The following is a 57,671-nucleotide window of genomic DNA, read 5'->3' on the forward strand; positions in this document are numbered from 1 at the left end:
CCCTCGTTGTGTGAGCGGTTTATAGGCGGCACCCACCAAAAGAGTCAACTGCATTTTTTCGTAAATCTGTCATTTTTTTTGACCGGGCGGAAAAAACTTGGCCGGGCATCGCCGGAAAGCCCGGAAAACATGGGATTGGGACGTATTTTCAATAGGATATCAACAGATGATCGGACCCTGCCAGTTCGAAGACCTGCTTCATGGCGGGTTTTCAGGGTGTCCCCAAGGCTGAGAAACCGACCAAACGACGAGGAACTGCCTAGATCCGTCCGGGGGATCGACGCGGAGCGTCTCGGTTCTGAGCGCAAGGCGCTCGCCGCGTCCAGCCAGATGGTTCGGCAATCCTGAACTGTTTGCAACTTCGGCTCAGCCAACCTATCCATTGGCCGAGCCGGCACCGCGCCGGACCATACCGGTCGCCGACCGGATGCGTCCCTTGAACGACATCGCGCCATTCGGGCGCAGCGGCAACCTGACTGGACCGCCTCAACGGGTCTCGGCGGTCGCGGCCATTTCGCGGACCAGCCACCATATGGCCGCCTCATCAAGTCGATACCGATATATAAATACATCTTTTATAAATGAATGCATGATTGTAGACTCTCGCCGGCATTCTGGAGGAACTCATGACAGCCTTGATCAAATTGAAGGGCATGACCTGGTCGGATCCGCGCGGATACGATCCGGTCGTCGCCGCGGCCACAGCTTTTGCCAAATCACGTCCCAGCGTCTGCATCTCCTGGGACAAGCGCTCGTTGCAGGGATTCGAGACGACGCCGGTGGAGGAACTCGCGGCCAGGTACGATCTGATGGTGATTGATCATCCGCATGTCGGCTCCGTCGCCGAGCAGGGCTGTCTTCTGCCATTCGAGACCCATGCCAGTGAGGATGCGCTGGCCGAACTCGCCAACCACTCCGTCGGCCGCAGCTTCCAGAGCTATTTCCTTCATGGCAAGCAATGGGCGCTGCCGATCGATGCCGCAACCCAGGTCCAGGCTCACCGCGCCGATCTCTCGCCCCGCGTCAAGCGCTGGAGCGATGTCATCCGCAAGGCGGAAGACGGGCTGGTCATCTGGCCGCTGCGATCGCCGCACGTGCTGATGAGTTTCTTCACCCTTGCCGCCAATCTCGGCCGTCCTTGCGCCACGAGCTTCGGCGATCTCATCGACATCGAGACGGGGCTGCAGGTCCTGGCCGCACTCCGCGCAGTCTCCCGCCACATGGATGAAGCCTTCTATGCAATGGACCCGATTGCGGTGCTGGATGAACTCGCCACGTCCGGCCGACATCACCTCGCGCCACTGGTCTACCTCTACAAGGGTTACGCCAATGAAGGCTATCGGGCCAATCGCATCAGCTTCACCGACATGCCGGTGCTGGGCCGCGCCGGCCCTTTGGGCTCGGCCCTGGGAGGCACCGGCATCGCAATCTCGTCGAAGACCGCCTATCCGGAGCTCTGCACCGAGTTTGCCGTCTGGCTTGCCGGCGCCGAATGCCAGTCCGGTCTCTATGCCGAAGCCAATGGCCAGCCGGGCAACGCGCTGGCCTGGAGCGACCCCGCGGTCAACGCCCCCGTGCTCGACACCTACTTCAACACACGCCTGACCCACGAGACCGCCTGGCTCCGGCCACGCCACGATGGCTACATGCAATTCCAGGAAGAAGGATCGGACATCGTCGCCGATGTGCTGCGCGGACGACTTGCACCCGAAACGGGTGTTGCGCGGCTCAACGAGCGGTTTCGCAAGAGCTTCAGGAGCCCTTAGCAGACGTGAGTTTTCCCGCAGACGCGCCGGCGACAAAGCCGAAGGCGATGGCCGTCAAGAGACCGTTGCCGGAAAGATAACCCGCCACATCCGGGCCGGAGACCCCGCAAGCCGCTCCGCCCCCGGCAAACAGGTTGGCGAACGGCGTGCCATCCTCGCGCACCACCCGTGCCTGGTCATCGATCATCAGGCCACCCTGGGTGTGAAACAGCGCCCCCGTCACCTTGACCGCATGGAACGGCGCCGCCAGCACCGGCTTGCCGGTGAAATCGCGGCCGAGCGGATCGGGTGTCTCGCCGGATTGATAAGTCGCCACTTCGGAAAGCGTCCTCGCCAGCGCCGCTTCCGGCAAGCCGGTCGCGCGGGCAAGCGCTGTCACGTCTGCTGCCTCGCGGATGGCGCCCGCCGCCATTGCCTCCCGATAATCGGGAAAGCCCTGGGCGAATGCGTGCAGCCGGGCATCGTAGATGTTCCAGGCGATGCCGCCCGGCTGCGCCAGCACATTGACCGCCTGTTCGGAATAGCCGCCATGTTCGTTGGAAAAGCGCAAGCCCTCGCTGTTGACCTGGATGCCCCCCTCCATCATCAGTGCCCAGGAAATCAGGATGCCGTGCGGATGCGCCAGCGAGCCGTGGCCTTGATAGCCGGACAGATGCTCGATGCGCGCGCCCAGCGCCTTGCCCCAGATCAGCGCATCGCCGGTGTTGCCCCGGTGTCCGTAGTAGAGACCGTCGGCGATCTCGGGAATGTGCCGCCGCACCAGCGCGGAGTTGCCGCCAAAACCGTTGCAGGCGAGCACCAGCGCTTGGCAAGCCAGCACTTCCTTGGCGCCATCAGGCCGGGTGATCCCGACCGCAGCGATCCGGTCCTTTCCCTCCGTGTAAAGAGTGGTGACATGCGCTCCGGTCACAATTGGTATTCCCGCTGCCTCGGCCGCAGCCAACAGCCGCGCTTCCAGTGCTGCACCGGTCTTCTCGGGCACCGCATGCATCCGGTGCCGCGAATGGCCGGGATAGAGAAAATCATCCAGCACGATCCACTCGAGGCCGTGCGCATCGCTCAGCCATTCGAGCGCCGGGCCGATGGTCTCAGTGGCAAGGCGCGCAAGAGAGGCAATCGATTTGCCCTTGGACTTGGACAGGATGTCGGTCTCGAAACGACCTGGCGTGTCATCCTCGACGCCGATGGCGCGCTGAAAACGTGTGGCCGGAGCTGGCACGAACCCGGACGACATCGAGGTGGAGCCGGTGGGAGAGGCATCGCGTTCAAGCATGACAACGTCGGCGCCGGCAGCCCTGGCCCGCAACGCCGCAACCAGACCGCAAGCCCCTGCGCCGATGACAACGACTTCGGCCTCGGCATCGATGCGCACGGGCGGTTCACGCGATATCCGCTGGCTGTTCATCTCAGGCTCCGGCAATCAGGTCTGCCGCCTCGCTGCAGGTCATGGTCTTCGCCACCGTCGACAGATCACCGATCGCGCGCTCATGCGTCTCGCGTGAGAACGCGGCACACCCGTCGCTCAGCACGAAAGTCGAGAAATCACGCACATGCGCGTCGCGCACGGTGGACGCGACGCCGCCATTGGTGACGATGCCACAAACCATCAAAGTGTCGATCCCGGCCTTGCGCAGCACCCATTCGAGCCGCGTCATGTAGAACGCCGAGTAGGCCACTTTCTCGACGGAGAGATCGGCCGGCTGCAACTCGTCCACCAACGCATGCCCCCAGCTGCCGGGCGCAAAGTCGCCTTTGGCCAAGAATGGCCTGATCTGCTTCAGATGCGGCGAGATGAACGGCTCCCCGCCCTTTCCCGGTACCAGCGTGAATTGGGTCGAGACGATCCAGCCACCTTTTTGCCTCAGCGCCTCGGCCACGGGCAGCACTCGCGCCGGCAGCGCGGCGATATCCGCGCTTTTCTGTCCGCCACGTGCATAGGCGCCGTCGGGGTGCAGAAAATCATTCTGCAAATCGACAATCAGCAGGCCTGTGCGGCTCGGATCGAAGGGTTGGTTTGCCATGATCTAGACTCCCGGGGTGATGACAAGATTGCCGAAGGCATCAACAACGGCAACAAGACCCGGATCGACGAAGATCGTCGTGTCGGCCTGCTCCAGCAATGCCGGCCCGGCAATTGTGGCGCCGACAGCCAGTTGCAGCCGCTCGTAGACTCCGGCCTCATGCCATGCCCCCTCGGCGAACACATTACGTGTTCCGATCCGGCAGGCATCCGCCGGTTTGCCGACAACCGGGGCGAAGACCGCCATATCCAGCTTCGGCCGGCGGCCAATCACGGCGATGCGGTAATTCATCACCCGCATCGGAATGCCGTCGAGAAGCCGTCCGTATGCCTCCCGGTAGGCGGTTTCGAAGGCGCCTCGAATACCTTGCATGGTCAGCCCGGTATCCGGGATGGCGATAGCGACATTCACCGTGTGGGTCTGGCCGAGATAGAGCATGTCGAGCTCGACCACCCGGTCGATCCGGGCGAAGGCCACGCCCGCGCTTTCGAGCAGCGATTCGGTTTCATCGCCGACGCGCATCATCTCGGCGCCCAGTTCCGTGGCATCAATCTGGTCGAGCAGGCGGTTGACCGTCTGAACCCGGTCGTGGCGCATGTCGGCCACGACACAGCCGAGCGCCGATGTCACGCCCGGGAAGCGCGGCACCAATGCCGAGGCGAGTCCCACTTCCTTGATCAGCGCGCCCGTGTGCAGCGCGCCGCCGCCACCGAATGGCATGGCGGAGAATTTCGCCGGATCATGTCCCTTCTCGATAGAGACCAGTCGGATCGCTCCGGCCATTTTGGCATTGGCAAGCTGCAGAATCGCTTCCGCCGCCTGTTCGATCGACAGACCGAGCGGCGTGGCCAGATGCGTATCGATGGCCAGCCTTGCAGCCTCGACGTCGAGCCGCGCGAGCTTGCCGCCGATCGGGCGGTCCGGATTGATCCGGCCGAGCACCACATTGGCGTCGGTCACCGTCGGCCGGTCATTGCCGAGCCCGTAGCAGACGGGGCCGGGGTCGGAGCCCGCCGATTCCGGGCCGACCTGCAACAATCCACCCTTGTCAAGCGAGGCAATCGAGCCGCCGCCGGCGCCGATGGTGGTGATCTCGATCATCGGCGTGCGCACCACCATGCCGAAATCGATGGCTGTCTGCGCCGCCAGCGCGGCTTCATTGTTGGCGACCAGCGACACATCGAACGAGGTGCCACCCATGTCGCAGGTGATGATGTTGTCGAAACCCGCCGCCTTGGCGATCGCTGTGGCTGCGATGACCCCTGCCGCCGGCCCCGAGAGCGCGGTCTTGACGGGATAGCGCTTGGCCATGTCGATCGACATCACGCCGCCATTCGACTGCACGATCAGGATGTCGCCGTCAAAGCCCTTGCCGGCCAGCCCCTTTTCCAGCTTGTCCAGATAGGACGAGACGACTGGTTGCAGATAGGCGTTCAGCGTCGCAGTCGACAGCCGTTCGAATTCGCGGATCTCCGGCAGGATTTCGGTGGCCGCCGTAACATAGGCATTGGGCCAGACCGAGCGCACGGCCTCGACGGCGCGGAGTTCGTTGTCGTTGTTGGCGTAGCCATTGATGAAGAAGACGCAGACCGCCTCGCAGCCGGCGTCGGCGAGCTCGGCGGCTCGCGCCTTGACCTCGGCCACATCGACGGCTTCAAGCACGGAACCGTCGGCGAGCACACGCTCGCGCACTTCCACCCGGTCGGGCCGTTCCACCACCGGAGTGAAGGAGCCCTTCAGGCCCCAGGTCGTCGGCCGGTCGCGGCGGCGCATTTCCAGCACGTCGCGAAAGCCTTCGGTGGTGATGATGCCGGTGCGCGCGCCCTTGCGTTCGAGCAACGCGTTCGTTCCGACGGTCGTGCCGTGGACGACGGTGCGGATGTCGGAGAAATCATCCACCTTGCTGGCGATACCTTCGACAAAACCTTTCGACTGGTCGCCACGGGTAGACGGCACCTTGGCGGTAAAGACCTGACCGCTGGTTTCGTCGAGAATGAAGACATCGGTGAACGTTCCGCCGACGTCGACGCCGATCACATAGGCTGGTCGTGTCATTGGGCAGTCTCCCGGGCGCGCAGGTCTCGTGTGGCCGTTTCATCGACGCAGCCATCAGGTCCGATAACGACGCCATAATCGGCTTCGGCGTGCTCGGCCGAGATGTAGCCCAAGCGCAAGTCGCGAGCGACGCTTTCGGGGTTCCGGTCAAGGGCGCGGCCGTAACCGCCGCCGCCTGGCGTCTCCAGCCGCAATTTCTGGCCGCGGTCGATATGGACCCCGACAATCTTTGACGCCATCGGCGGAACGTGGTCGCCATCCGCCTGCTGGTAGTGGAACGTGTTGAGAGCCCCGGCGCCGCCGCCGACCACGCCAGGCGGTGCAAACCGCCCGCGCTCGCCGAACAGGAAGACATCGGCCTGCTTTTCCAGCAGCTCGATTTCATAGATCGCGCCAAGTCCGCCGCGGAACTCTCCGGCCCCACCGGAATCCGGTCTCAGCGCCCATTGCGTGAACCGAACCGGATAGGCGGCTTCGAGAATTTCGAGCGGCGGAATCGTGGCCGTAGAGATTGGCGCGTTGCCGTGGTTGAGCCCGTCGCCTGCCCCATGCGCGCCATGGCCGCCGCCGAAGAACGAGAACATCACCCAGCGCTGGCCATTGGCACGGTGGCCGGCCAGCGACAGCGCGTTGATGGTGCCGTAGGCGCAGGCCATCGCCGGTTCGGGCGCAATCTGCGCCACCGCCTGGAACACCACGTCGATCAAGCGAAGGATGGTCTCGGTGTAGCCGCCGACAGGCTTTGGCGCCTTCACCGAAAGCAGCGAATCCTCGTCAATGCGGAATTCGACCGGCTCCAGCACCCCGGCATTGGCGGGCACATCGCCGAAGATGTGCTTGAGCGCCACGTAACAGGCAGCAATCGTCGTTGCCCGCGAGATATTGACCGGCCCGGCGCAGGCCGGCGAGGATCGGGAAAAATCCATCACCATCCGGTCGCCGTCGATGACCAGGTCGAGCGCGATCTTCAGCGGCTCGTCATTGATGCCGTCATTGTCGAGAAAATCCTCAGCCGAGACGGTGCCCGAAGGCAGGTTGGAAATCTGCGCCCGCATCATCTGCGCCGCACGCGCCGTCAGCTCGCCCATGCAGGCGGCCACCCTGGCGTCGCCGTACTCGTCAAGCAGAGCGTTCATACGCTTCTCACCGAGCTGAAGCGCGTTGATCTGGCCGTTCAAGTCACCATAGAGCGACAAGGGAAGTCTCGAATTGGAAGACAGGATATCGACAATGTCCTGCCTGAATTCACCGCGGTCATAGAGCTTGACCGGCGGGATCAGCATGCCTTCCTGGAAACATTCGGTCGCCGCCGGATTGTAATTGCCGGGCACATTGCCGCCGACATCGTGCCAATGGCCGACAGACGCCAAATAGCAGAACACCTTGCCATCTCGGAACACCGGCTTGACCAGCCGGAAGTCCGACAGATGCGTGCCGCCGTCATAGGGATCGTTGAAGATCCAGACGTCGCCCTCGTGCACGCCCCCCTGTTTCGCCGCCTTGTCGATCACCGCCTTGACCGCAAACGCCATCACACCGACGAAGATCGGCAGGCCAGACTTGCCCTGCACCAGCGTGTCGCCGGTCTTCGCGTCGTAGATTCCGTGCGAGGCATCATGCGCTTCGGCAATGATCGGATTGAACGCAGAGCGGAACAGTGTCGCGTCCATCTCGTCGGCGATCTGTTCCAGCCGGCCTTTCAGAATGGCCAGCGTAACCGGATCAATCGTCATTCCTGGGTGTCTCCATCGTAGCGCTTGCCGCTGGCAAGCAGGTCGGCGGTGCCGATGACGCCGTTGAGCCCGGCAAAATCGAACATGCGGTTGCGGAAAGCCTCATTTGATCCGGATTCCAGAAGGTTGGCGTAGTAATCCCGCGCCGTGGCGGCGATGGCGCGCACGATCCCGCCCGGAAAAATGACAAAGCTGAAGCCGAGCTCCTGCAAGCCGCTGGCATTGATGATCGGCGTCTTGCCGCCTTCCACCATGTTGGCCATCAGCGGCACGCGGCCGCCAAAACGTTTGACGATGAGGTTGATCTCTTCCATCGATTGCGGCGCCTCGATGAAAAGCATGTCGGCGCCGGCCTCGACATAGGCCTCGGCCCGGTCCATCGCGGCGTCAAACCCTTCGACCGCGATTGCATCGGTGCGGCCGATGACCAGGGTTTCCTCCGACAGCCGCGCATCGCAGGCCGCGCGGATCTTGCCGGCCATCTCGCCCTTCGAGATCAGCGACTTCCCGTCAAGATGGCCGCAACGTTTGGGCATGGTCTGGTCTTCAAGCTGCAGCGCATTGGCGCCCATGCGCTCGAACACCCGCACCGTGCGCTGGACATTGAGCGCATTGCCAAATCCATTGTCGGCATCGACCACGATCGGCAGCGCAATCCGGTCACGCAGTGCTGCAACTGTGTCCGCCACCTCGCTCATCGAAACGAGCCCGATGTCGGGCCGGCCGAAACGCGTATAGGCGATCGACGCCCCCGACAGATAGACCGCCTCGGCACCCGACTGCTCTGCGATCAGGCCGGTCAAGGCATCATAGACACCGGGAGCGAGCAGGATTTCCGCCCGGCCCAGCCGTTGTTTCAGGCTCATTCGCCCGCCTCCTTTGCGCGTTCCGCAGCGAAACGCTTTTTCAAGTGCGGCACCAGCCCGCCATCGGCGAGCATCGGCTTGAGATTGTCCGGCAACGGCTCGAGCCGGACTGTACGGTTCCTGGCTTCAAGCACCAGCTCGCCCGCGGCCGGATCGAGACTTGCGGCATCTCCATCTTCCACCGCGCTGATATCGTCCGCGACCAGCACCGGGAGGCCAAGATTGAGCGCGTTGCGGTAGAAGATCCCAGCGAAGGATTTTGCCACGACACCTGCAAGGCCGAGGTGCTTCAGCGCCTCCGCCGCCTGCTCGCGCGACGAGCCCATGCCGAAATTCTTGCCCGCCACGATGACATCGCCCGGCTTCACCGATCCGGCGAAATCCGGCCGCGCCGCTTCGAGACAATGGGCGGCAAGCATGTCGAGACCGCCCTTCATGTACTGGCCCGGCGCCAGCTGGTCGGTGTCGATGTCATCGCCAAGCAGAAAGATACGGCCGCTCATGCCACGCCCTCGCCGTCATTCAGAAATTCACGCGGGTCGGCGATCTGTCCGGTAATGGCGGATGCCGCCACCGTCAGCGGCGACGCGAGCCAGATCTTCGACGATGACGCACCCATGCGGCCCTGGAAATTGCGCGCTGTCGAGGAAATGCAGGTCACGTCCTCGCCCAGCCGGTCCGCGCCGTATCCGGCACAGATGCCGCAGGCATTGGGCAGGACCTGCGCACCTGCTTCCTCGAAGACGGCCATGATTCCCTCGTCCGCGGCGCGTTGCTGGTCACGCATCGAAGCCGGCGCGACCTTGAGTGCAAGACCCGGCGCCAGCTTGCGGCCCCGGAGAATGGAGGCCGCCCCCTTCAGATCTTCGTACTTCGCACCGGTACAGGCACCGATATAGGCCACCTCGAAGCGGGTCTCGGGCGCCTGCGTCACCGGCATTGCGTTGGCCGGCGAATGTGGCGCTGCCACTTGCGGTTCCAGAGTGGACGCATCGAACACGTGGTGCGCGGCGAGCTCCGCACCCGGATCGGTCACCAGCCCGAGCCAGTCGCCGGCCGAACCGCCGACGCTTTCCAGATAGGCCTCGGTGGTGGCATCGGGCGCGATCAACCCGGCCTGCCCGCCGAGTTCCGCCGCCATGTTCGACAGCGTCATCCGCTCCTGCATCGAAAGCGCCGCGATCGCCTCTCCTGTGTATTCCACCGCCTGGTACTGGCCGCCATCCATGCCGAGCCGGCCGCAAAGGGCCAGCATGATGTCCTTTGCGAGAACGCCCGGCGACAGCCGGCCCTGCCATTCGATCAGGATGGTGCCGGGAACCTTGAGCCAGATCTCACCGGTTGCGAGCACACCTGCCATTTCTGTGGCCCCGATACCGAACATGTAGGCGCCGAATGCCCCGCCTGTCGGAGAGTGGCTGTCACCGCCGACGACCAGCATGCCGGGCTTCAGGTGCCCGCGCTCCGGCAAGACCACATGGCAGATGCCTTCGCCGTCATGGAAGGCGACTTTCCGCTCCCTGGCCCATTGCCGGGTCAGCTCGAGAATGCGCGCGCCTTCATCGGTATCTCCGGGAACGAAGTGGTCCGATATCAGCACGACCTTGGAGGCATCGAACAGCCCGACGCCGAGTTCCTTGAGAATCGGCTCGACCCGTCGCGGGCCGCCCGAATCGTGGATCATGGCGAGATCGACCTGAGCCGTCACCACTTCGCCGGGGCGGACGCTATCGCGTCCCGCCGCGCGGGCGATGATTTTCTGTGCAAGCGTCGACGCCATCACGCCAGCCCTAGGTAGGAACGCTGCAGTTCCGGGTCATCCATCAGGTCGGCGGGGATGCCCGACAGCCGGATCTCGCCGTTCTCCATCACGAAGGCCCGGTCGGCAATCTCCATCGACTGCAGCACGTTCTGCTCGACAAGCAGGATTGTCAGGCCGTCGGTGTTGAGCTGCTTGATCAGGCTGAACATCTCCTCGACCAGCAACGGCGAAAGACCGATCGACGGCTCGTCGAGGATGAGCAGTTTCGGCTCGGCCATCATGCCCCGACCGATGGCAAGCATCTGTTGCTCACCGCCCGAAAGCGTGCCGGCATTCTGCGCAAACCGTTCCTTCAGCCGCGGAAAGATGTGAGCCACATGCTCGATGTTTTTCGACCTGTTGGCCCGGCCGCGCCGGTAGCTCCCGAGTTCGAGATTCTCCCGCACCGTCATGTTGGGAAACACGTGCCGGCCTTCCGGCACCTGGATCAGCCCCTCGTCGACGATCGCCTGTGGCGTTAATCCGGCAATCGGCTTGCCCTCGAATGTGATCGATCCGCTCCAGGGCTGAAGCAGCCCCGAGACAACCGCCGAGAACGTTGTCTTGCCAACCCCGTTCGAGCCCAGCAGCGTGACGATTTCGCCCTTGCTGATCGAAAGGTCGATGCCGCGCAACACCTCGACCGCACCATAGCCGGCGCGCAGATTGCTGACTTCAAGCACTGGCGGCCTCCCGCTTGGCGATCCGTTCCGCCATGCCCTTGCCGAGATAGGCTTCGATGACGTGGGGATCGGAGACCACGTCCTTCGGCGGCCCCTCCGCGATGATCGCGCCTTGGTTCAGAACCCAAGTGTAATCCGACAGGCTCATCACCGCCTGCATCACGTGCTCGATCAGCAGGATGGTCACCCCCGCATCACGGATCGCATTGATGACCGGAATGACATCGCGGATTTCCGAAGGATTGAGCCCGGCCAGCACCTCGTCGAACAGGATCAGTTTCGGATCCGTCGCCAGCGCCCGCGCCACTTCAAGCCGCTTGCGTCCGGCAACCGTCAGCGAACCGGCATCCATGTCGAGCCTGTCACCGAGACCCACCTGCCGCGCCACGGCCTCTGCCTTCGCCAATGCTTGTGCGCGATCGCGGATCTTCAGATGCGCACCGACCGCAATGTTTTCCCGCACCGTCTGCCCGGCAAACGGCTGCACGGTCTGGAACGTCCGGATCATGCCGCGTTTCGCAATCGCTTCCGGCGGCAGTCCGGTGATGTCCTCGCCGAGAAACCGGACAGAGCCGGAATCGGGCCGGTGGAAGCCGGTGATCAGGGCAAACAATGTGGTCTTGCCGGCGCCGTTGGGCCCGATCAGCGAAGTGATGCCGCCTTGCGGCACCGTCAGCGTCACCGATTGGGAGGCCTGCAGGCCGCCGAAACTCTTGCAAAGGCTGGAGATCTCAAGCATGGCCTTTGCCTCCCCCTGCACGGGAAACCGGGGGCTTTCCGCCCCTGAGATGCGACATCAGCCCAGCAAGTCCGCGCGGGACAAACAGCACCATGATCACCAGCAACACGCCGTAGAGCACGAGACTGACCCCCGGCGCGTCACCGATCACTGCACGCGAAAGCTCGGACAGGCCGTGCAGGAAGGCAGCCCCCAGCAGCGGGCCGAACAGCGTTCCCATGCCGCCGATGATCGGAACCAGCAGGCTTTCCACCGAGATCGCCGCGCCATAGGCAATATGCGGATCGAGGTAGAGAAAGTACTGGGCGTAGAACACCCCGGCGAGACCGGCAAAGAACCCTGAGAGCATGATTGCCCCCATCTTCACCCGAAAGGCATCGACGCCGAGCGCCCGTGCCGCATCCTCGTTGTCACGTACCGCGGTCAACTGCGCGCCGAAGCGGGAATTTCCGATCTTCCAGACGGTGAGGAAGGCGGCGAACGTCATCACCCAGATCACCCAGAAGAACTCGGCTTTGGAAGCGAACTGGAAGTTCGCGGCACTGCGCTCGAGCGGGATCAGCAGGCCGACGCCGGCGCCGGTGAAATCGACCGAATTCGACAGGATCCGCAGAACTTCCGCGAAAGCCAGCGTCACCAGCGCGAAATAGGAGCCGCGCAGGCCGTAGCGGAACGTGCAGAACCCGATGAATGCGCCGACTGCGGCCGCGGCAAGTCCACCGACCGCAAGGCCGATCCACGGATTGATGCCGAACTGCACCTGCAGCACCGCCACCGTGTAGGCCCCCGTGCCGAAATAGGCCGCGTGACCGAACGAGACCTGGCCGCCATAGCCGCCGAGGATGTTCCATGCCTGCCCCAGGAGCGCGGCGTAAAGCGTCATGATCACGATGTTGAGCAGCGAGTCCTGCGTGATCAGCACGGGCGCGAGCCCGATCAGACCGAAGACAACGATAAGCATCAGCAATTTGGTGTCGGTCTTCATGCCTTGGCTCCAAAAAGACCGGTCGGCCGGAAAATCAGCACCAGGATGAAGATCAGGAAGATCCCGATCTGCCCGAGGCTTTCGCCGAGGAACAGCCCGCCAAGTGCCTCGACCACGCCGATAATCAGCCCGCCGATCAGTGCGCCGACGAACGAGCCCATGCCGCCGAGCACGACAATGGTGAAGGCGATCAGCACGAAACCGCCGCCCACCTGTGGATTGACATAATAGCTCGGCAGCAGAAGGCAGGCCGCAACGCCGAGACATGCAACGCCGAGCCCGAAGCTCATCGCGAACACATGATCGGCGTTGATGCCGACCAGTTGCGCGCCCTTCCGCTCCTTGGCGAGCGCCCGGATGGCGCGGCCGAGATCGGTCCGGCTCATCAGCAGCCAGAGCAATGCGGACGTCACCAGCGCGCCGATAAAGGCCACCACCTTTGGATAAGGTAGAAAGGCGCCGAAAATCTCGACGACGTCGAATGAATAGGGTGTGTCGACGGTCCGCGTGTCGGACCGGAAGAAGAAGAGCGACAGGTTCTCGATGATGATCGAAAGCCCAAGCGTCACCAGCAGGATGTTTTCATCACGACCGTGGCTCGCCCGGCCGATGATCCCGCGCTGCAACCCGTAGCCAAGCGCGAACATCGCCGGCGGCACGATCAGCAATGACACATAGGGATCGATCCCGAACTGGGCATTGAGGAAATAGACCGCGTATAACCCGAGCATCAAAAGCGCGCCGTGGGCAAAGTTGATGATGTGCAGGACGCCATAGATCAGGGTCAGCCCGAGCGCAACGAGAGCATAGAGCCCGCCGGTGGTCAGCCCGTTGAGAACCGATGGAATGATGATTGCGCTGTCTGGCATGCTGGCCCGCGATCCGGATGGGAGAATCCGGGCCGGGCGCTATCCGCCCGGCCCGTCGGTGTCGGTCGAACGACCTACATCTTCATCGGGAAGACAGTTTCAGCCGAGGCGAATTCTGCGGGATAGATCACCTCGATGGCGCCCTTCTGGACCTGCGTGTTGACCGGCTGCGCACCTTCGTTCTGGCCGTTGACCATCTTGGTCGCACCGTAGGGCATGCCGTGCTGGTCCCAGGTCGAGGCCGCCATCGCCGCATTGACGGCGTCCGGATCGGTTGAACCGGCGCGATCGATCGCATCAGCGAGGAAGGCGACGGCGTTGTAGGCCAGGAACACTTCGTAGGTGTAGACCAGACCCTTTGCTTCCGCGGCCTTGCGGCGAGCGAGCGCAACTTCCGACTTCGGGTCGTACCAGTGATTGCAGTCCATGATCAGCTCGGCTGCTTCCGGGAACTCGTTGACGAACTGCAGGTTGGACGCAGCCCCGCCGAGCACCGAATAGATGCCCATGGCCTCGATCTTCTGCTGGCGCAGGGTGCGGGCCAGAAGCACGTACTCATTATAGTAGTTGGCCGGAATGATCAGGTCAGGCTTCTTCGACTTGATCTGCAGCGCGATGTTGGTGAAGTCGCGTGTCGGATTGGCATGCTTGATGACATCGATCACTTCGATGCCGATGCCCGGCAGCTGCTTTGACAGAAGTTCGGCGGTGCCGGTTCCAAACAGCGATTCCTCGTGCACGATCATCGCGGTCTTGGCCGGAGAACCGGCAGCCTTGTTGATGGTGTCGAGATTGGCGACCGCCATCTGCGCGACCTTGCCGTAGCCGGGGCTGAAGCGGAAGGTGTTGGCGAGACCGCGGGTAACGATGGAATCGGAAACGCCGACATCGACCACGTGCGGCGTGTTGGTCTTGGCAGCTTCTTGCGAGGTGGCGAGCGAAATCGCCGAGGAGTAGCCGGCAACGATGCCGTGCACGCCGGCCTCGGTCATCTTGGTCACTTCCGCCGCACCGATATCGGGCTTGCCCTGGCTGTCGGCCAGCATCGCCTCGATCATGGCGCCGCCCATCGACTTGATGCCGCCGGCTGCGTTGATGTCAGCGATTGCCATTTCGGCACCGGCCCGGCACTGCGAGCCCGAGAATGCGATGAACCCGGAAACCGGATGGATCAGGCCGATCTTCACCGGCGCGGCCTGCGCCCTGAGAACTGCCGGGAACCCTGTGACACCAACGGCGAGAGCCGCAGCACCGGTTGCAAGGAAGTCGCGGCGGCGAACCCCTGCGGAATTGGTTTTCGTTGTCTTCGTATCAGCCATCATTCACCTCCTGTTTGGTCGACCGGCGGTCGATTCAATGTTCCCCGGTTATGTTGCTTGCAGCGCCGCCGGCCGGGACCGGTGACGAGGTCTGCGTCGCCCATCGCATGCCTTCTCTTTCGCGAACGCGATTCATGGACATTTCGAAGCGATAGATGTCGGGCCGGTACAAAACCCGGATGTACTCGACCGGGCGTCCGGAACTGTCACGCACGACACGGCGGACCTCGATCAGCGGCGAACCGGCATGAACCGAAAGCGCGCCGGCGACCTCGGAATCGGCCAGCGTCGCGGAAATGGTCTGTCGCGCCGAGGCCACCTTGACCCCGGCAAGCTCCAGCAAGAGCAACAGCGGTTTGGTATCGAGATCCTCGCGGTCGTATTGCCGGCCGATATCGGCAGGCACGTAGGTCACCAGGTAGGACATCGGCTCTCCGTCGAGCCGGCGTACGCGCACCGCGTGCTGAACTTCAGTACCGGGATCGAGTTCAAGCGCCTGGGCGATGTCCTCGCTGGCCGCGAGATAACCGAAATCCAGCACCCGGGCTTCCGTCGCGATGCCCATCAGCGAGATGTTTTCGAGCCAGCCATCAATCGAGGAGGTCACCGCCGGCGCTTTCGGCCGGTGCGTCACGCGGGTGCCCCGGCCACGTTCGCGCACGACCAGTCCGGCTCCCGCGAGTTCGTTCAGCGCACGCTTGGCGGTAATGCGGGAGACGTTGAATTCCGCAGCCAGTTCCTGCTCGCCCGGAACCAGTTCGCCGGGTCGGACCTCGCCGCCGAAGATACGGTTGCGCAGGATCAGGAAAATCTGGTGGTAGAGCGGTACCCGGGCATTGGGATCGAGCCGAACGGACGAGCGTTCCTGCCCAGCATCAACCACACCTGATTGTTCCAAGTCTTTCGTTTTCATACCGGCTCCAGATCTCGTTGAAGCTAATGGTATGTCAATATGCCATTATGTCAATCAGTATCATCCGGAGCTTGATCCGGAATCCAGAAAACGCGATCTGGAGGCGATCGGCGGCCGTCCGCGACGGCATCGCGATGCATGTGGCTCAGGGCTGGTTCCGGGAAGACGGCTGGTTCATTTCGATGACTGCCGCCAGGGCGCGGGGCTTCCCGACTCAGGCGACGACCGGTTCGGCGGCGTCTTTAAAAGAACAGGAAGCTGGCCTCTCCGGCACCAGCTTGAGAATGGTCTCCAGGCCGCAATTGCCGGCGACGAGATCATATAGGGTGACCATGTCGAGCTCGTGATAGAACGCCTCGACAGCCCGTAAGATGAATCCGCGCAGCCTGCACTCCGCCGTCAGCGGGCAGGTATTCTGCTCACCCGCAAAGCACTCGGCAAACGGAACGCTCGATTCGAAAATGCGGAAGACCTTGCCGATACTGATATCGCGCGGCCTGAGGCCGAGCTGAAGCCCGCCTGCCCGCCCACGTATGGTCTCGACAAAACCGTGCTGCTGGAGCTGATGAATGACATGACCCAGATGATTGCCCGAAGCATTGCAGGCCTTGGCGATGTCGGACGAACGGACGACCTGGCCATCATTGACCGCGCAAAACATCAGCACACGGGTGGCAAGGTTTGTTCTGGTTGTCAGGCGCATGGTGCGGTTCCGGTGGCATCGACAGACCTCCACAATATGCTGCATTGATCCCGCCCGGATTGATTCAGATCACTTTCCTGTCAGTCCGGAACAGATATTACGCATTTTGAAAGCAACTTTGCAGGCGCGCATGTCCCCACGGCCAGACACGAACCCCAAGACCGACGAGCACGCGCTGGACCAGTTGACGCGCGCTGTCGGTAGACAGATGCGCCTGGCTTCGATCCTCGCGGTTGCCTCGTCGCTGATCTGGCCGGTGCAGGCGGCGATCGTGGCGATGGCAATTTCGGGATTGCTTGGTCCGGCCCCCGGCCCAGGTCCGGTCATGACTGCGGCCGCCTTCGTCGGCTTCGGTGTCGCGCGCGCCTTGATGGCCTACCACGCCGAAGCCTTGCTTTTTGCAGCGGCCACCAAGGCCGTGACAGCTGCAAGGGAAGAGATCGTCCGGCGCGAGATGCGGGCAACCGACAGCGGCGGGGCCGGATCCATCGCAGCGCTCGCCACCGAGAAACTCGACGCCATCATACCCTACATCACCCGCTATGCGCCGGCGCGCGCACGTGTGATGACCGTTCCGCTGGTCATCCTTGCCCTCAGCTTCTGGTTTTCATGGGCCGTCGGCTTGGTGCTCCTTGTCTCCGGCCCGCTGATCCCGGTCTTCATGGCGTTGGTCGGGATGGCCGCGAAGGACGCAAGCCAGCGGCAAATGGCCGATATCGGTTCACTCAACGATCTGCTGATCGAGCGCCTGTCCGCCCTTGTCGACATCAGGTTGCTTGACGCCGGACCGGCAGTTGTTTCGGATTTCGCCCGGGGCGCGGACCAGCTCAGGGCCAAGACCATGAACGTGCTCAGCATCGCGTTCCTGTCCTCGACGGTGCTTGAGCTCTTTGCGGCGATCGGCGTGGCCATGGTTGCGGTCTATGTCGGATTTGCCCTGCTCGGCGCCATCGAGTTCGGCGGATATGCGGCCGCGCTCACTCCAGCCGCCGGGATCTTCCTCCTGTTGCTGGCGCCCGATTTCTATCAACCGATGCGCGACCTGTCCGCCGCCTGGCATGACAAGGCGGCCGCACTGGCCGTCGCTGGAGAACTTGCCGAATGGCGGAAGCAGTCGCCGGCGGCATTGCTCGGTCAGGGCGGCAAAACCGGAAAACTCCCCGGATCTCCCGAGATCGGCTTGCGGAATGTAGCCGTGCAGATGGGAGACAGGCTGATCCGCTATCCCGACATTTCGATCCGTCCAGGCGAGAGCGTTGCCCTGATGGGGCCATCGGGTGCAGGCAAGACAACGCTTCTGCGGCTGCTTGCCGGACTGGTTGCGCCGGATGAGGGGCGCATCACCGTCGCCGGAGATGCTCTCACCGCCGACACCGCCGATGCCTGGCGCGCCCGGCTGGGCTGGATGCCGCAAGCCCCGCATTTCATCAACGCCAGCCTGGCCGACAACATCAGCTTCGGACAGCCCGGCGACCTCGACGAATCCTTGCGCGCCGCAGCGGTCGGCTCCGTCATCGAGGCGCTGCCGGGTGGAACAGAGGCGCTGCTTGGCGAGACCGGCGGCGGGCTCTCGGGCGGCGAAGCCCGCCGGATCACACTGGCGCGGGCGGTCTTCGCCCAGCCCGACATCCTGCTGGCCGACGAGCCGACGGCTGATCTCGATGCCGAAACCGCCGGCCTGGTGATGGCGGGTCTGCAAGCGCTCGCAGCGCGGGGCTGCAGCCTCATCATCGCCACCCACGATCCCGCGCTTGCCGCGCGGATGGACCGGACGATCCAGATCGGGTCCTGCGCATGACCCCGGATGGCAACAACAGCGGAGGCCGAGCCCTGTGGCGCATCTTCCGCATGATCCTTGGGGATCAGAAAACCGCACTGATGCGAGGTGCGGCGCTGAGCCTCGCCGTGCTCGTCGCCGGCATCACCCTTCTGGGATTGTCCGGCTGGTTCATCACCGCCGCAGCCGCCGCGGGACTTGCCGGCATGGGCGCGGTCTTTGACGTTTTCAGGCCCTCGGCCATGGTGCGCTTCCTCGCGCTCGGACGAACCGCCGCCCGCTACGGCGAGAGACTTCTGACCCACGACGCGACGCTCAGGGCCCTGACATCGATAAGGGTACGTCTGCTGGCCGCCACCATCTCAGCCCCGCATGATGTGCTGGTGCGGTTGCGCGGGCCCCAGGCGTTGAACCGGCTGATGGCGGATGTCGATGCGCTTGACGGTGTGCCGTTGCGGCTGATCCTGCCGATCGCGGCCGGCCTTGCTGCCCAACTGCTGACATTCGCAATACTGTGGTGGCTGGTCGAACTCGGTGTCGCCCTCTGGATCGCCTCCGGTTTCCTTGTCGCTTCCGCGGCGACGCTCTATCTCGCGGCCCGTACCGCAGCCAACGCGTCCCGCAACGAAGAAGCCGGTTCCCAGGCCTTTCGATCAGGTTTCATCGATCTGATCCGGGCACGAAGCGATCTCGCGGTCTATGGGCAACTGGTGCGGCATGGAGAAACAGTGCTGGCGACGGACGCCCGAAGACAGGCCGACAGGGGCAGGCTCGACCGCATTGAGCGGCGCGCCGGTTTCGCCCTCTCGCTCACCGGAACGGTCGTCGCCGCTGGCGCGCTGGCGCTGGGCATGACACTGGCTCAGGCGGGCACCATCACCCCGGCATTGGCGGCCATCGGCTTCTTCGCTTCGCTGGCGTTGACAGAAACCATTGGTCCATTGCGCAGGGCGATGGCCGATCTTGGCCGCATGGCGGTTGCCGCGCAGAGGGTCGATTCGACGCTGGCATCGGATCGTATCGAACACGGCGGGAACCTTTTCGGCGAAACCGCGGACTTGCTGATTGAAGAGTTGTCATTCCGGCGAGCCAATGCGGCAAGGCCGGTTCTCGACCGGGTCTCTTTTGGTCTGACGGCTGGAGAAAGCCTTGCCATCACCGGCGCCAGCGGATCCGGAAAAAGCACATTGCTGCTGCTCGCCGCCGGCCTTCTGCGCCCCGATAGCGGGCGCATTGTCCTGGGCTCCGTGCCGCTTGACCGATGGGACGAGACCAAGTTGCGGTCCACGCTCACTCTGGTCCCGCAGCGCAGCACTCTGATGGCCGGCACAATCAGGGAGGCGCTGCAACTCGCCGCGCCCGAAGCGGTTGATGCCGATTTGTGGCGGGCACTGGACGCCGTGGCCTTGGCTGGCGTAGTCCGCGCAAAGGGGGGGCTTGAGTTCCGGCTGGGACCGATGGGGTCGGGACTCTCGGGCGGCGAGGCACGCCGGCTGGTATTGGCGCGTAGCATCTTGCGCGGACCGCGACTGCTCCTGCTCGACGAACCGACCGAAGGGCTGGATGAGGCTACGGCACTGGCCGTTCTAAAGGGAATCCGGAAATATCTGCCGGAAGCGTCGATCCTGACCGCATCACATCGCCCGGTCGAAACCACCTGGGCGGACCGGGTCGTGAATTTGAACCAGCCCTTCAGCGCGACACCGGAACTCCTCTGATACAGCGTGGATCCAGATCTAAAGATGCATCCCGCATGCAGCTTTATTGATTCAAATCAATGTCACCCCGTCCAGTCGGACATATTCAAGAGTTCATAGATATGTTTTCGGGACGTCTGTCACGTCCCCCGTTCCAAGGAGCAAAGCAAATGGAGTTCGGGATCGTCGAGCTGTCACGGCTGCAGTTCGCCATGACGGCGATGTACCACTTCCTCTTCGTGCCGTTGACGCTTGGGCTTTCCATCGTCGTCGCCATCATGGAGACGGTGTATGTGATGACCAACCGTCCGATCTGGCGGCAGATGACGAAGTTCTGGGGCACGCTGTTCGGCATCAACTTCGTTCTTGGCGTCGCCACCGGCATCACCATGGAATTCCAGTTCGGGATGAACTGGAGCTATTACAGCCATTATGTCGGCGACATCTTCGGCGCGCCGCTGGCGATCGAGGGCCTGATGGCGTTCTTCCTCGAAGCAACCTTCGTCGGGCTGTTCTTCTTCGGCTGGGACAAGCTGAGCAAGGTGGCGCACCTCACCGTCGCCTGGCTGGTGGCCATCGGCTCCAACTTCTCGGCCCTGTGGATCCTGATTGCCAACGGCTGGATGCAGAACCCGGTCGGCGCTCAGTTCAACCCGATGACCATGCGCATGGAAATGACCGATTTCTACGAGGTGCTTTTCAACGAGGTGGCCCAGGCCAAGTTCGTCCATACGGTTTCGGCCGGCTATGTCACCGCCTCGGTCTTCGTGCTCGGCGTCTCGGCCTGGTATCTGCTGCGCGGGCGTCACATCGAGCTGGCCCGGCGTTCGATCACCGTGGCAGCCGCGTTCGGCCTCGCATCGGCGTTCTCCGTGGTGTTGCTGGGCGATGAATCCGGCTACAGCGCCACGCACAGCCAGAAGATGAAGCTCGCTGCCATCGAGGGCATGTGGGAAACGGAGCCGGCGCCGGCCTCCTTCACTGCGTTCGGTTTTCCGGATCAGGAGGCGCGGACCACCCACTACGCCATCCACATTCCCTATGTGATGGGACTGATCGGCACCCGCTCGCTGACCACCTCGATCCCCGGTATCGAGGAGCTCGAAAACCAGGCTGAAACCCGCATCAAATCCGGTCTGATCGCCTATGACGCGCTGATGCATATCCGCGAGGCGCGCGACAATGCCGATCCGTCCGAGACAGCCAGGTTCGAGGCGCACTCTGCGGATCTCGGCTTTGCGTTTCTTCTGCGGAAATATGTCGATGATCCGCGGCAGGCGACACCCGAGCAGATCGTCCAGGCCGCGAACGACACCATCCCGACCGTCTGGCCGCTGTTCTGGGCCTTCCGGATCATGGTGGCGCTCGGCTTCGGCTTCATCGCGACGATGCTCTACTTCTTCTATAGGGCCTCGTTCAAGGGCATGAACTTCCCCCGCCCGGCCCTGCATCTGGCGGTGTGGATGATCCCTGCGCCGTGGATTGCCGCGGAACTGGGCTGGTTCGTCGCCGAGTTCGGCCGCCAGCCCTGGACCGTGGACGGCGTGCTGCCGACGGCCATGTCGGTCTCGGCGTTGTCGATGACCGAGGTGGCGCTGACGCTTGCCGGATTTGTCATCTTCTACACCGTCCTGTTCATCATCGAGATGGGGCTGATGCTCAAATACATCCGCAAGGGACCCTTCCAGGACGTCGAGGAAACCGACGCCTGGGTTATCAGACACACAGAACGGCTGGCCGGCCGGCGCAATGCCGACGCCATCGCCATGCCGGCGGAGTAAGAACCATGATCCTGCACACTCTTATCGACTATGACATCTTGCGCGTGATCTGGTGGGGGCTGCTCGGCGTCCTGCTGATCGGCTTCGCCCTCACCGACGGGTTCGACATGGGTGTCGGCGCCCTGTTGCCCTTCGTTGCGAAGACCGATGTCGAGCGTCGCGTGGCGATCAACACGGTTGGGCCCGTCTGGGAAGGCAACCAGGTCTGGTTCATCCTCGGCGGCGGTGCAATCTTCGCCGCCTGGCCGCCGCTCTACGCGGTCTCGTTCTCCGGCTTCTATCTGGCGATGTTCGTGATCCTTGCGGCATTCATTGTCCGGCCGGTGGCCTTCAAGTACCGCTCAAAGCGTGACGACACGCGCTGGCGGACGTCCTGGGACTGGGCATTGTTTGCCAGTGGCGCGATCCCCGCCCTTCTGTTCGGCGTCGCCGTCGGCAACGTGATCCAGGGTGTGCCGTTCCATTTCACCGATGATTTGCACACCATCTACGAGGGCGCCTGGTACACCAAGTTCATCGGCCTGCTCGATCCGTTCTCGCTTCTGGCAGGCGTGGTGTCGCTGTCGATGCTGGTGATGCATGGCGGCGCCTGGCTGACCCTGAAGGCCGAAGGCGAGGTGCAGGACCGCGCCCGCCGCTTCGGCTCCATCGCGGCACTTGTCGCGGTGGCAGCCTATGTTCTGGCTGGCGTCTGGATGGCCGTCGGGATCGAAGGCTACCGCATCGTCGGCGATTACCTGACCGCCGGCCCGTCCAATCCGCTGCATTTCGAGGTGGAGAAGACAGCGAGTTGGTTCACCGCCTATTCGGACCGCCCGTGGATCGCCATTGCCCCGATCATGGGCATCGCTGGCGGCCTGCTGACCTTCCTCGGCCTGCGCGCCGGGCGTGAAGTCTCGACGCTGCTGGTCTCCAAGATGGCAATCCTCGGCGTGATCTCGTCGGTCGGACTGACGATGTTCCCGTTCATCATGCCGTCCTCGTCCGACCCGCAGTCGTCGCTGACGGTCTGGAACAGCTCGTCCTCACACATGACCCTGTTCATCATGCTGGTGGTGACCGTGATCTTCATGCCGATGATCCTGGCCTACACGGCATGGGTCTACAAGGTGCTGTGGGGCAAGGTCACCGAGGCCGACGTCACCGACAATTCTCATTCCGTCTACTGATCAGGAGGATCAAGATATGTGGTATTTCGCCTGGTTGCTGGGTCTTCCGCTGGCCGCAATGTTCGCCGTCGTCAACGCCATGTGGCTGGAACTGCAGGAAGACAGCCGCATGATCAACGATCAGGGCGGCAATCCTCCGCAAGGCAAAACGCGGCGCTGATCCGCGAACCGTCCCTCCGAGCTCAAAGGGCGCCTCATTCTTGCGGCGCCCTTCTTTTTTCCGCCCGTGCGGATCAGACCATGAAACTCATGCGACATTTCTCCGGTCCGCTGCGGCAGCCTCGGCCGGTGTGTCGCATTGCGTCCATTTGAGGTCTCCGGCATAGCGCCAGGCAAGACGACCCTCCTCGTCCATGGCGAAGAGATGAAGCCAGCGATTGTCGAACAGGGCGCGCACCTCCTCATGACGGCTCAGAATATCGTTCATCGCCTCGCGGGGCGCGTTGATGCAGACCGACAGGCGCAACGGTTCATGCGCATGGGTCTCGCCGTCATGGACCGATTGCCACGGCAGCCCGCTACGCAGCAGTCCGCCATTGCCTTCAAAGACCCCGATGCCGCCAACAACATTGTGCAAGAGCTTGTTGCCGGCGCCAAAACTGTCGGGCGCCACCGTTGAGCCGTAATATTGCAGGCTGATCCAACTCGCGACCACCACCGGCGCCGTCATGATGAGCTCGAGTACGCCGAACCCGTTGCTGCTGTCCTTGTGCCAGTCATAATCATGCAGGAAGGAGCGCCCTTCCAGATTGCGCCCTGCCGTGTGACCGCGCGGCGCGGCGATGAAGGCCTTGCAGCCTGCCAGCGCCCATTCGGGACGAACTTCGGCCCAGTCCCGCGCCCGCATGGCGATTTCGCCGGCATTCGCCGCATGGGGCAGGCGCAGGGCGCGCTCTCCGCGAACGACCTTCCCCGCCAAAGCCAGCCAGTCGCGGACTTGCCTGAGATCGGCCAGGTGGGACTTGGCCGCAACATCGCCATCGTAAAGCGTGACCGCGTCTGTCGTCGTATCGTGCAGGGCCGCAACGAAAAGCGTGTCTTTCGGGATCGCAATTCCGCGCGCGGCAAGCCCATCGCGAACCTCGGTGTCATTGAGCAGTTGCGCCAGCAGACGGGCATTGACCTCGCCGGGATGACCGCCGCATGCGCCGCACTGCAGGCCGCTTGCGAAGGGATTGTTCACTACGCTCGCGCCGTGACCCGCCAGCAGGACAATCCGGGCAAACCCCTCGGTCAGCGACATCGCCCGCAGCACGGACTCAGCCGAATCCGTCTTGGTCTTGATGTCGAGCTCGGATTCGAATCGCGGCGCCGGGTCGCTTGCACGGTTAGGGGCGCTCATGCCCAGCGCATCGCGCACAAGCTTGCCGGCATAGACCGGTCCCATCGCCTCGACGAACGCGAACGAGGACACCGCCGCCAGCTTGAACCGGCCCCAGGCCCGCTTCGACCGCGCCGCGTAGCGCGCGGCAAGGTCATCGGCCTTGCTGGTCGTGTCGCCGGAACAGGAGCTTGTCGCGGGATTGAGAAGCACCGGCAGGCGGAGTTCGTCCACGTCCGAGGCAAAGCCCCGGTGCCTGACCGATACGCCGAAGAACCCTGCGAAGCCGAGCGTGCGGATCGAAGGGGCAACGGCTTCCAGCGCGCGGCGGAAGACTTCCGAGCGCACGTCGATGCAGAAGGCTGCCTGCAGCGCCGGGCGCGCATCTTCCGCGACCGGAGAAGCCTCGGCCGCCAGGGTGCCGGAAAGACGGCGTTGCGCGGCAAGCTCGGCTGCCTCCTGCAGGATCGCATCGATGATGCCTGCCCTGTCGGGCAGGACCGGCGTTTCGTGGATGGCGCGAACCTGAGCCCATTTCTCGTCGATCACGGCCCCGTGCCGGAGATACAAGGCCTCTTCCCACAACAGCCGTATTGCCAGGAGGTCGGCGATCGTCCGGCTCTCGCCGCCGGCCAGCTCGGCCCGCCAGAGTTCGTAACGCGCATGCTGCGCCCAGCCTCCGAGCGAGAAAAGCAGCTGGTGGAAGTAGGTCGGCAACGCCGCCTCGCTCAGGCCCAGCCGGTCGACGGCCCGTGCAACCGCGGCCATCGGCCTGTCCGGCGCCTCTGTCGCCAGCCGGGCAAATCCCTTGAGCCCCATGATCTCCGGCGTGAGATCGTGGGTGGCAAAGGACTGGAAAGCCGCCCATGCGGATTTTCCCCGCGGCGCGGCCCACAGGGCCTGCCCGCGATCGAAATAGCCCGCGGCCCAGACGCCGAAGCGCTCGGCCAGCAGACCGGGCCAGTCGCAACCATCGATCTCGGCGGCGAGATCCGCGATCGTCGGCAATGGCTTTGGCGCGGGCCGCGGCTCGGCAGCCATCGCCTTCAGCGCCATCACATCCGCCGGTTTTCCGGCCTCCGCGCAGCTTGCAAGTGCATGAGCAAGATCCGCATTCGAGATCTCACCCGAGGCGATCCGTTCCTGATACCAGGCCCGCGGCATGGTGACTTGAACCCCGCCGATGCGGGACAGGAGCGCCCCGGTCCGGGCGAGCGTACCGCTGGTCTGACCCAGGAAAGGATTGACCGCGACCGAAGACGCCAGCGGCCAGAGCGGCGGGATCTGTCGCGCCGCCGCATCAGCGGCGGCTTCGAGCGTCACCAGAGTGGAATCATGGATGTCTTCGAATGTCATTTCAGATCTCTTTCTCAGGTTCAGGATGACCGCCGGACCGACCAGTTGCCGGCAAGCCGGTCAAAGACGGCATTGGCATAAAGTCCGTTCGACAGGTGTACGCGTAGGCCGGCGGCGGCGGGATGGTTGGACCACAGCGGGAACATCGCCTGCGCGATCGCCACCAGACCGAAGCTCGAGACCGCGAGGATGATCAGCAGCCATTCCAGCGGTTCGGGAGAAGGTGCAGGCGGCAGGGTTCCCTCGGTCACCCAGCTTGCTCCTGTCTGCAGCGCGAAATAGCTAACCGAGGTGGCAAGCGCGTAGACCGCCGTACGCCGGGTCAGCGCCCGGGGAGCGGCATCGGCGAGGCCCTGCGCCAGCAGGTAGGCGACACCGAAGATCAGCATCGCGCCGAGCGCGATCGCCTGCGGCGACTTGCTTTCAATGCCGAAACCGAACCCGATGGCGGCATAGATGATCAATGCGAGGCCGAATGACCGGAGCACCGCCGCACCATTCGGGATGGCGATCGGCCCCGGCCGCTGCAGCGCGGCCACTGTTTCGACGGCAGTACCCGAGGCCAGGAAGGCATGTGCCTTGTAGAGCGAATGCGCAACGATATGCAGCAGCGCCAGCGGAAAAAGGGCCAGTCCGCACTGCATGATCATGAAGCCCATCTGGGCAATGGTCGACCAGGCCAGCGAGGTCTTGACCGCGGGCTGGGCGAGCATCGCCAACCCGCCGAGCAGGGCGGTGAAACCGCCGATCATCACCAGAATTGCGAGAACGCCCGGCGCCAGCAGCGTCACGTCGGCGAACCGGATCAACAGGAAGCCACCCCCATTGATGACGCCGGCATGCAGCAGCGCCGAAACGGGCGTCGGGGTTTCCATGACTTCGGTGAGCCAGCCGTGGCTCGGAAACTGGGCCGACTTGAGGATTGCAGCGAGCGCCAGGAACGCCGCCGCCCAGAATGCGCCCGCCGGCATCACCCCGTCCCGCGCCGCGGACAGTATGGTGGCGATGTCGATTGTCTCGTAACCGAAGGCGAGCAGGCCCGCCGCGATGACCAGTGCCGCATCGCCAAGCCGGGCGACGATGAACTTCTTGCGTGCCGCGCGGATAGCTCCGGTCCGGCCGGAGAAATGCAACAGCAGATTATGCAGGAACAGGCTTGTGCCTATCCAGGATGCCACCAGCAGCATCAGGTTTCCCGACAGCACCAGAAGCAACACCGATGTCAGCGTGAGGCAGAGCCATCCGGTAAACCGCCCCTGCCGATCGTCACCATCGAGATAGGTGGCGCTGAACCGGATCACCACCGTGCCGATGAACGAGACCAGCAACAGCATGGTGACGCTGAGCACATCGAGCCGGAAGCTGATGATCCCGAGCAGACCGGAACCGGCGGCCCAGGTCTGCGCCCCGTTGAGGACCTGGACCACAGGGGCGGCCACGGAGGCGAGCAGCGAGACAATGCTTGCAAGCGCTGCCGCCATCTTGGCGCGCCGCGGCCGCAATCCGGGGTCCAGCCTGCTGACGCCAAAGGCAACGGCGAGGGCCAACGGCCCGCTGAGAGCCAGGAGAACGAGGGGAAACTGCATGCGGGCCTCCAGTGCGATGTTGATCGGCGCACCGGATAGCAGCAGATTTTCTATATATTAAATTCATTGTTTATGCCTTATCGTTTCTTATTGGAGAACGATTGCATGAGCCAGCTCAACTACAATCACTTGCGCTACTTCTGGGCTGTCGCTCACGAGGGCAATCTGACCCGCACCGCAGAGAAGTTGAATGTCTCGCAGTCAGCCCTTTCGATTCAGATCAGGAAGCTTGAAGCACAAGTGGGTCATGCTCTCTTCGAGCGACGCGGAAAACAGTTGATCCTGACAGAAGCCGGGCGGATGGCGCTTGACCATGCCGACACCATCTTCGCCACCGGCGACGAACTCATGGGAACCCTGAAGGAGCGAGCCGGCAGGATCCGGCGTGTGATCAGGGTTGGAGCGCTCGCCACGCTGTCACGCAACTTCCAGCTCGGATTCCTCCGCCCGGTGGTGTCGCTTCCCGACGTGGAGGTCGTGCTCCGCTCGGGCCGCATGGATGACCTGCTGCGGGAACTTGAAGCGCTGCGGCTCGATGTGGTGCTCGTCAACCAGGTGCCGCACCGCGATGCCGCGACACCCTGGATATCGCACAAGCTGGCCGACCAGCAGGTGAGCCTCGTCGGTTCGCCCCGGCGCATCGCCGGATCGACCGGCATCGTCGAGTTGATGACGAACAACCCGATCATCTTGCCGAGCCTCGAAAGCAGCGTGCGGACGGGTTTCGACGCCTTGGCGGCCCGCCTTGGCGTCCGCCCCCGAATCGCCGCCGAAGTCGACGACATGGCAATGCTTCGCCTCATGGCCCGCGAGGATGTCGGCCTGGCGGTGGTGCCGCCGATCGTCGTCAACGATGAATTGGCAAACGGACTGCTGGTCGAGGCTTCAAAACTGCCCGGGCTTCAGGAAACCTTCTACGCGGTCACGCAGATGCGGCGGTTTCCCAATCCCTTGCTCAAGCAGCTGCTAAAGGCTGACGTGATCTAGATGTGGAGCAGCATCCGCTGTCGCCGACCGGGGCTCGCGATCAAAGCGCCCGGGTAGTGGCAGTGCGAGGTGCCAGTACCCGGCTGTCCGCTGGAGGAAACCTAGGATACACCCAGCAGCCGCATGGCATTTTCCTTCAGGATCAGCGGCCGCACTTCTTCCTTGAAATCGGCCTTGTCGAAGGCGTCCAGCCATTTTTCCGGTGCGATCATCGGCCAGTCCGAACCAAACAGCATCTTCTTCTTCAGAAGCGTGTTGGCGTAGCGGATGAGAATCGGCGGGAAGTATTTCGGCGACCATCCGGAAAGGTCGATATAGACATTGGGCTTGTGGGACGCGATCGACAGCGCCTCTTCCTGCCAGGGGAACGAGGGATGCGCCAGAATGATCGGCATGTCGGGGAGATCCACCGCCAGGTCGTCGATATACATCGGGTTCGAATATTTGAGCCGCATGCCGTTGCCGCCGCGCATGCCCGAGCCGACACCGGTCTGACCGGTGTGAAACAAGGCCGGCTTGCCGGTTTCCGCGATCGCCTCGTAAAGATCGTAGGCCATCCGGTCATTGGGATAGAAGCCCTGCATGGTCGGGTGGAACTTGAAGCCCTGGACGCCGTGGTTCTTCACCAGGTCGAGCGCTTCGCGCGCACCGAGCTTGCCCTTGTGCGGATCGATCGAGGCGAACGGAATCAGGATATCACTTTCCTTGGCGCAGGCCTCGGCAACCTCGTAATTGTTGTAACGGCGGAAACCGGTCTCGCGCTCGGCATCGACCGGGAAGATCACCGCCGCGATATTCATCTCGCGATAATGCGCCGCGGTTTCGGCAATGGTCGGCGGATGCTCCCAGGGTGCGCCGAAATATTTCGCCATCCTGCTCTGCAGATCATCATAGCCGTCATCGGCATGGCAGCCGCAGGGCTCCTCGGCATGGGTATGCGTGTCGATTGCGCGGACTTTTGAAAAATCTACCATTGTTTCCTCACACCCGGATCAGCGCCGGATCTTCATTGTCATAGAGCCGTTCGAGAAGATCGGCTCGGCGGGTGATGACCTTGCGGACATTGAGCGACCCCTTGTCCGTCATCTCTGAATCCTTCAGGCTCGGCGGCTCGGCAAGAATGATGGCGCGGGTGATCCGCTTTGCCGATCCGGTCGCGGCCTTGGCCATGACGCGCAATCGGTTCTCGATGGCCGACTGCAGTTCGGCGTCGATCACCGCTCCTTCCGATGTGGTATCGCCATGCACCTGGCCCGGCTTCGGGAAGATGAACAGGCCGATCTCGCCCCGGTCATGGCCGCAGATGACGACATCCTGCACAAGCCCGCGCAAATGCTCAAGCGCATCGAGCCGCAACCTGCCGGCCTGCACCCAGGTCCCGGTCAACAGCTTGAAATCCTCGGACACGCGGCCGTCAAAGATCAATCCCCGGTCTGGATCATCCGGATTGACGAACCGCACAGCGTCCCCGGTGATGAGAAACCCTTCCTCGTCGAAGGCGGCGGCCGATTTTTCCGCGTCCCCCCAGTACCCGGCCATCACGTTGGGGCCCTTGACCCGCAACTCGCAACGCATCTCGTCATCCGGGATCAGCTTGATCTCGGTGCCCGGCAGCGGCACGCCGATCACACCGGACCGGCCGATGGGCTCGTGCACCATCAGCGTCGCAGGCGCCGTTTCGGTCATGCCCCAGCTCGAAATCATCAGCGGCAGCTTGCCGCGGATTTCGATCGCCATCTCCTCGAGCCGCGTCCAGATTTCCTGCGGCAACGACGCACCGGCATAAAACAGCATGTCCAGATCGCTGAAATAAGCCTTCCGCAGCGCCATGTTGGTCTCCATCTCATGCACCAGCATGGCAAAGCCGACCGGCACATTGAAGGATAGCGTGCCTGGCTTGTCGATGACATTCCGGATCGTATCCGGGAAGCCGGTACTCGTCGGCTTTCCATTGTCGATGTAAAGGCTTCCGCCATGCGCCAGCATCATCAGCGTGTTGTGCGAGCCGCCGAAGACATGGTTCCACGGCAGCCAGTCCATGATCCGCGGCGGCCGTTCCTTGAGGAACGGAAGCACGCTGGCCATCTGGGCCTGGTTGGTGCACATCATCTTCTGTGTGGTCAGCACGCCCTTCGGATCCGAGGAGGATCCTGAAGTAAAGAGTATCTTGGCAAGCGTTTCGGGGCCAACTTTCGCATGAACGCTGTCGAGGTCGACGCCGCTGTCGCCACGCAACAGCTCAGCGAACGGCGTCACCTTGACCGGCGATTTCCCGGTCATGCTTGCGACGATCTCGACACCTTCGAGCTCGGGCCGCGAGATCGCGGCGCCATAGCGCGAGGCTTCGTCGACGAAGGCCATGGTCGGCCGCACCTTGTTGAGCACATAGACAAGCCGGTCATGCGCTTCAGGAATCAGCGAATACTGCTCGGCCAGCGGAACCGTCGGAACTCCGGCATATTGTGCGCCCAGGGACAGCAATGCGTGATCGAGGCTGTTGCCCGACATGATGACGATAGGGGTCGAGGCATCCATCCCGCGCGCGGCCAGGCTTGACGCAATGGCGCGGACAGCGTCGCGGACTTCCGCATACCCCATTTCGCGCCAGCCATCGCCCGACCTTTCGGCAAGGAAGATGCTCGACGGTGTCTCCTCGGCCCATTTGTCGAGCCAGACACCGGTGTTCGAGACCACCGGATCGAACGGCGTCCGGCTTGTCATCAACAAGTCGCCGGTGCGCCGCTCCATCGCGGCGGCATGAGGGACCAGTGTCAGCCCCGTTGCGTTGTCCTTCATGACGTGCCTCCCAAGCGGTCATTCAGCTCTTGCGATTGTCCTCGATGATGCGCCCGAGCAGCTCTTTCAGCGTTTTCCGCTCGGAAGCGCTCAATCCGGAAAGAATCCCGTCTTCATGGTCATGAACCTGTTTCTCTGTACGGCTCCAGAGGTTGCGGCCCTTCAGGGTTGCCCGAAGCGCATAGGACCGCCGGTCGCCTTCCACCCTGTTGCGGGAGATCAGGTCGGCATTCTCCAGCTCGTCGACAATGACAACAACCCCGGACCGCTCGATCTGCAGTGCCTGCGCCAACTGCGTCTGCGACATGTCCGGATTCTCGACCACGATGCCCAGCGCCGAGAAGGTCACGATCCTCAGTCCGGTCGGTTTGAGGAGGCGCACCATGTCTTCATGAACCAGCAGGTAGGCCAGCTTCATCTCGTAGCCGACGAACTGACGCAGATTGCTCTGCGTCAACTGCTCGTCCTTTGCCGCCGCCTCGGTTGCTTGCTTTTTCATGTCTGCTCCTGTCGTGACATCCTTGCCCGGCATCGCTTCGCCTGTGCCAGTGCGGTCACCGGAAAACCGGGCGCCGCTTTTCGAGGAAGGACTTGAGGCCCTCCTCCGCGTCGGCGCTCGTCTGCGACACCGCGGCACAGAGACTTTCGGCGAAAAGACCGTCCGATTTCGACATGTCGGAAATCCGGCTGATCGCCTGGATCATCATGTAGTTGGACAGGCTGGCATTGCCCGCGATCTTGGTGGCGAGCTTTTGTGCCAGCGCCATGGCTTCGCCTTCGCCGACTGAATAGTGCGTCAGTCCCAGTGCCAGGCCTTCCTCGGCCGTGTACTTGCGTCCGGTCAGCATCATCTCGCACATCCGGTCCGAGCCGATGATGCGGCCGACCCGCACCGTGGCGCCGCCACCGACGAAAATGCCGCGCATGCCCTCAGGCAGCTGGAAAATCGTCGAGGGCTCGGCAATACGCACATGGGTGGAGGTAGCCAGTTCCAGTCCGCCGCCGATCACCGCCCCGAACATCGCCGAGACAACCGGAAGACCGGAGAACTGGATGATATCCATCACCCGGTGCCAGTTACGCGAATGCCGCATCGTGCCTTCCGCATCCCGCGACACGTGCTCCGACAGGTCGAGGCCTGAGCAGTAGTGCCCCGCCGTTCCGGTCAGGATGACCGCCCTGACGCCTTCCGGCGGCGACGTGAAGAACTCCTCGAGCGCTTCGAGCAGTTCGTCGCACATGGCATTGCGCTTGGCCGGGCGGTTCATCGTCAGTGTGGCCACCGGTCCATCGACGGTCACCAACAGCATTTCACTGGAATTGGTCATCTTGATCTGTGCAATCCTATATTTGCGGGCCTATTTTGCAGGCATGCGGGCTGCACCATCCAACCGGATGACGCAACCGTTCAGCATCGAATTTTCGACAATCTGCTGGACCAGTTGCGCGTATTCAGCGGGCAAACCCATCCGGCTCGGGAAAGGTACATTCTTCAGAATGTCCCCGCGAACATCGTCGGGCAGTCCGGCGCTCATGCCGGTTTCGAACAGGCCTGGCGCGATGGCAACAACCCGGATCCCGAACCGCGCCAGCTCCCGCGCCGCCGGCAGCGTCATCGAGACCACTCCGCCCTTTGACGCGGAATAGGCCACCTGCCCGATCTGGCCATCCTCGAACGCCACCGAAGCGGTGTTGACGATCACGCCCCGCGTTCCGTCTTCATCCAGAGGCTCGGCGGCCGCCATCGCCCGGGCGGCGACATTCATGACAGCATAGGTCCCCATCAGGTTCACTTGGATCGTGCGGTCGAATATCCCGGTCGTCAGCGAGCCGTCACGCGGCAGAATGCGCGACGCCGTGCCGATCCCGGCGCATGAAACGACCACTCGTGGCGCACCGCCAAGGGCCTGGATCGCCTTTTCGAACGCAGCCTCGACATCTGCGGCATTCGAGACATCGGCGGCAAGCGCCTCACCATTGACGTCGCCGGCTACCCGCCTGGCCGCCTCCAGCGAAAGATCGAGCACTGCCACCCGGGCACCGGCTGCTGCGAGACGGTGGGCTGTTGCCTCGCCCAGTCCGCTACCGCCGCCGGTTACCAGCGCGATGGTTCCGTTCAGATTCATGGTGCCTCTCCTCATTCCTCCGAAATTGTGATCAAAAATAACTGTTGTGTCAATGAACAATCACTGCTGGAAACAAACCCGCACCGACATGATCCCGACCTCCGGGACCCGTCAGCCTTGGTCAATCCTTGCGATGTCAATTCGGGTAACGGACGTTGCAATATAAGTAAGTGAACACTTACCTATATCGACCAGATGAAACTCGACCTGGATCACACGGCATGGGGACCGATAGAATGCGTCTTCTAGCTCAACGGCGCCGGATGGATGAACGGCCAGGGCGAGCTGTCCGAACCACGTGGGATGGCAACTTCGATCACCACAGGCTCATCGGCCTGCAAGGCTTCGGCAAGTTTGCCCCGGAGATCTTCGGGACTGTCGGCTTTCATGGCGATGACGCCGAAAGATTTTGCCAGAGCGACAAAATCGGGATTTTCCAGATCGGCGCCGAGCAGCCGGTTGCCATAGACCGCCTGCTGGTCCCTCCGTACATTGCCGTAAGCCGAGTTGTTGAAGACGATCACCACCACCGCGATGCCGAATTGTTTTGCCGTCGCCAGTTCCTGGACACCGAACATGAAGCCGCCGTCGCCCGAAACGGAAACCACGGCCTTGTCCGGATTGGCGACCTTCACACCCAGCGCCGAGTTGAAGCCAAAGCCCAGATTGTCCTGGTAACCGCAGGTGACATATTGGCGGGCCGCATAGACCGGGAAGCACATCCGCGCAGTGAAACCGACCTGTGAAACCTCTTCGACAAAGAAGCCGTCGCGCGGCAGCACGTCGCGGATCACCCGAAGATAGCCTTCCTGCGGCTGAACACTGGTCAGCGCTTCTGCCGCGTCCGCTTTCAGCTTCGCGAGCTCGGCTTCGCGCGAGGATCGCGCAGGCAACCCCTTGAGCTCGTCAATCAGCGCGCGGACGCCCGCAGCCGAGTCCGTCACCAGGCCGACATCCGGTTTCAGCCGCACCATCTCGGTCGGATCGATATCGACCCGCACGATCTTCAGTCCCCTGGGCATCCAGCGCCAGCGGAAAAACTGAAGCTCGAGCCGCGAGCCGATGCCGATCAGCAGGTCGCAAGTCTGCCAGTACTGCCAGGCGGCCGGCGGCAGCAGCGCAAGCGGATCGTCATCGGGCAGAATGCCCTTGCCCGAGCGGTGCGCGGTGGCTGGCGCCTGCAGCAGCCGCGCCAGTTCGGCCACTTCGGCCTCCGCGCCGATGGCTCCGGAGCCGAGCATGATCATCGGGTTCTTCGCGGCACTGATCAGTGCCGCGGCCTTGGCGACAGTTTCGGGATCGGGCCGGGGAGCGGTGACCGGTCGAGCGGCCTCCGGCATGTCGACCTCGGCCGCCATGCCGAACACATCCCACGGCGCCTCGACACCGACCGGCCGCTGACGGCCCGACAGCATCTGCTTGAAGGCCTCGTCCATCACCGCGCCGGCTTCCGTCGGATGATTGATCCGCTCGGCCCACTTGGTCAGCCCCTTGAGCGTGCCGAGGTGGTCGGGCAGTTCGTGCAGCTGTCCCCTGCCCTGGCCGATCAGATGCGACATGATATTGCCGGTCAGGCATATCACCGGGGCATTGGCGCCGTAGGCGGTACACAGCGCGGCGCCCGAGTTGAGAAGCCCCGGCCCCGGCACCACCGTGTAAGCCCCCACCCGTCCGCTCGACTTGGCATAGCCATAGGCCATGTAGCCCGCACCCTGCTCGTGACGTGTATGGATGAACCGGATGCTCCCTGCCTCCCGCGCCAGCGCGTCGTTGAAATCATACATGTGCGCGCCGGGAATGCCGAACACGGTATCCACGCCGTTGGCAATCAGCGACTTGGCCATTACTTCGCCGGTGGTCATGCGGGTCATCGGAGTATCCTAACTTGCAATGCTGAAAATCTGGACGGCATTGGTTTCGCCCCGCCTTCCGGGCCCGGTTTGAGTCCGATCCTGCTCATCTCGCCTGGATGTCCCGGCAAAACCTGGTCGTACAGTTGCTGTTTCACGGCCGCTCCATTGGACAGCTTGATTTCTCCGCCATCACGCTGCCCTCACATCCGTATCTGCTGAAGTTCATCCAGCAGGTCGAGCAGCAGGTCCAGCTTCTCGCGTCCGAACTCCGCCTCCACTGTGGCGAATATCTGCGCGTTGCGTTGGCGATGTCTGGCAATCAGTGCCTTTCCCGCAGCCATGACACTGACCAGGGTCCGGCGCCGGTCGGCCTCGTCAGTCTTCCGTCCAACCAGCCCATCACTCTCCATCGAGCGCAGGATCCTGGTCAGGCTTGGAAGCTGAAGGCAGGCGGCCTGGGCAATGGCTGTCTGTTCCATTTCGCCGGCCTCGTCGACAACCCGCAGAACCCGCCACTGCTGCTCCGAGATGCCGCTTTGCTGCAACATCTCCCGAATCGGAACCATGATACGTTCACGCGTCCGGAGCAGCGCGATCGGCAGCGAGCGGGATGTCGGTCCAAAATGGGAGGAGCCGTTTGTCGGCCTGGAATCAGGTTTGTCCATGATCTCTCTGACACTCCGCGGTTGGGTATCGCCGACCTTGCAGCAGAATGGTTGACAAGGCAACAAATATTACTTAACAAAGCAATTATCTGGGAGGATAGCAGAATGCCGCATTTCCATATCGATTATTCCGCAAACCTCGAGGAGAGGCTTGAGATCGCCGATCTTCTGATCGTGCTTCGAGATGCGGCGATGGAAACCGGCATCTTTCCGCTTGCCGGCATCCGCATCCGCGCCACCGCCAGTGATCACTGGCTCATCGCCGACGGCAATCCCGATCATGCGTTCGTGGATATCTCCATTCGCCTGCGCGCCGGCCGCGCCGCTGAAGCCAAAAAACAGGCTACCGAGCACATTTTCGCAGCCGCCGAAGCCTTCTGCGCCGAAGTGATGGCGACATCTTCATTCATGTTGTCGCTTGAGCTGCGCGACATCGATCCCGAACTGAGCCCAAAGGCCAGTTCGATCCGCAAATATCTTCCGGGAGACGGCAAATGAGCGACCTTTCCACCCATCTGGCCAAACTCGAGGCTCACCTGGCCCGCTTCCGCGACAAGGGAATCCTTAACCTGATCGGCGGGAAGGACGTCGCTGGGTCCGCAACCTTCGAAACCCGGTCGCCGGTCGATGAAAGCCTGATCTGCAACGTTGCCAGGGGCACTGCCGCGGATATCGATTCGGCCGCCAAGGCCGCCAAGGCCGCGTTTCCCGCCTGGTCCGCCATGAGCGGCGAAGCCCGCAAGAAGATCCTCCACAAGATCGCCGACCTCATCGTCGAGCGGGCCGAGGAAATCGCCCTGTGCGAATGCTGGGACACCGGCCAAGCCTACCGCTTCATGTCCAAGGCAGCCCTGCGCGGAGCGGAGAATTTCCGCTACTACGCCGATCTCGCCCCCAGCGCCCGCGATGGCCAATCGCTGCCGACACAGTCCCATCTGAACATTACCAGCCGCAGCGCAATCGGCCCGGTCGGCGTCATCACCCCGTGGAACACGCCGTTCATGCTGTCCACCTGGAAGATTGCTCCGGCGCTCGCCGCCGGCTGCACGGTGGTGCACAAGCCGGCGGAGTTCAGCCCGCTGACCGCCCGTATCCTCGCCGAGATCGCCCACGAGGCAGGCCTGCCGGCCGGCGTGTGGAACCTGGTCAACGGCTTCGGCGAAGACACCGGCAAGGCCCTGACCGAGCATCCCGACATCAAGGCCATCGCCTTTGTCGGCGAAAGCCGCACAGGCTCCATGATCATGAAGCAGGGCGCCGATACGCTGAAGCGCGTTCATTTCGAACTCGGCGGCAAGAACCCGGTCATCGTCTTCGATGACGCCGATCTCGAACGTGCGCTCGATGCGGCGATCTTCATGATCTATTCGCTCAATGGCGAACGCTGCACATCCTCGAGCCGGCTGCTGGTGCAGGAAACCATTGCCGACGAGTTCGAAGCCAGGCTCGCCGAACGGGTCAACAGGATCAAGGTCGGCCACCCGCTCGACCCCGCCACCGAAATCGGACCGCTGATCCACAAGGTGCATTTCGACAAGGTCACCGACTATGTCAGCATCGGCAAGGCCGACGGGGCGACCCTCGCCGCCGGCGGTGAGCGGATCGGCGATGCAGGATGGTTCATTCAGCCGACGCTGTTTACCCATGCCGACACATCGATGCGCATTGCCGAGGAGGAGGTCTTCGGTCCGTTCCTCACCTCCATCCGCTTCAGGGACGAGGCCGAGGCGTTGGCCATCGCCAACGACGTCCAGTACGGCCTCACCGGCTATATCTGGACCAATGATGTCACTCGCGCCCTGCGCTTCTCCGATGCGCTCGAGGCCGGGATGATCTGGGTGAACTCAGAAAACGTGCGCCACCTGCCCACGCCGTTCGGCGGCGTCAAGTCCAGCGGCATCGGCCGCGACGGCGGGCAATGGTCATTCGAATTCTACATGGAACAGAAGAACGTGGCCTTCGCCCTGGGCCAGCACAAGATCCAGCGCCTGGGCGCCTGAGGAGGAAAAGATCATGGCCATTCCGGCACCCAACCTGAACCCGCCCTTCAACATTGTCCGGCTCAGCCATACCGAGCTGCGCGTCACCGATCTCGCCTGGTCGCGCGGATATTATGTCGACACGCTCGGGCTGCAGGTCACCCACGAGGATGCGGACACGATCTACCTGCGAGCGATGGAGGAACGCGGTCACCACTGCATGATCTTGAAGCAGGCAGAGCGGCCATCGGTCGGCGTGCTCGGCTTCAAGGTCTGGAGCGAGGAGGACCTCGACAAGGCCGAGAGTTGGTTCAGGTCACGCGACCTTCCCACCTCCTGGATCGAGCGTCCGTTCATGGGACGAGTGTTGAGCACCCGCGATCCCTTCGGCGTTCCCCTGGAATTTTATGCGAAGATGGACCGGCTGGAGCCGATCCATCAGAAATACAAACTCTATCGCGGCGTCAAGCCGCTCAGGATCGACCACTTCAACCTGTTCTCCTCCAATGTCGACGAAAGCGTCAAATTCTACGGAGACATCGGGTTCCGCGTCACCGAATACACCGAGGATTCGATCACCGGCCGCAGCTGGGCCGCCTGGATGCACCGCAAGGGCGGCGTCCACGATATCGCCTTTACCAACGGTACCGGCCCGCGCCTACACCACACGGCGTTCTGGGTGCCCACGCCGATGAACATCATCGATCTTCTCGATCTGATGTCGACGACGGGCTACCTCGCCAATGTCGAGCGCGGCCCGGGCCGTCACGGCATCTCCAACGCATTCTTTCTCTATATCCGCGACCAGGACGGCCATCGCACGGAGATCTATTGCTCGGATTACCAGACCATCGACCCGGATCACGAACCGATCAAATGGGATCTCAAGGATCCGCAGCGTCAGACGCTCTGGGGCGCGCCGGCTCCGCGCAGCTGGTTCGAGCTGGGATCGGAATTCGAAGGCGCGGAGCTGGTGGAAAGCGACCTCAAGTCTCAGCCCATCATTGCACCGTGAGCATGGCGAGATCGTCTGAATTCGTCCGTATCAATCCGGATCTGCATGGGAGAACCCGATGAACCTGGCAACATTCACCGCCGGCGGACAGCAATTCTGGGGCGCCGTGGCGAACGGCGGCATGGTAGCCTTGTCGCCGGATTTCCCGCGGTGGAAAACCCTGCGCAACGTCATCGAGGCGGGTACGGTGCAAACCGTGCTGGACGCCGCTGCCGGCAAGCCGGTTTCCCATCCTGATGGCAGCTTCCGCTGGGATATCCCTGTTCCGGACCCGGAGAAGATCATCTGTGTCGGCGTCAACTTCCCCGACCGCAACGCCGAATACAAGGACGGCCAGGAAGCGCCGCCCAACATGAGCCTGTTCATCCGCTTCCCGCGCTCCTTCGTCGGCCACGAGACGCCGCTCACCCGCCCGCCGGAAACGCCGCAACTCGACTATGAAGGCGAGATCGCCATCGTGATCGGCAAGGGCGGGCGCCGGATACAGGAAGCAGAAGCCCTGTCCCACATCGCCGCGCTGACACTCTGCAACGAAGGCACTCTGCGCGACTGGGTCCGGCACGCGAAATTCAACGTCACACAAGGCAAGAACTGGGACGGCTCCGGCGCCATGGGCCCCTGGCTGGTGCCTTTCACCGATCCCTCTCAAATCGTCGACATACATCTGCAGACCAGGGTCAATGGCGAGACCCGGCAGGACGATCGCACCGGCCGCATGCTCTTCCCCGTGGCCCGGCAGATCGCCTATATCTCGACCTTCACCACGCTTGTCCCCGGGGATATCATCGTTACCGGCACGCCGACCGGCGCCGGCGCCCGCTTTGATCCGCCCGTCTGGCTGGTGCCGGGCGACACCATCGAGATCGAAGCAGACGGCATCGGCACCTTGCGCAACGGAGTGGTCGACGAATGACACCCGAACAGATTGAAGAAGCCGCAATCCGTTTGTTCGAGGCTGAGAAGACTGGCATTCAATGCGGGCTCCTGAGCCTGGCCTATCCGGGCATGACGCTGGACGACGCCTATGCAGTGCAGTCCGCCCTGGTCGCGAGGAAGCGCGCCTCCGGTCTCGGCATCATCGGCTGGAAGATCGGCCTGACCAGCCGCGCCATGCAGCAGGCGCTGAACATCACCACGCCCGACAGCGGCGTGCTGCTCGAAGACATGCTGTTTGCAAACGGCGCGGCGATCCCCGCGGGGCGGTTCATCCAGCCGCGTGTCGAAGCGGAGATTGCCTTTGTCATGAAAACCGATCTCGCCGGCGCGAACGTGACCCGAGACGATGTGCTCTCCGCCACCGCCCATGTCGCCCCCTCGCTCGAAATCCTCGACACCCGCATCCTGCGGGTGGATCCCGAAACCGGCAAAGCGCGGATCATCACCGACACCATCTCCGACAATGCCGCCAATGCCGGCATCGTTCTGGGCAAGGAACGTCACGCCATCGACGCGTTTGACCTGCGCCGGGTCGGGGCCATCGTCAAACGCGACGGCATCGTTGAAGAAACCGGTCTCGGCGCCGGCGTGCTAGATGATCCAGTGACCGGGATTCTCTGGCTGGTTCATCGCCTCGCCCGGTATGGAGACGGCCTTTCCGCAGGCGACATTGTTCTGTCGGGCTCCTTCATCCGCCCGATCGAAGCCCCGTCAGGATCAGCATTCGAAGCCGATTTCGGCGATTTTGGTTCGGTCTCCGTGTCATTCAGCTAAGGATTTTTCCATGCCAGCTCCCGTAAACACGCTCAAGCACCGGCTTCAGGCCGGCGAAACCCTGATCGGTTGCTGGCTTGGCCTGGCCGAACCCTATCTGGCCGAAATCTCAGCCACTGCCGGGTTTGACTGGTTGCTGATTGACGGCGAGCATGCGCCCAATGATATCCGTTCGATGGCCGCGCAACTGGCAGTGCTCGAAGCAAGTGGGGCATCGACGGTGATCCGCCTGCCCGATGACGATCCGGCCAGGATCAAGCAGGCACTCGATATCGGCGCCCAAACCTTGCTGATCCCGATGGTCGAGAGCGCCTCGCAGGCTGAACGCATCTACCGCGCCACCCGCTACCCGCCGCTTGGCTTCCGCGGTGTCGGCTCCGCCCTCGCCCGTGCCTCGAAATTTGCCGCCATTCCCGACTACCTGACCACTGCCGACGATCAGATCTGCGTGCTGGCCCAGGTTGAAAGCCGGGCCGGCCTCGAAGCCCTGGACGCGATACTCGCCATTGACGGCATCGACGGCGTGTTCATCGGCCCCTCCGATCTGGCCGCTGACATGGGCCATATCGGCAGGCCGGCGGAACCGGCCGTCAAGCACGCCGTGCTCGACGCACTCAAGCGCATTCGCGCTGCCGGAAAGATCGCCGGCGTGCTCTCCATGGATCCCGCCTACATCGCCGATTGCAGGGACGCCGGGGCAAACTTTTTGGGAGTCGGCATCGACGTCACCTTGTTTGCTGGCGCCATGAGGGCGCATGCGATGAAGTACAAATCAGACACCTGAGTTCCGCACGGGCACGGTTGAGAGCGCTGCAGCATCAATCCAGCGTCGGGTCGAACTTGTCGCGCATCCAGTCACCGAGAATCGAGATCGACAGGGTCGTGACAACGATCGCGGCGCTTGGCGCCAGCATGATCCAAGGCGCCGACTGGATGTAGTCGCGGCCGTAGCCGACCATATTGCCAAGCGAAGTCATCGGCGGCTGAACGCCAAGACCGAGAAAGGAGAGGCCGGACTCGAGCAGGATCACCTCCGGGAAGTTCAGCGTCAGCGAGACGATCAGCGTCGAGGCGATGTTGGGCAGGATATGCCGGGCATAGATCCGGATCGGCGTCGCCCCCAGATCGCGCACCGCCGTGGCGTAACCGCGCTCATTGGCCGAAATGGCAAGTCCCCTGGAGATGCGCGCAATCCGCTCCCAGCCGTAAAAGCCCATCAGGATCGTGAACAGGAACAGCGAGCTGCCGAGAAACGCAAGCACGGCCAGAGCGATAATCATGAACGGCATAGCGGCCTGCGCATCGATCAGCATCAGGATGACCTGCTCGACTCGCCCCCGGAAATAGGCGGCAAGGAACCCGAGCGACACGCCGACAATGGCGGCGATCAGCGTCGACAGGAACGCGATGACCATCGAGATCCGGATCGAAACGATCAGCCGGGACAGCACGTCGCGGCCGAGCTCGTCGGTCCCGAGCGGGTGAACCCAGCTACCCCCCATGAAAACCGGAGGGATCAGCCGGGCTCTCAGGTCGAGCGCCATGAAGTCGTAGGGCGCGATCCATTTCGCGCCAATCACCACGACTGCAATCAGCCCGATCCAGAACAGCGCAATCAGCACCAGCGGCGGCCAGGCTTCGAAGAAGGCCCCCATCCGGCTTTTTGACGTGAAGACGCTGCCGCTCGCATGTGCAGGAGAGGCCGGTTCAAGGCCAGGTGTGGTATCGATTGTCATTATCAGCTCCCGGCCTGAAGCCGCTTGATACGAAGACGCGGATCGACGATCCCGTAGAGGATGTCGACGGCGAGATTGGCGCCAACCATGGTCAGGCCGACAAGCAGCAGGATGACCTGGACCACGGCCAGATCGCGGTTGGCGACCGCATTGACAAGGAGCCGCCCGACGCCCGGCCAGGAAAAGACGCTTTCCACCACCACCGCACCCGCCACCAGCGAACCGACCAGAAAGCCGATGATCGTAAGCGTCGGAATCGCGGCATTCGGCAGGGCATGGCTGCGCACGACATTCCGCCACAACAATCCCTTCGCCGAAGCAGTCCGGATATAGGGTTGCCCCAATACTTCGAGCATGGCCGATCGGGTGAAGCGCGCAATGACGGCAGCGCCCACCAGGCCCATGGTGACGGTCGGCAACACCGCATGCGCCCAGGTGTCCGAGCCGCCGGATGGCAGCCAGCCGAGCCAGACCGCGAAGATCATCGCCAGCACCAGCCCGAGCACGAAACTCGGCACGGTGAATCCCGCCACCGACAACATCATGATCAGCCGGTCCACCCAGGTGTTGCGGTAGAGCGCGGCCACGACGCCGGCCGGCAGGCCGATGGCAAGCTTGATGAACAGCGCCGGCAAGGTGATTGCCAGCGTCAGGGGGATGCGCTCGCCGACGACGACCAGCGCCGAGCGCCCGTCCCGCATCGAGTTGCCCAGGTCGCCTTGGGCCACGGCCACGAAATACTTGAAGTACTGAACCCATATCGGCTGGTCGAGGCCCCAGTTCCGCCGGAAGGCTTCGAAGGCTTCAGGCGGCGCTTCCGGCCCCAGAATGATGATCGCCGGGTCACCCGACAACCTGAGCACCACGAAGGCCGCTGAAACGATCAGCGTCACTGTCACCAGCGCGCGAAAAATCTTCATCAAGAGATACTGGACCATGATTCCTACTCCGCCGCCTGAGCAGCCGGCGCGGCGCCCGCGTTGACCAGATGACAGGCCACCGCATGGCCCCCACTTGTCACCAGCTGCGGAACCTCGTTTCTGCAGGAAGCTTGGGCGATCGGGCAACGGGTGTGAAAGCTGCAGCCCGACGGCACGTCGACGGGGCTTGGAGGATCCCCCTCAAGCACGATCCGCTCCCGTTTTCCCCGCCGTGCAGGCGTCGGAATGGCCGAGACGAGCGCCTTGGTGTAGGGGTGCTGGGGACGCCGGAACACCTCTTCCGGCAGGCCCGATTCGACGATGCGGCCGAGATACATCACCGCCACCCGGTCCGACATCTGGCGAACGACCTTCAGATCATGGCTGATGAACAGGGCAGCGAATCCGGTGCGCTCGCGCAGGTCGTCGAGCAGGTTGAGCACCTGGGCCTGGATCGATACGTCAAGCGCCGAAACAGGCTCGTCGCACACCAGCAGGTCCGGTTCCAGCGCCAGTGCCCGCGCGATCACCACGCGCTGGCGTTGCCCGCCTGAAAGCTCGTGCGGATAGCGCATGGCCATGTCCGGCCTGAGCCCGACGGACTCCATCAGAAGGGCAGAGCGTTCGGTCCGCTCTGCTGCCAACATTTCAGGATTGTGGATCTCGAACGGTTCGGCGATCTGGGTGATCACCGGCAGTCGCCGGTCGAGCGCGCCGAGCGGATCCTGGTAGATCATCTGCATCCGCCGACGCATCGCCCGCCACTGTGCATCGTGCCTGGCGGTCACTCGCGTTCCGGCGAATTCAACCGTGCCCGCGGTCGCCGGTATCAGGCCCAGCACCAGCTTGGCCGTGGTCGACTTGCCGCAGCCCGATTCCCCGACCAGACCCAAGGTACGGCCCTTCTCGATCGAGAAGGAAACGCCATCGACCGCCTTGAGCGATGCCTTGCGGCCAAACAGCCCCTCGGGGATATGCACCTCGTAATGCCGCTTCAGATCCTTGGCCTGCAACAGGGCGCTCATGCCGGCACCAGCACGTGTTTGTTGCCGGAAAGCCGCGCACTCTCTGCCGGCTTCTCGTCCCTGCACTTCACACAGGCGGCAAAATGACTCTGCGATTCGCCATAGGGCAGGAACGCCGGCATCCTGGCATCGCAGATCTTGCTGGCGATCGCACAGCGCGGCGCGAAGCTGCAGCCGGGCGGCAACCGGTCGGGAGCAGGAACTGTTCCGGGAATGGATTCCAGACGCCGACGCGGACCGTCGATGTCCGGAAGTGCGGCTATCAGGCCCTTCGTGTAGGGATGCGCCGGGCTATCAAACAGCGAGCCGGTATCGGCCTCCTCTATCACCCGCCCGCCATACATCACCGCCACCCGGTCGCTCATGTCTGCAACGACACCCAAATCGTGCGAAATCAACACCAGCGCCATGCCCGAGTCACGGCGCAGTTCGGTGAGCAGATCCAGAATCTGAGCCTGGATGGTGGCGTCCAGCGCCGTGGTCGGCTCATCGGCGATCAGCAGGTCGGGCTCGCCCGCGAGCGCCATGGCAATCATGATGCGCTGGTTCATGCCGCCCGACATTTCGTGCGGGTATTCCCGCAGGCGCCGCGTGGCGTTGGCAATGCCGACCCGGTCGAGAAGACGCGCTGCCTCCGCATCGGCGGAAGCCCCGGTCATGCCCCGGTGCAGTTTCAGCGCCTCGACGATCTGCCGGCCGATGCGGTGCACCGGATTGAGCGAACTTGAGGGGTCCTGGAAGATCATGGCGATGCGTCCACCGCGCAGTCCGGCGAGATCATTTTCCGGAGCACCGGCTATTTCCTGCCCGTTGAGCTGCACCGAGCCCGATATGCGCGCCCTGCTGCCAAGCAGCCCCAGGGCCGCCAGCCAGGTGATCGACTTGCCGCAACCGGATTCGCCGACAACGCCCAGAACCTCGCCCCTGGCGACAGTCAGGCTGACTCCGTGCAGCGCCCTGACAAAGCGCTTTCCCTGGTCGAAATCGATCGCCAGATCCTCAATTGACAGAAGCGTTTCCATTGGCTGGTTCTCCGTTGCGACTAAAAGGCCGGGGCGCGCAGTCCGCGCCCCGGCCCCTGGCTTCAGTTGCCCGGTGCAACGACCTGGAAGTTGTCAGCCCGGAAATCCATCGACTGGAGACCCGACCAGTTCCACTCGATGTCCTTGCGCTTGCCGAAGAAGATCGCGCTCTGGTGCAGCACCGTGTAGGCGGGATCCTCGCGCTCGGCGATTTCCAGCATCCGCCGGAAAGAAGCGCGGCGCTCTTCGAGATCGGTCGAGGTTTCGAGCTTGATGCAGAGCGCATTGAACTCTTCATTGGTCCATTCGCCGACCTGCTGCTGCTGGCCGTTCTGGCAATGCTGGTTGACGATCGAGGAGACCGGATCCGGGAACGGAGCCGAGTTCGACCAGTCGCGGACCATGCGCGGGCCGCTCTCCTTGTCGAAGATCTGCTGCCAGTTTTCCTTCATCTCGATCTTCACGTTGAGACCGATCTGGCGGAAGGATTCAGCATTGATCTGCGCTGTCGAAACCTGGTTGGTGTAGTAGTTGTTGAGGACGCGGAAGGTAATTTCCTCGCCATTGTAACCGGATTCCTGGACCAGCTTCCTGGCCAGTTCCATGTCATATTCCGGCACGGTCCAGTCAGACAGGAACATGTCGCCGTAATAGGACCACTGCAGACCGGCAGGAACCGTGGTGCGGCCATCCCAGAGCGTCTCGACGATGGTCTCGCGGTCGATCGCATGGGTCATCGCCTGTCGGATCTTCGGATTCTGCATCGGGCCGTTGTTCTTGTCGAACACCATTAGGCGGTGGTTGGTGATCGGGCCGCCGACGACTTCGAATGCGGCGTTGGATTCAACGGTGTTGATCTGGTCCGGCGGCAGGTCCGTGATGAAATCATATTCGCCGGAAAGAAGGCCGTTGACGCGGCTGGCAACTTCCGGAACCACGGCAAACCGAAGCGTCTTGATCGGCGGCTTGCCACCCCAGTAGTCGTCATGGGCTTCGAGAACCAGGATGTTGTCGGGCTTGAACTCGACCACCTTGTAGGGACCTGTACCGACCGGCTTCTGAGCGAAGGCAAGCCAGGACTCGGCTTCCTCATAGGCGCGCTTGGAGAGGATTTCCGCGCCGTAGCGGGAGATGCGGCCTTCGAGCGTCGGATCGGCGACCGTCGAGACGAAGCGGACGGTCATGTCATCGACCTTTTCAACGCGGTCGAGGTTCGGCCAGGCGCGTTTGGCGACGGCGGCCACTTCAGCCGGCGGAACCTTGCCGCCAACGGCGGTGCTGGCGCTCGCGGTGAACAGCGTCTTGCCGTCCTTGCGCGCATTGTCCTGCTCGTCGAGAAGGCCGAAGCGCTCCTTGGAGAAGGTGAAGACAACATCATCCGCCGTCATGACGTCGCCATTGTGGAACTTGACGCCGGGGCGCAGCTTCAACTCGACGGTCTTGTCGTCGATGCGCTTCCATTCGGTGGCAAGACCCGGCTTCTGCGGCAGGTCGGCGTTCTGGCGGTCGTAGTCGATGAGTGTTTCGAAAATCGAGTAGAACACGCGCGCTCCGACGTTGGACTGCTCGCGCAGCACGTCGAGTGCGCCTGCATTGACGATCTGCTGAACAGCAACCGTGATTACGGGGCGATCCTCGGCCAGAGCCTTCCCGGGCATCGTCAGCATCGTCGTTGCAAGAAGATATGCACCAATCAGCATGGCGCCTTTAAGCTTGCGGCTATGGGTCATGTTCAGTTCCTCAGCTTCGCATCTGTGCGTGGTTGTAGATCTCATGATCTCTCGCCCGGGGTCCTCGTGCAGGCCCAAAGACACGGCCACTGATATTGGCGGCATGTGACGCTCAGGATTCGTCTGGATAAATTTTTGATGACAATCCACAGACGGCGCTCCGGGTGCGGCAAGCCTCGTGCTCAGAAGCGTCCCCCGCTAAGGGGAAATGATTGCCGCCCGTCAACTCCGGACAGAACGAGATACTGCCTGAAATCACCGGATCCGGCCTCAAGACGGATCTCTCGCGGTTCCGGAGCAGTCTTTCCGAGCACCCGTTCGAGCGGCGAGCCCGTCATCGTGGCGGGCCGGTCAATACCGAGAACTGCGAGAACCGTCGGTGCGATATCCGTGAGGTTCGCGTGGTCATTTACCATGGCGACAGGCAGCGTGGCGCCGCCGAATGCAAGCACCGTGTTCATCTCGAACGGGTTGAGCCCGCCATGCATGCCGCCTCCAACCGGCACGTTGACCCCGGTCGTGTAGACACCGGCTCCCGCGAGGCCGTGTTGATCCGCTTCCGGCGACGAACGCCCGACCCAGTAGATATCCGGTGCACGAGAATGCTCGGCCCCGGCAAGAGCCCGATCGAACGCGCCGCTGATGACCGGTTCTCCGTTTGCATCGGTCCCACAAAACAAAAGCCCGGTCTCAGGCATTTCCATCAGCGCTGCGCCGAGGGCCTGAAGCCGCGAGGCATCACCGCTGAGCAATGTCAGCCCGGCCGCGGATCCCGGCGTGACGAGAACCTCAACGCCGGGCTCGCCTCGGTTTCCGGCGGCAAAGCCCTTCTCACGGAGAGCCCCGACAAGGTCAAAGGCGGAGGTAGTCGAGATCTGCCCGTGATCGCTCATCACGATCAGGAGTGTCTCATCCGCCCGCTCCGAAGCACGAACCATGTCGACGATCTTGCCGAAACAGGCATCCACATGGGCCGTCGCCGTGTCGGATTCCGGCGATCCAATTTCATGGATATGATAGGATGTGTCGGGTTCCGAGTACCAGATGATGGCGACATCCGGCTGCACCTCGGGCAGCACCAGCTCCGTCAGCACCCGCGTGGCATAGGATGCCTCATCAAGCTTGGGTGTCTTTCCGCCCGGAAGCGGACCAAACCGCTCGACGGCCTGGTCGACGGCTTCGGGCGTATCCGTGTGCTCTCTGCCGTGGATCGAGAATGTCCAGTGGCCAAGTTCCCTGGCGCGATGGCTGAGAAGCCAGGCAGACCCGGCCGAGCCCGAATGCACGACCGCGAGCCGCTTGCCGACTTCGGCCAGCGCGCAGCCGAGACCCTTGGCCTCGACGAATTCTCCATCGTGCCAGGCATTGGCCGCTCTTATGTGGGCCGCACGGGATGTGTCGAGCGGTTCACCGCCATCGATTGCCGGATGGAAGAAAGCGTTGTTGACCACGCCGTGCCGGGTGGGATGCGAGCCGGTCGCCAAGCTGGTGGTCGCCACCCTGGTCATGGACGGAAACACCGAGCGCGCCTCGCGGTACCAAAGCCCTTCGGTCAGGAACCGGCTGAGGTTGGGTGTCAGCGCTTCGGAAATGCGATCGGGACGAAGCCCGTCAAAGACGGCAATGATGACGCGGGCGACTTTGGCTGACACGACTGTTTCTCCGGTTTCCACTTTCCCGGTCTATGCGCGCGTATTGCGACAGGCGTGCTACAGGCCGGTGGAAAACCGGCATGAGCCGCGAACCTTCATCGATCCGTCATGGTTCTGATATCCGCCTGTCGCATGCCCGGCGCTATAGCCGGTCCCGCATGCGGGGCCCGATCGACCCTGCCCAATCAGGAGAAGGTTTGGCCATGAGTGATTTGCCTGTAATCGGCGCGGCGATGATGATCGCCACTTACGAAACCCATTATGATTTCATGCGCGAATTGCCGCGCGACATCGAGATTCAGGATTTTTTCGACGCCAGCCTGCTCAACGGCGACTGGGAAACCGTTGCCGCGCGCGCCCGCAAGCTGCTCGACGGCCATACGGGCCGCATCGGCATTCACGGCCCGTTCTGGGGCTTCAACATTGCATCCCAGGATCCTGATGTCCGCGCCATCGTCCGCAAGCGGTTTCACCAGGGCCTGGATGTCTGCGAGGCGATCGGCGCCAACCAGATGGTCATCCACTCGCCTTTTTCGACGTGGGATTACAACAATCTCGACAATCTCCCGAATGCCCGCGCCTCTGTCGTGGAGCGCACTCATGACGCCATCGGCGAGATCGTCAAACGCGCCGAAGACATGGGCTGCGTTCTCGTCGTCGAGAACATCGAGGACGTCGATCCGCACGCCCGGGTGGAGCTGGTCAAGAGCTTCCAGTCAGATGCCATTGCCGTTTCGATCGACACCGGCCATGCCTGCTACGCGCACGGTTCGACTGGTGCCCCGCCGATCGATTACTATGTCGGTGCGGCAGGCAACCTGTTGCAGCACGTTCATTTGCAGGACGCCGATGGTTACGCGGACCGTCACTGGAGCCTCGGCGAAGGCATCATCCGCTGGCATCCGGTCTTTGCAGCCCTTGGTTCGCTGACGTCCAATCCACGCCTGATCGTCGAGATCCGCGACAAGGACAAGATCCCGGCTTCGGTTGCCCATCTGCAATCCCTGGGGCTTGGGCAGTAAGCTTCGATCCAGAATGCGTCAGGCAGGGGCGGGATTGGTCGATGTTCCCGCTCCTGTCGGCGTTCAAGGTAGGCCGATTGCCAATCGGCGTGGATAACCCCGATCAGCCTTTGCCGAGCAATTCCATCATCTGATCGCGCATGACGAATTTCTGCGGCTTGCCGGTGATTGTCATCGGCAGCGCCTCGACGATCCGGACGTATCTGGGAACCTTGTAGTGGGCGATCTGGCCGCTGCAGAACGCCCGCAGCTCTTCCCCGTCAATGCTGACGCCAGGCTTGGGGACAACCCAGGCACAGACTTCCTCGCCATACTTGTCGTCCGGCACGCCGAACACCTGCACTTCCGAGATCTTCGGATGCCGGAACAGGAACTCCTCGATCTCGCGCGGATAGACGTTCTCGCCGCCGCGGATGATCATGTCCTTGACCCGACCGACAATGGCGCAGAAACCCTGCTCGTCCATCACCGCTAGGTCTCCGGTGTGCATCCATCCGTCCCGGATCGACTCGGTGGTCTTTCCCTGGTCATCCCAGTAGCCCTTCATCACCGAATACCCCCGGGTGCAGAGTTCGCCACGGGCACCGACCGGCACGATCCGGCCGTCATCATCGACGATCTTGACCTCGAGATGCGGATGGATCCGGCCAACGGTTTCGCAGCGCTTGTCGATCGGGTCGTCGGTAAAACTCTGGAATGACACCGGCGACGTCTCGGTCATGCCGTAGCAGATCGTTACCTCGCGCATGTGCATCCGCTCCATCACCCGGTGCATCACTTCCACGGGACACGGGGCACCGGCCATGATCCCGGTCCGCAGCTGCGTCAGGTTGCGCGGTGAACGGTCGAGCTCCTCGAGCATGGCGACGAACATCGTCGGCACGCCGTAGACGGCGGTGCAGCGCTCCGCCTCCAGCGCCTGCAAGGTGGCCACCGGATCGAAAGCCTCGCCGGGAAACACCATCGCAGCGCCCTTGCTGACGGCACCCAGCACGCCCATCACCATGCCGAAGCAATGGTAGAGCGGCACCGGAATGCACAGCCGGTCGCTTTCGGTCAGCGCAATGCGATCTGTCACGAAGCGGGCATTGTTGACGATGTTGTAATGCGACAGCGTGGCGCCCTTGGGATGACCCGTTGTGCCCGAGGTGAACTGGATGTTGATGGCGTCATCCGGGCCGAGTTCGGCCTCGATCGCCGGCAGCCGCAGCTGCTGCGCCGGGCCGCCGAGCGTCCGCACCCGGTCGAATGAGAAGACCCCCGGCTCGCCGGCCTCGCCAAGCACGATCACCGACCGAAGATGCGGCAGTTTCGCTGCCCGCAACCGGCCGGGTTCGCATTCCGTGATCTCCGGCGCCAGCGACGTGATCATCTCAAGATAGTTGGAGGACTTGAACGCGCGCGCGGTCACCAGCGCCCTGCAGCCGACCTTGTTGAGCGCATATTCGAGTTCGGAGACGCGATAGGCCGGGTTGATGTTGACCAGCACCAGCCCGATCCGCGCCGTCGCAAACTGGGTCAGCACCCACTCGTAGCGATTGGGCGACCAGATGCCAATGCGGTCGCCCTTCTGCAGACCCATGGCGAGAAAACCGGATGCCAGTTCGTCCACCGCGCGGTCGAACTCGTAATAGCTCAACCGAATATCCTGCTGCGGACAGATGATCGCCTCGCGTGGGCCGAACAGCGACACGGCCTCGCGCAGCAATTGCGGGATGGTCATGTAGCGCAAGGGCAGATGGGTGCTGCCGCGGACATAGGAAAGATTGTTCTCGGGCTCCGTCAATTCAACCGCCTGCGCCTTGCCGGTCCGGCCGAAATCGGAAAGTTTTCCTGCCAGGCTCTCGTTCAGAATGGACATGGGCCTCCCTCCTACATGCTGCGCCAGTCTTCGCTTTGCTCAAAGGCGTGCGCCGCCTGGTAAATCTTCAACTCGCCAAAACTCGGCCCCACCAGCATCATGCCGATCGGCAACCCCTCGCTCAACCCGCAAGGTACACTCATGGCAGGCAGTCCGCCATTGAAGGGCGCGGTGTTTCCGATCATCTCGAAGGCGCGCTGCACATAGAGGCTGATCGAACAGTCTGTCGGCGGGATCTGCTGCGGCTTCATCGGCATGGTCGGCATCAAGAGGACGTCGAAGCGCTTGAGCGCCTGGGCATACTTCTCGTTGACGCGGCGCATCAGATTCTGGGCCTTGCCGTAGAAGCGCCCGCGATACTGGGTCTGGAAATGCTCTCCGAGGAACATGCAGGTTTTCAGCGAATGGCTGAGTTCGTCCGCCCGGTTGCGCCACTGCGACATCTGGTCGATCATCGATGGCAGGAACAGGCCGCGGTAGTTGGTGCCCGCGGTATTGCCGTGCATCATGAAGTCCTGCAGGCCTTCCACCGTGATCGCGGTCCAGCAATCGACGGCCAGAGTGTGCTCCGGCACGGAGATTTCCTCGACCATGGCGCCCAGCTGCCGGAACCGCTCCGCAGCCGCGAGCACCTTCTCATCGACATCCGACTCGCTCTCGGGGCGACGGAAGCCTTCCTTCAGGATCCCGATCCGCAGCCCGTGCGCACCGCGGCCCAGCGCCTCGGTGTAGCGGTAGACCTTGGGGTTGTACTGGCGCGGATCGAGCCCGTCCTCCCCTGCAAGCACCTCAAGCAGGAGCGCGTTGTCGGCAACGTTCGATGTGACCGGACCGACATGGTCGATGGTCATCTCCACCGGCATCACGCCGGTGTAGGGCACCAGACCGTGAGTGGCCTTCATGCCGTAAACCCCGCAAGCCGAGGACGGCAACCTGATCGAGCCGCCCTGGTCGCCGGCGATCGCCATGTCGACCTCACCGGTCGCCACCAGCGCCGCCGAGCCGCTCGACGAGCCGTTGGCCATGTAGCCGCGCTTCCACGGATTGTGCACCGGCCCCTTGGCATTGGTGTGCGATCCGCCGGACAGGCAGAAATTCTCGCAATGCGCCTTTCCGGCGATGATGGCGCCGGCATCGAGCATCCGCGTGACGATGGTTGCATCGATCTCGGGCGTGTAGCCCTCCATGATCGACGACCCGTTCATCATCGGCACGCCGGCAAGGCAGATCGTGTCCTTCAGCGCGATCCGCTTGCCGCGCAACGGCCCGTCGGGCGCTCCGCGCACCTCAGTTTTGACGTACCAGGCATTGAGCGGGTTTTCCGAGGGATCCGGAAAGCGCCCCGGCGAACGCGGATAGCGGACCTCGGGCAGATTGTCCGGAAGGGCGTCGAGCCGGTCATAGGCCTGGATGTAGGGCTCCATGATCTGGCTGTACTCGGCCAGTTCCGCGTCCGTCAGGTTCATGCCGAAACGGCTCGCCATGGCGCGCATCTGCGAAAGGCTGGGGCGTTTGACTGTCATGCTTGTCACCAGGGGCTGGGGAGTGATGGGTGCAGGTTCGGCAATCTGCTGCTGCCTCGGGGAGTTGGTCTTCGGATCGGGACCCGCATGCGCGGTGGCAGTTCCAGTGCCGCGTGTGGAACGCGCCGCGCCAAACCCGAGGAACTGGTCGACCTTCGCCTGGTCGGCCAGCTCGGCCTTGGAAAGTTCGCCGGCGATCCGTCCGCGTTCCAGCACCAGGACCCGGTCCGACAGATCCGAGATGAAGTCGAAGTTCTGCTCGACCAGCAGGATCGAAAGCCCGCGCCGTTCGCGCAAGCGAAGCAGGGTCTCCGACATCTCCTCGATGATCGAGGGTTGGATGCCTTCGGTCGGCTCGTCCAGCAGCAGGAATTCCGGATCGCCCATCAGGCTCCGGGCCAGCGCCAGCAATTGCTGTTCGCCGCCGGACAAGGCGCCACCCATCCGGTCGAGCAGCCGCGCCAGCCGCGGGAAATCGGCGAGCACAGCTTCGATCACCTCTTCCTCGCCGCCGCCGGAGTAGTCGTGCCAGGCAAAACGCAGATTGTCGCGCACGCTCAGTTGCGGGAAGATCCCGCGCCCCTGCGGCACGTAACCGATCCCGAGCCCGGCGCGCTCATAAGGTGAAAAGCGGGTGATCTCGACACCGTGAAACCGGACGGTGCCGGAACTGGCCGGCAGAAACCCCATGATGGTCTTGAGCAGGGTGGACTTGCCCATGCCGTTGTGGCCGAGAATGCCCACGACCTCGTTCTCGGCCACCGAAAACTCGATACCGTGCAGGATCGGGACCTTGCCGTAGCCTCCCGACAGGCTCTTGATATCCAGGCAGGTCTTGCGCTCCTCGGCCATCATCAGGCTTTCTTTCCCAGGTAGACATTGCGGACCGTGGGATCCGCCATGACCCGGTCGACATGATCCTCCATCAGCACAGCGCCCTGGTGGAAAACGGTCACGGTGCTGGCGATCGAGCGGATGAACTGCATGTCGTGCTCGACAATGACGACCGCCGCGGTGCGGGTCATCTCGCGGATGATGCCGCTCATGCGTTCGACGTCGTCGGCGCTCATCCCCGCGGCAGGCTCATCGAGCAGCACCAGCCAGGGATCGCCGGCAACGACCAGGCCCAGCTCGACCCGCTGCCGCTCGCCATGCGCCAGCCGACCGAGCTCGGTCCGCGCGATCGGGCCAAGGGCCAGCCGCTCGATCACCTCGGACGCCTTGCGCATCGCATCCTGCATCGGCAGGAACCGGCGCGCCGCCATCCAGATGTTCTCGAACACATCAAGGCCGTCCATCAGGTTGGGAACCTGTGTCTTGATGCCGACCCCAAGGGCTGCGACCTGATGCGGACTCCAGCCGGTGGTTTCATGCCCGCGCATGAAGACCTGACCGCTGGTGGGCGTCAGCAGACCGGTGATGCACTTGAAGAAGGTCGACTTCCCCGCCCCGTTCGGACCGATCAGGCAGCGCAGCTCTCCGGCCCGCAGCTTGAAATCGACATTGTCGCTGGCAACCACGCCGCCGAACCGCATCGTCAGGCCAGCCGTTTCAAGCACGATTTCAGCCATGCCCGGCACTCCGGCTGCGAAGGCGGCGCGCGCCGTGGCGGGGAACCCTGCGGCGTTGCCCGAAGCTGATCCGCCACAGCGAGACGATGGCCGGCACCAGCCCCTTGGGCAGGAAGAGCACGAACAGGACGAGAATGATTCCGGTCAGAAGCGTGTTGTCGATCATGCTCTGCTGGCCGAGCAAGAACTTGAGATAGGCAAGCCCCGCGGCACCGACGATGGGACCGATGCGGGTGCCAAGGCCTCCGACGATGCACCAGATGATGATTTCGGCGGACTGGCCGAGACTGAAGAGATTGGGGGTGACGATCTCGCCCCAATTGGCAAACAGCGCACCGGCCAGCCCGGCGACCGCTGCGCCCACCGAGAAAAGCACGGTCTTGCGCGCGCTGACGTCGTAGCCCATCAGTGCCACGCGGACCTCGTTCTCGCGAATGCCGACAGCCACGCGCCCGAAGGACGATTTCAGCAACCAGCTGACCAGCAGGTAGACGATGAGTAGGAGAACGGCACAGAAATAGAAATAGGGATCACCGTAGATGTAGTCGTTCGGCCGTCCCGGCACGTTCAGCGTCTGGAAGCCGGGGATGCCGTTGAAGCCGCCGAGCCGTGCCTTGCCGATCACATATTCCGGACCGGCGGTCGAAGAGATGAACTTGAACAGGATCAGCGTCACCACCAGCGTGATCACGCCGAGATAGACATCCGTCAACCGGCCATAGAACATCATCGCCCCGAGCAAGGCCGCAAATGCAGCCGGCACGAGAACCGCAAGCAGCATCGGTATGGTGCTGTCGCCGATATTGATGGCAGCGATGGCGTAGGTGTAGGCCCCGAGCCCGAAAAACGCCGCCTGGCCGAAACAGAGGATCCCGCCAAAGCCCCAGATCAGCCCGAGGCTGAAGCCGAGCATGCCGTAGATCACCAGAACCGTCAGCGTATACGTGCCGATCATCATCGGCATGATCCAGACCAGCAATGCCGCAATGATGATCGTGGCCGGCACTTCTTTTGCCCAGAAGGAAGCCATCACAGGCGTCCCCGGAAGAACTTGCCGGTCACACCCTGCGGCAGCAGCCTCAGCAGCACCACCGCGGCGAGCAGCAACGCCACTTCACCCATCACCGGCGAGACCGCGAAGGTGAAGATCTGGCTGATGAAGCCGAAGAGGCCGGAACTCGCCATGAGCCCGGCGATCAATGACGGACCGCCCGCGATCACCGTAATGAAGGCCTTGGCGATGTAGGCTCCGCCCGATGTCGGCACCAGCCCGACAAGCGGCGCGAGAATCGCGCCGGCGAGCCCGGACAGCGCCGACCCGCAGAAGAACGTCGCCATGTAGATGCGTTCCGGTGAGTAGCCCAGTGCCGCAGCCATGTCCGGCAGTTGCATCGCGCCGCGCGCAATCAGCCCCAGCCGGGTGCCCTTGAGCACCGCATACATCAGGCCAAGCAGCACGATCGAGACCAGGATGATGAAGAAGTTGTACCCGTTGACCTGGTAGTTCCCGACCGTGAAGCCGGAAATCGGCGTCGAGATCCCCGTAGTGGTGTTGCCGAAGATCATGGTCGCGAGCCCGATGAAGAACAGGCTCAATCCCCAGGTCGCAAGCATCGTGTCGACCAGCCGGCCATAGAGATGGCGGATCACCAGACGCTCGACCACCAGCCCGATCAGGCCAACGACCAAAGGGGCGATGATGAGCATGGCGACAAAGACATTGGCGCCCAGGGTGACCGCCGTGATCGTCACGTAGCCGCCCATCATCATGAACTCGCCATGCGCCAGATTGATGATCTTCATCATGCCGAACACGATGGCGAGGCCCGCGCTGATCAATACCAGCGAAGCAACCGCGTAGAGCATTTCAACGATGATGACGAATACCAGATCCATGAACGGGTGGCCTTGGAAGAATGGGAGGTGACTGGAGGGGCCGCGCGGCTGGCGGCCCCGCCCTGACCTTGGGAGGGTGTCAGATCTGGATTTCGTACTGGGTGTTGTCGTCCGGATTGGCGCCGAGATCGCACACGGCCTGGGTGTCGATCGGCTGGCGCTGCGGCAGCGTTTCGACAACCTTCATTCCCTGGTTCTCGAACTCCATCAGGTGAACATCGAGAATGGCATGATGGGTCTGCGGATCGACGGTCACCTTGCCGCCGGGACCGGTGATGGAAACGCCGGTTTCCAGTGCATCCACAACCGCGTCGCGGTCCAGCGTTCCGGCAATACGCACGCCTTCGGCCCAGGTCAGCACACCGTGATAGTTGGACACGGCCAGTTCGTGCATGCCGCCTGCTTCACCGCCGGCTGCAACCCATGCTTCCTTGAACGCCACGTTTTCGGGCGTGTCGAGTTCCTGGCTGTAGTTGTAGGCAACCATGATGCCGTTGCCCTCTTCGGCCGTCAGCACCTTGTGCTCGTTGCCCACACCGAGCGTGGTCGAGGCCAGCGCGATACGGTCCTTCATGCCGGCAGCCGCCCACTGACGGAAGAACGACAGGTGCGCACCGCCGACCAGCGGCGCGATGACGAGATCGGGGCCGGCGGTCTGGATCTTGGCGATGGTCGAGCCGAAATCCGAGACATCGAGCGGGAAGAAGTCGACACCGACCGTCTCGCCGCCATTGTCGGCAACGAATTTCTGCAGCCAGCGGGCGGTGATCTGTCCGTAATTGTAGTCGGCGGCGACGATGTAGACCTTCTTGCCGGACTTGCCCATGGCGTAGGGCACCAGCGCTTCGGCCTGTTGAGCCGGCGTCACGCCATTGATGAAGATGTTGCGGTCGCAGACGCCGCCCTCGTACAGCACGTTGTAGAAATAGAGTGTCTTGTTCTTGTGCAGCGTCTGGCGGATCGCCTCGCGCGAGGCCGACAGGATGCCGCCATGCACCACGTCGACCTTGTCCTCACGGACCAGTTGCTGGGCGTACTGGGAATAGAGCGCCATGTCGGACTGGGTGTCATAGCCGACGACCTCGACCTGCTGGCCGAGCAGTCCGCCGGCAGCATTGATCTGGCTCACGGCCAGCCGCAGCGCCGTGTCCATCGGCTTGCCGTAGGCGTCGAAGATCCCCGAGACATCAAGCACCGAGCCGAGCTTGATCGTATCGGCGGCCATCACGGCGCGCGGCAGCATGACAGCGCCGGTTGCAGCGGCGGCGGAGGCAAGAAAATGGCGTCTGTTGATCGACATGTCGTATTCCTTCCGTGAAATGGTTGGGTTGCGGTCGGGCACCCGGGACGGGTGGTCTCAGTCTTTGTCTTTCTGCTTGGTTCTCTGGGCGTAGTCGGCGGTGCGGCCGGCCAGATTGGCGTCAAAATCGAGCCCGATTTCC

51 protein-coding genes (1 of these 51 running past the window's edge) are annotated in these 57,671 nt (G+C 62.9%); 15 read left to right on the forward strand and 36 right to left on the reverse strand.

Annotation, left to right across the window (positions count from 1 at the left end):
• Both O4H62_RS24755 and O4H62_RS24760 read left to right on the forward strand, forming a co-directional pair.
• On the forward strand, positions 1-348 hold a 348-nt coding region (locus tag O4H62_RS24755), incomplete at its 5' end, for a hypothetical protein (RefSeq protein ID WP_269391561.1).
• A gap of 278 nt (positions 349-626) precedes the next feature.
• A complete protein-coding gene (locus O4H62_RS24760) occupies positions 627-1,766 on the forward strand; it encodes a carbohydrate ABC transporter substrate-binding protein (protein WP_269391562.1) in 1,140 nt (379 codons plus the stop codon).
• Here O4H62_RS24760 and O4H62_RS24765 read toward each other — a convergent pair.
• From O4H62_RS24765 to O4H62_RS24830, 14 genes are all read right to left on the reverse strand, one after another.
• Positions 1,753-3,171, reverse strand: coding sequence for an FAD-dependent oxidoreductase (locus O4H62_RS24765; protein ID WP_269391563.1), 1,419 nt, complete (start codon positions 3,169-3,171; stop codon positions 1,753-1,755). The two genes, O4H62_RS24760 and O4H62_RS24765, sit on opposite strands and share 14 nt — an antisense overlap.
• A 1-nt stretch (position 3,172) precedes the next feature.
• Entirely contained in the window at positions 3,173-3,787 is a 615-nt protein-coding gene (locus O4H62_RS24770) for a cysteine hydrolase family protein (protein ID WP_269391564.1), read from the reverse strand.
• Positions 3,788-3,790: 3 nt separating this feature from the next.
• A complete protein-coding gene (locus tag O4H62_RS24775) occupies positions 3,791-5,842 on the reverse strand; it encodes a hydantoinase/oxoprolinase family protein (protein WP_269391565.1) in 2,052 nt (683 codons plus the stop codon).
• Positions 5,839-7,575 carry a hydantoinase B/oxoprolinase family protein gene (locus O4H62_RS24780; protein WP_269391566.1) on the reverse strand — a complete coding sequence of 579 codons (1,737 nt, stop codon included), beginning with the start codon at positions 7,573-7,575 and terminating at the stop codon, positions 5,839-5,841. The genes O4H62_RS24775 and O4H62_RS24780 overlap by 4 nt, the downstream gene beginning before the upstream one ends.
• Positions 7,572-8,441: an isocitrate lyase/PEP mutase family protein gene (locus O4H62_RS24785; protein WP_269391567.1), complete on the reverse strand. Its 870-nt coding sequence runs from the start codon at positions 8,439-8,441 to the stop codon at positions 7,572-7,574. The genes O4H62_RS24780 and O4H62_RS24785 overlap by 4 nt, the downstream gene beginning before the upstream one ends.
• Positions 8,438-8,944 (reverse strand): 3-isopropylmalate dehydratase, encoded by a 507-nt coding sequence (locus tag O4H62_RS24790; protein WP_269391568.1) that lies wholly within the window; start codon positions 8,942-8,944, stop codon positions 8,438-8,440. The genes O4H62_RS24785 and O4H62_RS24790 overlap by 4 nt, the downstream gene beginning before the upstream one ends.
• The gene (locus O4H62_RS24795) at positions 8,941-10,221 is read right to left on the reverse strand and encodes a 3-isopropylmalate dehydratase large subunit (RefSeq protein ID WP_269391569.1); all 1,281 of its coding nucleotides are present in this window, start codon (positions 10,219-10,221) and stop codon (positions 8,941-8,943) included. Before O4H62_RS24795 ends, O4H62_RS24790 begins: the two co-directional genes overlap by 4 nt.
• The gene (locus O4H62_RS24800) at positions 10,221-10,925 is read right to left on the reverse strand and encodes an ABC transporter ATP-binding protein (RefSeq protein WP_269391570.1); all 705 of its coding nucleotides are present in this window, start codon (positions 10,923-10,925) and stop codon (positions 10,221-10,223) included. The genes O4H62_RS24795 and O4H62_RS24800 overlap by 1 nt, the downstream gene beginning before the upstream one ends.
• Entirely contained in the window at positions 10,918-11,664 is a 747-nt protein-coding gene (locus O4H62_RS24805; RefSeq protein WP_269391571.1) for an ABC transporter ATP-binding protein, read from the reverse strand. Before O4H62_RS24805 ends, O4H62_RS24800 begins: the two co-directional genes overlap by 8 nt.
• Positions 11,657-12,649: a branched-chain amino acid ABC transporter permease gene (locus O4H62_RS24810; RefSeq protein ID WP_269391572.1), complete on the reverse strand. Its 993-nt coding sequence runs from the start codon at positions 12,647-12,649 to the stop codon at positions 11,657-11,659. The genes O4H62_RS24805 and O4H62_RS24810 overlap by 8 nt, the downstream gene beginning before the upstream one ends.
• Complete coding sequence (locus O4H62_RS24815) at positions 12,646-13,518, reverse strand: branched-chain amino acid ABC transporter permease (RefSeq protein ID WP_269391573.1); 873 nt, start codon at positions 13,516-13,518, stop codon at positions 12,646-12,648. Before O4H62_RS24815 ends, O4H62_RS24810 begins: the two co-directional genes overlap by 4 nt.
• Before the next feature lie 74 nt (positions 13,519-13,592).
• Entirely contained in the window at positions 13,593-14,837 is a 1,245-nt protein-coding gene (locus O4H62_RS24820) for an ABC transporter substrate-binding protein (protein ID WP_269391574.1), read from the reverse strand.
• A 34-nt stretch (positions 14,838-14,871) separates the two neighbouring features.
• On the reverse strand, positions 14,872-15,750 hold the full coding sequence (locus O4H62_RS24825) for a GntR family transcriptional regulator (RefSeq protein WP_269391575.1): 879 nt from the start codon (positions 15,748-15,750) through the stop codon (positions 14,872-14,874).
• A gap of 214 nt (positions 15,751-15,964) precedes the next feature.
• Positions 15,965-16,453 (reverse strand): RrF2 family transcriptional regulator, encoded by a 489-nt coding sequence (locus tag O4H62_RS24830; RefSeq protein ID WP_269391576.1) that lies wholly within the window; start codon positions 16,451-16,453, stop codon positions 15,965-15,967.
• A 130-nt stretch (positions 16,454-16,583) separates the two neighbouring features.
• On the opposite strand from O4H62_RS24830, the gene cydD reads away from it, so the two are divergent.
• The 5 genes from cydD to cydX all read left to right on the forward strand — a co-directional run bounded on the left by cydD (position 16,584) and on the right by cydX (position 23,037).
• Positions 16,584-18,251 (forward strand): thiol reductant ABC exporter subunit CydD, encoded by a 1,668-nt coding sequence (gene cydD, locus O4H62_RS24835; RefSeq protein ID WP_269391577.1) that lies wholly within the window; start codon positions 16,584-16,586, stop codon positions 18,249-18,251.
• Positions 18,248-19,948 (forward strand): amino acid ABC transporter ATP-binding/permease protein, encoded by a 1,701-nt coding sequence (locus O4H62_RS24840; protein WP_269391578.1) that lies wholly within the window; start codon positions 18,248-18,250, stop codon positions 19,946-19,948. The genes cydD and O4H62_RS24840 overlap by 4 nt, the downstream gene beginning before the upstream one ends.
• Before the next feature lie 149 nt (positions 19,949-20,097).
• A complete protein-coding gene (locus O4H62_RS24845; RefSeq protein WP_269391579.1) occupies positions 20,098-21,708 on the forward strand; it encodes a cytochrome ubiquinol oxidase subunit I in 1,611 nt (536 codons plus the stop codon).
• A 5-nt stretch (positions 21,709-21,713) separates the two neighbouring features.
• Entirely contained in the window at positions 21,714-22,877 is a 1,164-nt protein-coding gene (gene cydB / locus O4H62_RS24850; protein WP_269391580.1) for a cytochrome d ubiquinol oxidase subunit II, read from the forward strand.
• 16 nt (positions 22,878-22,893) lie between these two features.
• Positions 22,894-23,037: a cytochrome bd-I oxidase subunit CydX gene (gene cydX, locus O4H62_RS24855; protein WP_269391581.1), complete on the forward strand. Its 144-nt coding sequence runs from the start codon at positions 22,894-22,896 to the stop codon at positions 23,035-23,037.
• An 87-nt stretch (positions 23,038-23,124) separates the two neighbouring features.
• Here the strand turns inward: cydX and O4H62_RS24860 are convergent, their stop codons facing one another.
• Together O4H62_RS24860 and O4H62_RS24865 are read right to left on the reverse strand one after the other, a co-directional pair.
• Positions 23,125-25,554: a YbcC family protein gene (locus tag O4H62_RS24860; RefSeq protein WP_269391582.1), complete on the reverse strand. Its 2,430-nt coding sequence runs from the start codon at positions 25,552-25,554 to the stop codon at positions 23,125-23,127.
• Positions 25,555-25,574: 20 nt separating this feature from the next.
• The gene (locus O4H62_RS24865; RefSeq protein ID WP_269391583.1) at positions 25,575-27,140 is read right to left on the reverse strand and encodes a proton-conducting transporter membrane subunit; all 1,566 of its coding nucleotides are present in this window, start codon (positions 27,138-27,140) and stop codon (positions 25,575-25,577) included.
• A gap of 105 nt (positions 27,141-27,245) precedes the next feature.
• Between O4H62_RS24865 and O4H62_RS24870 the strand changes: the two genes are divergently transcribed.
• The gene (locus tag O4H62_RS24870; protein WP_269391584.1) at positions 27,246-28,127 is read left to right on the forward strand and encodes a LysR family transcriptional regulator; all 882 of its coding nucleotides are present in this window, start codon (positions 27,246-27,248) and stop codon (positions 28,125-28,127) included.
• A 101-nt stretch (positions 28,128-28,228) separates the two neighbouring features.
• Here O4H62_RS24870 and O4H62_RS24875 read toward each other — a convergent pair whose 3' ends face one another.
• From O4H62_RS24875 to hpaR, 7 genes are all read right to left on the reverse strand, one after another.
• On the reverse strand, positions 28,229-29,101 hold the full coding sequence (locus O4H62_RS24875) for an amidohydrolase family protein (RefSeq protein WP_269391585.1): 873 nt from the start codon (positions 29,099-29,101) through the stop codon (positions 28,229-28,231).
• Between the two features lie 7 nt (positions 29,102-29,108).
• Positions 29,109-30,923 carry a feruloyl-CoA synthase gene (locus tag O4H62_RS24880; RefSeq protein WP_269391586.1) on the reverse strand — a complete coding sequence of 605 codons (1,815 nt, stop codon included), beginning with the start codon at positions 30,921-30,923 and terminating at the stop codon, positions 29,109-29,111.
• A gap of 22 nt (positions 30,924-30,945) precedes the next feature.
• Entirely contained in the window at positions 30,946-31,422 is a 477-nt protein-coding gene (locus O4H62_RS24885) for a MarR family winged helix-turn-helix transcriptional regulator (RefSeq protein WP_269391587.1), read from the reverse strand.
• A gap of 55 nt (positions 31,423-31,477) precedes the next feature.
• Positions 31,478-32,251: a crotonase/enoyl-CoA hydratase family protein gene (locus tag O4H62_RS24890; RefSeq protein ID WP_269391588.1), complete on the reverse strand. Its 774-nt coding sequence runs from the start codon at positions 32,249-32,251 to the stop codon at positions 31,478-31,480.
• Between the two features lie 30 nt (positions 32,252-32,281).
• Complete coding sequence (locus tag O4H62_RS24895) at positions 32,282-33,049, reverse strand: SDR family NAD(P)-dependent oxidoreductase (protein WP_269391589.1); 768 nt, start codon at positions 33,047-33,049, stop codon at positions 32,282-32,284.
• A 245-nt stretch (positions 33,050-33,294) separates the two neighbouring features.
• The gene (locus O4H62_RS24900; RefSeq protein WP_269391590.1) at positions 33,295-34,920 is read right to left on the reverse strand and encodes a thiamine pyrophosphate-dependent enzyme; all 1,626 of its coding nucleotides are present in this window, start codon (positions 34,918-34,920) and stop codon (positions 33,295-33,297) included.
• A gap of 182 nt (positions 34,921-35,102) precedes the next feature.
• Positions 35,103-35,567: a homoprotocatechuate degradation operon regulator HpaR gene (gene hpaR, locus O4H62_RS24905; RefSeq protein WP_269391591.1), complete on the reverse strand. Its 465-nt coding sequence runs from the start codon at positions 35,565-35,567 to the stop codon at positions 35,103-35,105.
• Positions 35,568-35,588: 21 nt separating this feature from the next.
• Between hpaR and O4H62_RS24910 the strand changes: the two genes are divergently transcribed.
• The 6 genes from O4H62_RS24910 to O4H62_RS24935 are packed head-to-tail and all read left to right on the forward strand — an operon-like array spanning position 35,589 to position 41,055.
• Positions 35,589-36,065: a 5-carboxymethyl-2-hydroxymuconate isomerase gene (locus O4H62_RS24910; RefSeq protein WP_269391592.1), complete on the forward strand. Its 477-nt coding sequence runs from the start codon at positions 35,589-35,591 to the stop codon at positions 36,063-36,065.
• Positions 36,062-37,567: a 5-carboxymethyl-2-hydroxymuconate semialdehyde dehydrogenase gene (gene hpaE / locus O4H62_RS24915; protein WP_269391593.1), complete on the forward strand. Its 1,506-nt coding sequence runs from the start codon at positions 36,062-36,064 to the stop codon at positions 37,565-37,567. Before O4H62_RS24910 ends, hpaE begins: the two co-directional genes overlap by 4 nt.
• A gap of 13 nt (positions 37,568-37,580) precedes the next feature.
• Positions 37,581-38,561 (forward strand): 3,4-dihydroxyphenylacetate 2,3-dioxygenase, encoded by a 981-nt coding sequence (gene hpaD, locus O4H62_RS24920; protein ID WP_269391594.1) that lies wholly within the window; start codon positions 37,581-37,583, stop codon positions 38,559-38,561.
• A 58-nt stretch (positions 38,562-38,619) separates the two neighbouring features.
• Positions 38,620-39,474, forward strand: coding sequence for a fumarylacetoacetate hydrolase family protein (locus tag O4H62_RS24925; RefSeq protein ID WP_269391595.1), 855 nt, complete (start codon positions 38,620-38,622; stop codon positions 39,472-39,474).
• A complete protein-coding gene (hpaH, locus tag O4H62_RS24930) occupies positions 39,471-40,271 on the forward strand; it encodes a 2-oxo-hept-4-ene-1,7-dioate hydratase (RefSeq protein ID WP_269391596.1) in 801 nt (266 codons plus the stop codon). The genes O4H62_RS24925 and hpaH overlap by 4 nt, the downstream gene beginning before the upstream one ends.
• A 10-nt stretch (positions 40,272-40,281) precedes the next feature.
• Complete coding sequence (locus tag O4H62_RS24935) at positions 40,282-41,055, forward strand: HpcH/HpaI aldolase/citrate lyase family protein (RefSeq protein ID WP_269391597.1); 774 nt, start codon at positions 40,282-40,284, stop codon at positions 41,053-41,055.
• A 34-nt stretch (positions 41,056-41,089) separates the two neighbouring features.
• Here the strand turns inward: O4H62_RS24935 and O4H62_RS24940 are convergent, their stop codons facing one another.
• The 6 genes from O4H62_RS24940 to O4H62_RS24965 all read right to left on the reverse strand — a co-directional run bounded on the left by O4H62_RS24940 (position 41,090) and on the right by O4H62_RS24965 (position 48,356).
• Positions 41,090-41,926 (reverse strand): ABC transporter permease, encoded by an 837-nt coding sequence (locus O4H62_RS24940; protein ID WP_269391635.1) that lies wholly within the window; start codon positions 41,924-41,926, stop codon positions 41,090-41,092.
• 83 nt (positions 41,927-42,009) lie between these two features.
• The gene (locus tag O4H62_RS24945) at positions 42,010-42,945 is read right to left on the reverse strand and encodes an ABC transporter permease (RefSeq protein WP_269391598.1); all 936 of its coding nucleotides are present in this window, start codon (positions 42,943-42,945) and stop codon (positions 42,010-42,012) included.
• Between the two features lie 5 nt (positions 42,946-42,950).
• On the reverse strand, positions 42,951-43,952 hold the full coding sequence (locus tag O4H62_RS24950) for an ABC transporter ATP-binding protein (RefSeq protein WP_269391599.1): 1,002 nt from the start codon (positions 43,950-43,952) through the stop codon (positions 42,951-42,953).
• Complete coding sequence (locus O4H62_RS24955) at positions 43,949-44,974, reverse strand: ABC transporter ATP-binding protein (RefSeq protein WP_269391600.1); 1,026 nt, start codon at positions 44,972-44,974, stop codon at positions 43,949-43,951. The genes O4H62_RS24950 and O4H62_RS24955 overlap by 4 nt, the downstream gene beginning before the upstream one ends.
• Positions 44,975-45,036: 62 nt before the next feature.
• The gene (locus O4H62_RS24960; RefSeq protein WP_430538519.1) at positions 45,037-46,704 is read right to left on the reverse strand and encodes an ABC transporter substrate-binding protein; all 1,668 of its coding nucleotides are present in this window, start codon (positions 46,702-46,704) and stop codon (positions 45,037-45,039) included.
• 182 nt (positions 46,705-46,886) lie between these two features.
• Positions 46,887-48,356: an alkaline phosphatase family protein gene (locus O4H62_RS24965; RefSeq protein WP_269391601.1), complete on the reverse strand. Its 1,470-nt coding sequence runs from the start codon at positions 48,354-48,356 to the stop codon at positions 46,887-46,889.
• A 203-nt stretch (positions 48,357-48,559) separates the two neighbouring features.
• Here O4H62_RS24965 and O4H62_RS24970 point away from each other — a divergent pair, with 203 nt between their 5' ends.
• On the forward strand, positions 48,560-49,378 hold the full coding sequence (locus O4H62_RS24970) for a sugar phosphate isomerase/epimerase family protein (protein ID WP_269391602.1): 819 nt from the start codon (positions 48,560-48,562) through the stop codon (positions 49,376-49,378).
• A gap of 103 nt (positions 49,379-49,481) precedes the next feature.
• On the opposite strand, the gene O4H62_RS24975 is transcribed toward O4H62_RS24970, so the two are convergent.
• The 7 genes from O4H62_RS24975 to O4H62_RS25005 all read right to left on the reverse strand — a co-directional run.
• A complete protein-coding gene (locus O4H62_RS24975; RefSeq protein WP_269391603.1) occupies positions 49,482-51,239 on the reverse strand; it encodes an AMP-binding protein in 1,758 nt (585 codons plus the stop codon).
• Between the two features lie 11 nt (positions 51,240-51,250).
• Entirely contained in the window at positions 51,251-53,617 is a 2,367-nt protein-coding gene (locus O4H62_RS24980) for an amidase (RefSeq protein ID WP_269391604.1), read from the reverse strand.
• The gene (locus O4H62_RS24985; RefSeq protein ID WP_269391605.1) at positions 53,617-54,333 is read right to left on the reverse strand and encodes an ABC transporter ATP-binding protein; all 717 of its coding nucleotides are present in this window, start codon (positions 54,331-54,333) and stop codon (positions 53,617-53,619) included. The genes O4H62_RS24980 and O4H62_RS24985 overlap by 1 nt, the downstream gene beginning before the upstream one ends.
• Positions 54,326-55,363 (reverse strand): branched-chain amino acid ABC transporter permease, encoded by a 1,038-nt coding sequence (locus O4H62_RS24990; RefSeq protein ID WP_269391606.1) that lies wholly within the window; start codon positions 55,361-55,363, stop codon positions 54,326-54,328. Before O4H62_RS24990 ends, O4H62_RS24985 begins: the two co-directional genes overlap by 8 nt.
• Positions 55,363-56,229: a branched-chain amino acid ABC transporter permease gene (locus tag O4H62_RS24995; RefSeq protein ID WP_269391607.1), complete on the reverse strand. Its 867-nt coding sequence runs from the start codon at positions 56,227-56,229 to the stop codon at positions 55,363-55,365. The genes O4H62_RS24990 and O4H62_RS24995 overlap by 1 nt, the downstream gene beginning before the upstream one ends.
• Positions 56,230-56,308: 79 nt before the next feature.
• The gene (locus tag O4H62_RS25000; protein ID WP_269391608.1) at positions 56,309-57,529 is read right to left on the reverse strand and encodes an urea ABC transporter substrate-binding protein; all 1,221 of its coding nucleotides are present in this window, start codon (positions 57,527-57,529) and stop codon (positions 56,309-56,311) included.
• Positions 57,530-57,586: 57 nt separating this feature from the next.
• Positions 57,587-57,671 carry the final stretch of a flotillin family protein gene (locus O4H62_RS25005; RefSeq protein WP_269391609.1) on the reverse strand. Its footprint extends 1,499 nt past the window's final position, so only the last 85 of its 1,584 coding nucleotides appear in the window; its start codon lies beyond the right edge, outside the window — the gene reads right to left on this strand; its stop codon occupies positions 57,587-57,589.

The organism is Parahoeflea alexandrii (assembly GCF_027214025.1).
Taxonomy (GTDB): Bacteria; Pseudomonadota; Alphaproteobacteria; order Rhizobiales; family Rhizobiaceae; genus Hoeflea; species Hoeflea alexandrii_A.

Bases quoted from the DNA above. Each gene is read 5' to 3' on its own strand.
- O4H62_RS24760 (WP_269391562.1), top strand. From the start codon at position 627: ATGACAGCCTTGATCAAATTGAAGGGCATGACCTGGTCGGATCCGCGC.
- O4H62_RS24765 (WP_269391563.1), bottom strand. From the start codon at position 3,171: ATGAACAGCCAGCGGATATCGCGTGAACCGCCCGTGCGCATCGATGCC.
- O4H62_RS24770 (WP_269391564.1), bottom strand. From the start codon at position 3,787: ATGGCAAACCAACCCTTCGATCCGAGCCGCACAGGCCTGCTGATTGTC.
- O4H62_RS24775 (WP_269391565.1), bottom strand. From the start codon at position 5,842: ATGACACGACCAGCCTATGTGATCGGCGTCGACGTCGGCGGAACGTTC.
- O4H62_RS24780 (WP_269391566.1), bottom strand. From the start codon at position 7,575: ATGACGATTGATCCGGTTACGCTGGCCATTCTGAAAGGCCGGCTGGAA.
- O4H62_RS24785 (WP_269391567.1), bottom strand. From the start codon at position 8,441: ATGAGCCTGAAACAACGGCTGGGCCGGGCGGAAATCCTGCTCGCTCCC.
- O4H62_RS24790 (WP_269391568.1), bottom strand. From the start codon at position 8,944: ATGAGCGGCCGTATCTTTCTGCTTGGCGATGACATCGACACCGACCAG.
- O4H62_RS24795 (WP_269391569.1), bottom strand. From the start codon at position 10,221: ATGGCGTCGACGCTTGCACAGAAAATCATCGCCCGCGCGGCGGGACGC.
- O4H62_RS24805 (WP_269391571.1), bottom strand. From the start codon at position 11,664: ATGCTTGAGATCTCCAGCCTTTGCAAGAGTTTCGGCGGCCTGCAGGCC.
- O4H62_RS24810 (WP_269391572.1), bottom strand. From the start codon at position 12,649: ATGAAGACCGACACCAAATTGCTGATGCTTATCGTTGTCTTCGGTCTG.
- O4H62_RS24815 (WP_269391573.1), bottom strand. From the start codon at position 13,518: ATGCCAGACAGCGCAATCATCATTCCATCGGTTCTCAACGGGCTGACC.
- O4H62_RS24820 (WP_269391574.1), bottom strand. From the start codon at position 14,837: ATGGCTGATACGAAGACAACGAAAACCAATTCCGCAGGGGTTCGCCGC.
- O4H62_RS24825 (WP_269391575.1), bottom strand. From the start codon at position 15,750: ATGAAAACGAAAGACTTGGAACAATCAGGTGTGGTTGATGCTGGGCAG.
- O4H62_RS24830 (WP_269391576.1), bottom strand. From the start codon at position 16,453: ATGCGCCTGACAACCAGAACAAACCTTGCCACCCGTGTGCTGATGTTT.
- cydD (WP_269391577.1), top strand. From the start codon at position 16,584: ATGTCCCCACGGCCAGACACGAACCCCAAGACCGACGAGCACGCGCTG.
- O4H62_RS24840 (WP_269391578.1), top strand. From the start codon at position 18,248: ATGACCCCGGATGGCAACAACAGCGGAGGCCGAGCCCTGTGGCGCATC.
- O4H62_RS24845 (WP_269391579.1), top strand. From the start codon at position 20,098: ATGGAGTTCGGGATCGTCGAGCTGTCACGGCTGCAGTTCGCCATGACG.
- cydB (WP_269391580.1), top strand. From the start codon at position 21,714: ATGATCCTGCACACTCTTATCGACTATGACATCTTGCGCGTGATCTGG.
- cydX (WP_269391581.1), top strand. From the start codon at position 22,894: ATGTGGTATTTCGCCTGGTTGCTGGGTCTTCCGCTGGCCGCAATGTTC.
- O4H62_RS24860 (WP_269391582.1), bottom strand. From the start codon at position 25,554: ATGACATTCGAAGACATCCATGATTCCACTCTGGTGACGCTCGAAGCC.
- O4H62_RS24865 (WP_269391583.1), bottom strand. From the start codon at position 27,140: ATGCAGTTTCCCCTCGTTCTCCTGGCTCTCAGCGGGCCGTTGGCCCTC.
- O4H62_RS24870 (WP_269391584.1), top strand. From the start codon at position 27,246: ATGAGCCAGCTCAACTACAATCACTTGCGCTACTTCTGGGCTGTCGCT.
- O4H62_RS24875 (WP_269391585.1), bottom strand. From the start codon at position 29,101: ATGGTAGATTTTTCAAAAGTCCGCGCAATCGACACGCATACCCATGCC.
- O4H62_RS24880 (WP_269391586.1), bottom strand. From the start codon at position 30,923: ATGAAGGACAACGCAACGGGGCTGACACTGGTCCCTCATGCCGCCGCG.
- O4H62_RS24885 (WP_269391587.1), bottom strand. From the start codon at position 31,422: ATGAAAAAGCAAGCAACCGAGGCGGCGGCAAAGGACGAGCAGTTGACG.
- O4H62_RS24890 (WP_269391588.1), bottom strand. From the start codon at position 32,251: ATGACCAATTCCAGTGAAATGCTGTTGGTGACCGTCGATGGACCGGTG.
- O4H62_RS24895 (WP_269391589.1), bottom strand. From the start codon at position 33,049: ATGAATCTGAACGGAACCATCGCGCTGGTAACCGGCGGCGGTAGCGGA.
- O4H62_RS24900 (WP_269391590.1), bottom strand. From the start codon at position 34,920: ATGACCCGCATGACCACCGGCGAAGTAATGGCCAAGTCGCTGATTGCC.
- hpaR (WP_269391591.1), bottom strand. From the start codon at position 35,567: ATGGACAAACCTGATTCCAGGCCGACAAACGGCTCCTCCCATTTTGGA.
- hpaE (WP_269391593.1), top strand. From the start codon at position 36,062: ATGAGCGACCTTTCCACCCATCTGGCCAAACTCGAGGCTCACCTGGCC.
- hpaD (WP_269391594.1), top strand. From the start codon at position 37,581: ATGGCCATTCCGGCACCCAACCTGAACCCGCCCTTCAACATTGTCCGG.
- O4H62_RS24925 (WP_269391595.1), top strand. From the start codon at position 38,620: ATGAACCTGGCAACATTCACCGCCGGCGGACAGCAATTCTGGGGCGCC.
- hpaH (WP_269391596.1), top strand. From the start codon at position 39,471: ATGACACCCGAACAGATTGAAGAAGCCGCAATCCGTTTGTTCGAGGCT.
- O4H62_RS24935 (WP_269391597.1), top strand. From the start codon at position 40,282: ATGCCAGCTCCCGTAAACACGCTCAAGCACCGGCTTCAGGCCGGCGAA.
- O4H62_RS24940 (WP_269391635.1), bottom strand. From the start codon at position 41,926: ATGGGGGCCTTCTTCGAAGCCTGGCCGCCGCTGGTGCTGATTGCGCTG.
- O4H62_RS24945 (WP_269391598.1), bottom strand. From the start codon at position 42,945: ATGGTCCAGTATCTCTTGATGAAGATTTTTCGCGCGCTGGTGACAGTG.
- O4H62_RS24950 (WP_269391599.1), bottom strand. From the start codon at position 43,952: ATGAGCGCCCTGTTGCAGGCCAAGGATCTGAAGCGGCATTACGAGGTG.
- O4H62_RS24955 (WP_269391600.1), bottom strand. From the start codon at position 44,974: ATGGAAACGCTTCTGTCAATTGAGGATCTGGCGATCGATTTCGACCAG.
- O4H62_RS24960 (WP_430538519.1), bottom strand. From the start codon at position 46,704: ATGACCCATAGCCGCAAGCTTAAAGGCGCCATGCTGATTGGTGCATAT.
- O4H62_RS24970 (WP_269391602.1), top strand. From the start codon at position 48,560: ATGAGTGATTTGCCTGTAATCGGCGCGGCGATGATGATCGCCACTTAC.
- O4H62_RS24975 (WP_269391603.1), bottom strand. From the start codon at position 51,239: ATGTCCATTCTGAACGAGAGCCTGGCAGGAAAACTTTCCGATTTCGGC.
- O4H62_RS24980 (WP_269391604.1), bottom strand. From the start codon at position 53,617: ATGATGGCCGAGGAGCGCAAGACCTGCCTGGATATCAAGAGCCTGTCG.
- O4H62_RS24985 (WP_269391605.1), bottom strand. From the start codon at position 54,333: ATGGCTGAAATCGTGCTTGAAACGGCTGGCCTGACGATGCGGTTCGGC.
- O4H62_RS24990 (WP_269391606.1), bottom strand. From the start codon at position 55,363: ATGGCTTCCTTCTGGGCAAAAGAAGTGCCGGCCACGATCATCATTGCG.
- O4H62_RS24995 (WP_269391607.1), bottom strand. From the start codon at position 56,229: ATGGATCTGGTATTCGTCATCATCGTTGAAATGCTCTACGCGGTTGCT.
- O4H62_RS25000 (WP_269391608.1), bottom strand. From the start codon at position 57,529: ATGTCGATCAACAGACGCCATTTTCTTGCCTCCGCCGCCGCTGCAACC.